Annotated in this window: 49 protein-coding genes and 3 pseudogenes (2 of these 52 cut by a window edge); 28 read left to right on the top strand and 24 right to left on the bottom strand. The window is 40.5% G+C overall.

The window, feature by feature from the left end:
- Together Q0Y52_RS05245 and Q0Y52_RS05240 are read right to left on the bottom strand one after the other, a co-directional pair.
- Positions 1 to 56, bottom strand: the beginning of a protein-coding gene (locus tag Q0Y52_RS05245) for a transposase (protein ID WP_297819328.1). 160 nt of this gene lie to the left of the window's left edge; the window shows 56 of its 216 coding nt (coding positions 1-56); it begins with the start codon at positions 54 to 56; its stop codon lies off the left edge, out of view.
- A 94-nt stretch (positions 57 to 150) separates the two neighbouring features.
- Complete coding sequence (locus Q0Y52_RS05240; protein ID WP_297818908.1) at positions 151 to 360, bottom strand: hypothetical protein; 210 nt, start codon at positions 358 to 360, stop codon at positions 151 to 153.
- A gap of 325 nt (positions 361 to 685) precedes the next feature.
- Here Q0Y52_RS05240 and Q0Y52_RS05235 point away from each other — a divergent pair, with 325 nt between their 5' ends.
- Positions 686 to 1,300, top strand: a complete 615-nt coding sequence (locus tag Q0Y52_RS05235; RefSeq protein WP_297818904.1) for a hypothetical protein — start codon at positions 686 to 688, stop codon at positions 1,298 to 1,300.
- Between the two features lie 19 nt (positions 1,301 to 1,319).
- Here Q0Y52_RS05235 and Q0Y52_RS05230 read toward each other — a convergent pair whose 3' ends face one another.
- A complete protein-coding gene (locus tag Q0Y52_RS05230) occupies positions 1,320 to 2,405 on the bottom strand; it encodes a hypothetical protein (protein ID WP_297818901.1) in 1,086 nt (361 codons plus the stop codon).
- Between the two features lie 320 nt (positions 2,406 to 2,725).
- Between Q0Y52_RS05230 and Q0Y52_RS05225 the strand changes: the two genes are divergently transcribed.
- Positions 2,726 to 4,162, top strand: a complete 1,437-nt coding sequence (locus tag Q0Y52_RS05225) for an MBOAT family O-acyltransferase (RefSeq protein WP_297818898.1) — start codon at positions 2,726 to 2,728, stop codon at positions 4,160 to 4,162.
- Between the two features lie 36 nt (positions 4,163 to 4,198).
- Here Q0Y52_RS05225 and Q0Y52_RS19405 read toward each other — a convergent pair whose 3' ends face one another.
- Entirely contained in the window at positions 4,199 to 4,384 is a 186-nt protein-coding gene (locus Q0Y52_RS19405) for an ASPIC/UnbV domain-containing protein (RefSeq protein ID WP_366939250.1), read from the bottom strand.
- Positions 4,385 to 4,458: 74 nt separating this feature from the next.
- Here Q0Y52_RS19405 and Q0Y52_RS05220 point away from each other — a divergent pair.
- A protein-coding gene (locus tag Q0Y52_RS05220; protein WP_297817445.1) for an IS3 family transposase occupies positions 4,459 to 5,615 on the top strand; the annotation gives its coding sequence in 2 pieces (ribosomal slippage) (positions 4,459 to 4,705 and positions 4,705 to 5,615; 1,158 coding nt in all).
- Positions 5,612 to 6,224, top strand: a pseudogene (locus tag Q0Y52_RS05215) (transposase zinc-binding domain-containing protein); the annotation flags it as partial. The gene Q0Y52_RS05220 and the pseudogene Q0Y52_RS05215, both read left to right, overlap by 4 nt.
- Positions 6,225 to 6,680: 456 nt before the next feature.
- Here the strand turns inward: Q0Y52_RS05215 and Q0Y52_RS05210 are convergent.
- From Q0Y52_RS05210 to Q0Y52_RS05190, 5 genes are all read right to left on the bottom strand, one after another.
- Positions 6,681 to 7,837 (bottom strand): IS3 family transposase gene (locus tag Q0Y52_RS05210; RefSeq protein ID WP_297818896.1). Its coding sequence is split into 2 segments (ribosomal slippage): positions 6,681 to 7,591 and positions 7,591 to 7,837, totalling 1,158 coding nucleotides; the frame shifts between segments, so codons are not numbered across the junction.
- A gap of 706 nt (positions 7,838 to 8,543) precedes the next feature.
- Positions 8,544 to 8,825, bottom strand: coding sequence for a hypothetical protein (locus Q0Y52_RS05205; RefSeq protein ID WP_297818894.1), 282 nt, complete (start codon positions 8,823 to 8,825; stop codon positions 8,544 to 8,546).
- A 244-nt stretch (positions 8,826 to 9,069) separates the two neighbouring features.
- On the bottom strand, positions 9,070 to 10,083 hold the full coding sequence (gene dusA / locus Q0Y52_RS05200) for a tRNA dihydrouridine(20/20a) synthase DusA (protein WP_297818892.1): 1,014 nt from the start codon (positions 10,081 to 10,083) through the stop codon (positions 9,070 to 9,072).
- An 89-nt stretch (positions 10,084 to 10,172) separates the two neighbouring features.
- On the bottom strand, positions 10,173 to 12,374 hold the full coding sequence (recQ, locus tag Q0Y52_RS05195; RefSeq protein ID WP_297818890.1) for a DNA helicase RecQ: 2,202 nt from the start codon (positions 12,372 to 12,374) through the stop codon (positions 10,173 to 10,175).
- A 108-nt stretch (positions 12,375 to 12,482) separates the two neighbouring features.
- Positions 12,483 to 15,377 (bottom strand): pitrilysin family protein, encoded by a 2,895-nt coding sequence (locus Q0Y52_RS05190; protein ID WP_297818888.1) that lies wholly within the window; start codon positions 15,375 to 15,377, stop codon positions 12,483 to 12,485.
- 194 nt (positions 15,378 to 15,571) lie between these two features.
- Here Q0Y52_RS05190 and Q0Y52_RS05185 point away from each other — a divergent pair, with 194 nt between their 5' ends.
- From Q0Y52_RS05185 to Q0Y52_RS05175, 3 genes are read left to right on the top strand one after another with little or no spacing between them, the layout of a single operon-like run.
- Positions 15,572 to 16,489: an acyltransferase gene (locus Q0Y52_RS05185; protein ID WP_297818886.1), complete on the top strand. Its 918-nt coding sequence runs from the start codon at positions 15,572 to 15,574 to the stop codon at positions 16,487 to 16,489.
- Positions 16,482 to 17,378, top strand: coding sequence for an acyltransferase (locus tag Q0Y52_RS05180; protein WP_297818884.1), 897 nt, complete (start codon positions 16,482 to 16,484; stop codon positions 17,376 to 17,378). Before Q0Y52_RS05185 ends, Q0Y52_RS05180 begins: the two co-directional genes overlap by 8 nt.
- Positions 17,379 to 18,629, top strand: a complete 1,251-nt coding sequence (locus Q0Y52_RS05175) for a mechanosensitive ion channel family protein (RefSeq protein WP_297818883.1) — start codon at positions 17,379 to 17,381, stop codon at positions 18,627 to 18,629.
- Positions 18,630 to 18,663: 34 nt separating this feature from the next.
- Here Q0Y52_RS05175 and Q0Y52_RS05170 read toward each other — a convergent pair whose 3' ends face one another.
- A complete protein-coding gene (locus Q0Y52_RS05170) occupies positions 18,664 to 18,861 on the bottom strand; it encodes a hypothetical protein (protein WP_271861837.1) in 198 nt (65 codons plus the stop codon).
- 300 nt (positions 18,862 to 19,161) lie between these two features.
- Between Q0Y52_RS05170 and Q0Y52_RS05165 the strand changes: the two genes are divergently transcribed.
- The 3 genes from Q0Y52_RS05165 to Q0Y52_RS05155 are packed head-to-tail and all read left to right on the top strand — an operon-like array spanning position 19,162 to position 20,808.
- Positions 19,162 to 19,755, top strand: a complete 594-nt coding sequence (locus Q0Y52_RS05165) for a DUF2884 family protein (RefSeq protein ID WP_297818882.1) — start codon at positions 19,162 to 19,164, stop codon at positions 19,753 to 19,755.
- A gap of 13 nt (positions 19,756 to 19,768) precedes the next feature.
- Positions 19,769 to 19,954: a DUF2884 family protein gene (locus Q0Y52_RS05160; RefSeq protein WP_297818880.1), complete on the top strand. Its 186-nt coding sequence runs from the start codon at positions 19,769 to 19,771 to the stop codon at positions 19,952 to 19,954.
- Between the two features lie 35 nt (positions 19,955 to 19,989).
- Complete coding sequence (locus Q0Y52_RS05155) at positions 19,990 to 20,808, top strand: NAD-dependent epimerase/dehydratase family protein (protein WP_297818879.1); 819 nt, start codon at positions 19,990 to 19,992, stop codon at positions 20,806 to 20,808.
- Between the two features lie 48 nt (positions 20,809 to 20,856).
- On the opposite strand, the gene Q0Y52_RS05150 is transcribed toward Q0Y52_RS05155, so the two are convergent.
- The 4 genes from Q0Y52_RS05150 to Q0Y52_RS05135 all read right to left on the bottom strand — a co-directional run bounded on the left by Q0Y52_RS05150 (position 20,857) and on the right by Q0Y52_RS05135 (position 24,927).
- Complete coding sequence (locus Q0Y52_RS05150) at positions 20,857 to 22,278, bottom strand: sodium-dependent transporter (RefSeq protein ID WP_297818877.1); 1,422 nt, start codon at positions 22,276 to 22,278, stop codon at positions 20,857 to 20,859.
- 114 nt (positions 22,279 to 22,392) lie between these two features.
- Positions 22,393 to 23,133, bottom strand: coding sequence for an SDR family NAD(P)-dependent oxidoreductase (locus Q0Y52_RS05145; RefSeq protein WP_297818875.1), 741 nt, complete (start codon positions 23,131 to 23,133; stop codon positions 22,393 to 22,395).
- Complete coding sequence (locus tag Q0Y52_RS05140; RefSeq protein ID WP_271861808.1) at positions 23,126 to 23,539, bottom strand: thiol-disulfide oxidoreductase DCC family protein; 414 nt, start codon at positions 23,537 to 23,539, stop codon at positions 23,126 to 23,128. The genes Q0Y52_RS05145 and Q0Y52_RS05140 overlap by 8 nt, the downstream gene beginning before the upstream one ends.
- Before the next feature lie 248 nt (positions 23,540 to 23,787).
- Positions 23,788 to 24,927 (bottom strand): hypothetical protein, encoded by a 1,140-nt coding sequence (locus Q0Y52_RS05135; protein ID WP_297818873.1) that lies wholly within the window; start codon positions 24,925 to 24,927, stop codon positions 23,788 to 23,790.
- Positions 24,928 to 25,604: 677 nt separating this feature from the next.
- On the opposite strand from Q0Y52_RS05135, the gene fldB reads away from it, so the two are divergent.
- The 3 genes from fldB to Q0Y52_RS05120 all read left to right on the top strand — a co-directional run bounded on the left by fldB (position 25,605) and on the right by Q0Y52_RS05120 (position 27,881).
- Entirely contained in the window at positions 25,605 to 26,147 is a 543-nt protein-coding gene (gene fldB, locus Q0Y52_RS05130; RefSeq protein ID WP_297818871.1) for a flavodoxin FldB, read from the top strand.
- A gap of 14 nt (positions 26,148 to 26,161) precedes the next feature.
- Positions 26,162 to 26,950, top strand: coding sequence for a CLCA_X family protein (locus Q0Y52_RS05125; protein WP_297819325.1), 789 nt, complete (start codon positions 26,162 to 26,164; stop codon positions 26,948 to 26,950).
- Between the two features lie 523 nt (positions 26,951 to 27,473).
- Positions 27,474 to 27,881 carry a biopolymer transporter ExbD gene (locus Q0Y52_RS05120; RefSeq protein WP_297818869.1) on the top strand — a complete coding sequence of 136 codons (408 nt, stop codon included), beginning with the start codon at positions 27,474 to 27,476 and terminating at the stop codon, positions 27,879 to 27,881.
- A 99-nt stretch (positions 27,882 to 27,980) separates the two neighbouring features.
- Here Q0Y52_RS05120 and rraA read toward each other — a convergent pair whose 3' ends face one another.
- The gene (gene rraA / locus Q0Y52_RS05115) at positions 27,981 to 28,466 is read right to left on the bottom strand and encodes a ribonuclease E activity regulator RraA (protein ID WP_297818867.1); all 486 of its coding nucleotides are present in this window, start codon (positions 28,464 to 28,466) and stop codon (positions 27,981 to 27,983) included.
- Positions 28,467 to 29,121: 655 nt separating this feature from the next.
- Between rraA and Q0Y52_RS05110 the strand changes: the two genes are divergently transcribed.
- The 7 genes from Q0Y52_RS05110 to uvrD all read left to right on the top strand — a co-directional run bounded on the left by Q0Y52_RS05110 (position 29,122) and on the right by uvrD (position 36,238).
- Positions 29,122 to 29,292: a lipoprotein gene (locus tag Q0Y52_RS05110; protein WP_297818865.1), complete on the top strand. Its 171-nt coding sequence runs from the start codon at positions 29,122 to 29,124 to the stop codon at positions 29,290 to 29,292.
- 1 nt (position 29,293) lies between these two features.
- Positions 29,294 to 30,544: a diaminopimelate decarboxylase gene (gene lysA / locus Q0Y52_RS05105; protein WP_271861801.1), complete on the top strand. Its 1,251-nt coding sequence runs from the start codon at positions 29,294 to 29,296 to the stop codon at positions 30,542 to 30,544.
- A gap of 161 nt (positions 30,545 to 30,705) precedes the next feature.
- The gene (gene dapF, locus Q0Y52_RS05100; RefSeq protein ID WP_297818863.1) at positions 30,706 to 31,536 is read left to right on the top strand and encodes a diaminopimelate epimerase; all 831 of its coding nucleotides are present in this window, start codon (positions 30,706 to 30,708) and stop codon (positions 31,534 to 31,536) included.
- A 21-nt stretch (positions 31,537 to 31,557) separates the two neighbouring features.
- The gene (locus Q0Y52_RS05095) at positions 31,558 to 32,223 is read left to right on the top strand and encodes a DUF484 family protein (RefSeq protein WP_297818861.1); all 666 of its coding nucleotides are present in this window, start codon (positions 31,558 to 31,560) and stop codon (positions 32,221 to 32,223) included.
- An 8-nt stretch (positions 32,224 to 32,231) separates the two neighbouring features.
- A complete protein-coding gene (locus Q0Y52_RS05090) occupies positions 32,232 to 33,122 on the top strand; it encodes a tyrosine recombinase XerC (RefSeq protein ID WP_297818859.1) in 891 nt (296 codons plus the stop codon).
- Between the two features lie 24 nt (positions 33,123 to 33,146).
- Positions 33,147 to 33,863: an HAD-IA family hydrolase gene (locus Q0Y52_RS05085; RefSeq protein ID WP_297818857.1), complete on the top strand. Its 717-nt coding sequence runs from the start codon at positions 33,147 to 33,149 to the stop codon at positions 33,861 to 33,863.
- A gap of 206 nt (positions 33,864 to 34,069) precedes the next feature.
- Positions 34,070 to 36,238 carry a DNA helicase II gene (gene uvrD, locus Q0Y52_RS05080; protein WP_297818855.1) on the top strand — a complete coding sequence of 723 codons (2,169 nt, stop codon included), beginning with the start codon at positions 34,070 to 34,072 and terminating at the stop codon, positions 36,236 to 36,238.
- A 188-nt stretch (positions 36,239 to 36,426) separates the two neighbouring features.
- On the opposite strand, the gene rarD is transcribed toward uvrD, so the two are convergent.
- Positions 36,427 to 37,320, bottom strand: coding sequence for an EamA family transporter RarD (gene rarD / locus Q0Y52_RS05075; RefSeq protein ID WP_297818853.1), 894 nt, complete (start codon positions 37,318 to 37,320; stop codon positions 36,427 to 36,429).
- Positions 37,321 to 37,418: 98 nt separating this feature from the next.
- On the opposite strand from rarD, the gene chrA reads away from it, so the two are divergent.
- From chrA to dnaB, 3 genes are all read left to right on the top strand, one after another.
- Positions 37,419 to 38,567 (top strand): chromate efflux transporter, encoded by a 1,149-nt coding sequence (chrA, locus tag Q0Y52_RS05070; protein WP_297818850.1) that lies wholly within the window; start codon positions 37,419 to 37,421, stop codon positions 38,565 to 38,567.
- Between the two features lie 791 nt (positions 38,568 to 39,358).
- Positions 39,359 to 41,176, top strand: a complete 1,818-nt coding sequence (recQ, locus tag Q0Y52_RS05065) for a DNA helicase RecQ (RefSeq protein ID WP_297818847.1) — start codon at positions 39,359 to 39,361, stop codon at positions 41,174 to 41,176.
- Between the two features lie 87 nt (positions 41,177 to 41,263).
- Positions 41,264 to 42,661 carry a replicative DNA helicase gene (gene dnaB / locus Q0Y52_RS05060; protein ID WP_297818844.1) on the top strand — a complete coding sequence of 466 codons (1,398 nt, stop codon included), beginning with the start codon at positions 41,264 to 41,266 and terminating at the stop codon, positions 42,659 to 42,661.
- Positions 42,662 to 42,725: 64 nt separating this feature from the next.
- Here dnaB and Q0Y52_RS05055 read toward each other — a convergent pair whose 3' ends face one another.
- From Q0Y52_RS05055 to Q0Y52_RS05045, 3 genes and pseudogenes are all read right to left on the bottom strand, one after another.
- Complete coding sequence (locus Q0Y52_RS05055) at positions 42,726 to 43,910, bottom strand: OmpA family protein (RefSeq protein ID WP_297818841.1); 1,185 nt, start codon at positions 43,908 to 43,910, stop codon at positions 42,726 to 42,728.
- Between the two features lie 109 nt (positions 43,911 to 44,019).
- Positions 44,020 to 44,362: pseudogene (locus Q0Y52_RS05050) on the bottom strand (YjbQ family protein).
- 324 nt (positions 44,363 to 44,686) lie between these two features.
- Positions 44,687 to 45,136 carry a transcriptional repressor gene (locus Q0Y52_RS05045; RefSeq protein ID WP_297818838.1) on the bottom strand — a complete coding sequence of 150 codons (450 nt, stop codon included), beginning with the start codon at positions 45,134 to 45,136 and terminating at the stop codon, positions 44,687 to 44,689.
- Between the two features lie 194 nt (positions 45,137 to 45,330).
- On the opposite strand from Q0Y52_RS05045, the gene nudC reads away from it, so the two are divergent.
- Complete coding sequence (gene nudC, locus Q0Y52_RS05040; protein WP_297818835.1) at positions 45,331 to 46,173, top strand: NAD(+) diphosphatase; 843 nt, start codon at positions 45,331 to 45,333, stop codon at positions 46,171 to 46,173.
- A 248-nt stretch (positions 46,174 to 46,421) separates the two neighbouring features.
- On the top strand, positions 46,422 to 47,486 hold the full coding sequence (gene hemE, locus Q0Y52_RS05035) for a uroporphyrinogen decarboxylase (RefSeq protein WP_297818832.1): 1,065 nt from the start codon (positions 46,422 to 46,424) through the stop codon (positions 47,484 to 47,486).
- A 630-nt stretch (positions 47,487 to 48,116) separates the two neighbouring features.
- On the opposite strand, the gene Q0Y52_RS05030 is transcribed toward hemE, so the two are convergent.
- Complete coding sequence (locus Q0Y52_RS05030) at positions 48,117 to 48,893, bottom strand: S1/P1 nuclease (RefSeq protein WP_297818830.1); 777 nt, start codon at positions 48,891 to 48,893, stop codon at positions 48,117 to 48,119.
- Positions 48,894 to 48,908: 15 nt separating this feature from the next.
- Positions 48,909 to 50,273 carry a UDP-N-acetylmuramate:L-alanyl-gamma-D-glutamyl-meso-diaminopimelate ligase gene (gene mpl / locus Q0Y52_RS05025; protein WP_297818828.1) on the bottom strand — a complete coding sequence of 455 codons (1,365 nt, stop codon included), beginning with the start codon at positions 50,271 to 50,273 and terminating at the stop codon, positions 48,909 to 48,911.
- Positions 50,274 to 50,528: 255 nt separating this feature from the next.
- On the opposite strand from mpl, the gene Q0Y52_RS05020 reads away from it, so the two are divergent.
- Positions 50,529 to 51,509 carry a class 1 fructose-bisphosphatase gene (locus Q0Y52_RS05020; protein WP_297818825.1) on the top strand — a complete coding sequence of 327 codons (981 nt, stop codon included), beginning with the start codon at positions 50,529 to 50,531 and terminating at the stop codon, positions 51,507 to 51,509.
- A gap of 52 nt (positions 51,510 to 51,561) precedes the next feature.
- On the opposite strand, the gene Q0Y52_RS05015 is transcribed toward Q0Y52_RS05020, so the two are convergent.
- Entirely contained in the window at positions 51,562 to 53,556 is a 1,995-nt protein-coding gene (locus tag Q0Y52_RS05015; protein ID WP_297818822.1) for a sodium-translocating pyrophosphatase, read from the bottom strand.
- A gap of 312 nt (positions 53,557 to 53,868) precedes the next feature.
- On the opposite strand from Q0Y52_RS05015, the gene ppa reads away from it, so the two are divergent.
- Positions 53,869 to 54,417, top strand: a complete 549-nt coding sequence (gene ppa, locus Q0Y52_RS05010; RefSeq protein ID WP_297818819.1) for an inorganic diphosphatase — start codon at positions 53,869 to 53,871, stop codon at positions 54,415 to 54,417.
- Between the two features lie 520 nt (positions 54,418 to 54,937).
- Positions 54,938 to 55,411, top strand: a complete 474-nt coding sequence (locus Q0Y52_RS05005; RefSeq protein WP_297818816.1) for a DUF3299 domain-containing protein — start codon at positions 54,938 to 54,940, stop codon at positions 55,409 to 55,411.
- Between the two features lie 304 nt (positions 55,412 to 55,715).
- On the opposite strand, the pseudogene Q0Y52_RS05000 reads toward Q0Y52_RS05005, so the two are convergent.
- Both Q0Y52_RS05000 and uvrA read right to left on the bottom strand, forming a co-directional pair.
- Positions 55,716 to 56,111, bottom strand: a pseudogene (locus Q0Y52_RS05000) (thioesterase family protein).
- A 6-nt stretch (positions 56,112 to 56,117) separates the two neighbouring features.
- Positions 56,118 to 57,671, bottom strand: partial view of an excinuclease ABC subunit UvrA gene (gene uvrA / locus Q0Y52_RS04995; protein ID WP_297818813.1) — the 3' portion only. 1,281 nt of this gene lie beyond the right edge of the window; 1,554 of the gene's 2,835 nt are visible here — the last part of the coding sequence; its start codon lies beyond the right edge, outside the window; it ends in the stop codon at positions 56,118 to 56,120.

Here is a 57,671-nt window from a genome sequence, read left to right as displayed (position 1 = left end):
CTGCGCCGGTCAACGGTGGTGCCGTCACAGTAGGGTGTTTTTAGTTTGTAACGCACCTTAGGGTAAGTCGTTATTGCCAACCTTTTTTCTGATACCCCAGAGCGGGACTCTCTTCACAATAAGCAACGGTACAGCCTTTCGAGTTTACCCCTATTCTGTGAGCTGCTCATGACGGAGACTTAAACCTACCACATTTGCGTTACAGCCTGACGCAAACCCCTGCTCTGCCATAGGTGCAATGGTTTGCAAGGTAAAGACCTTTCGTCCTTGCTGTTTGCCTGTAGCGATACGGTAGGTTATTGAATACCCGTGAATTTGCAACATCGGATCGTTCCAGTCCATCCAAAGCCAGATAGTCATTATCATCCTCCCTAACTAATAGGCCCTCGCGCTCAAGAAAACCCGCCACACACTGGCTAAGGCGGTGAGTAAGACTATTCAGTTCACTTTTTGTCGACGCTTGGCATGAACTGGGAGTGCTGAACACGGATCTCAACGAGACAGGCGTACATCGAAGATATTTCGTTTCCTGGGAGAAAGATGACCAGCTCATAGAAAAATGGGGGAAAAGCAAAGCTAACGTGCTTTTAATTAGCTCAGAAATGTTTGTAATAAAGCTTGCCGAACTCAAAAAGGTATTTCCAGACGCAACCTTCATCTCCTATATAAGTTCCCCCTGGATATCATGGAATCTGCATATAACCAGCACGTGAAACGACAGCTTGAGACTTCACGATTCCAACTGGAATACCTGGGCACTTGCGGACTAAAAGAGCTATACAGCTACCTGGATGACAACAAGGCTAACGACTTTATTTTAAGAGCCTATTGGAAAAACCTGAATATCGTAGAAAATTTCCTTCCAATTTTTAAAATCTCCCTGAACCAAACTGCCAGCCGAAAAAGAATAAATACTTCATGTTATTATGAAGCATTGGAGTTTAAACGGTGGGCAAACAGATTTTTCAACATAAAAACAAGCCACGCGCTTGACAAACTATTGCAGGAGTATAATGGTGAAACAAAGAAATATTCGCTGCTTGCAGCCGAGTTATATGAACATTTCAGGGAGGAATCTTATCAGTACGTATTTGATCTTAGCAAAAAAAATGATATCGAAAACATAGACCAGCTTCTTGGCTTTATCAAGAATGCAAAACAAAAGACCTATGTGAACAAAGAACTCACAGAGCAACAAATTAAAAGAACTCACTTCTTTGTCTGGGACATCAGACCCAAAATATACGAAAAGTTACTGGTTGGTTACGAAAAGTTCAAAGGCGAGCAACAGGCTAACTAAGAATACTGGCAAAAAAAACCTATCTCCCCTCTCGTTCAAGGTTTTTCACTTCATTTTGCAAATAAGGCCATATATTACGGAAAATCGATTCGGATAATAACCTGTGGGCTCGGGAATTAGGGTGTCTATCGCCAGGATAAATTCTGTCTTTCGGTCCAATTAAGTTCGCAACGTCATCGTATACACTGAACGCCAATACATTGTTTACGAAATTTTGATACAGCGATTTCTGCATCTTTCGCTTTCGCTCGCCCTCACCCATGATCAATGAATTCGGCAAACCAAATACAATCAACGGCATATTAGCTTCACTTAAACGTGACGAAAACTTTTTCACTGATTTTGCCCGGGACACTTTCTTTTTTTTCCGATCCTCTTGTAAGCTTGATTGAGACACTCGCCAATGGGGAGCGTAGCCATACCAGCCCAATTGCTTTAAGTACTTCAACATGTCCTGAGCATAGGTTCTGATTGCTGCCAGGGAAAAGAAATCACTCAAATAATACCGCAACTTGAACGTTTTATTTTCCCTGAATTCACCAAAGTTTTTAGGCGCCCTGACTATTTTATTTAGCTTGGTTGTTACCAGCGGTAACATAACCAGATCAGGATTGAACTGAACCACCTGCTTCCAGAAATGAGCTTCTATCTGTATAGCCTTGTACCCACCAACTGCAAAATTGAGCACCTCGAACTTACCTGACGCCTTTTCATCAAGGAGCTCCTGCAGTTGCGCGGGCCAAGTCTGCTGATTAGAAACTCCCGAACCCATGGTTACTGAGGAACCAAGTACAGCAATCCTGAAAACATCATGAGCTTTTTCAATTGCCGCTTCTTCCCCCCTGAATCCATGAGAATTTGTTTTGAATGGTGCCCCCTTATAATAACCACTTTGCCCTGATGCCAGCCGATAACCGAGTCTGGGACTAGTATCGGGCACGACAAAATCAGAGGAAGTGATCGGCTCAGGGCTGTATCGCCAAAAAGCGTAAACGCTATCCGGCCCAAAATACGAGATACGGAATATTGCCTCCATCAGCAGGAAGAAGGCAATAACGGCCATTGCCATTCGCCAGGCCCTGAAATTGAAAATAGATGAATTCATGCAGCTTATCCGCGTTGTTTGCCCACAAAGGCAGTAAAATTAGAATATATATCAAAAACCGTGAGTTCGAAAGATCTGTCGATTTCATTGCCAGCGGATGGAATTACGACTTTAGGCAAATACCCCCTTGGAGTACAGTCGCTCTCAATAGGCTGCCGTATCTGGCCCGTGGTATATTGCACTAGCCCGTGGTATACTATCCCATTTTATCACTCGTTCTCGTCGAAAACTTAAAATAACCTGGTTCTGGAAAACGACTCGTCAATTGGTTATATTTTAGTTTCGATCCTGACTCCATTTAATGAAGTACATGCTCCAATATGTTATTTAACTCCGGTCATTTCTTCTTTTTCTTTTTTGTTTTTTATCTGCTGTATCTGGCATCCCTGAAGAATGTACGTGTTCAGAATCTGCTAACGCTGGCTGCGAGTTATTTCTTCTATGGTTTCTGGGATTATCGGTTTCTCGCACTGATTATGATATCTACAGCGGTGGATTTTATTGCTGCACAGAGAATTGAGTATTCCAGAGATAATGGAGATCGAATCAAGGCCCGGCGCTGGTTATGGTTAAGTGTTACGGTTAATCTCGGCATTCTGGGCTTCTTCAAATACTTCAACTTCTTTGTGGGTAGCTTCGCTGAGTTGCTTGGTACCTTCGGTCTTGATACACCCCGCTATACGCTTGAGATCATTCTGCCTGTTGGCATTTCTTTTTATACCTTCCAGACCATGAGTTATACCATTGATGTATACAGGGGCAGGCAAAAGGCGACAACACATGCCCTGAATTTCGCACTCTACGTGTCATTTTTCCCGCAGCTAATGGCCGGTCCGATAGAGAGGGCCAAAAAGCTATTGCCTCAGTTGGAAAAGGCCAGGACTATACATTTCGAAGATATCCGGGAAGGCGGCTGGCTCCTGTTATGGGGAGTGTTCAAAAAAGTTTATATCGCAGACAACCTTGCGCCGTTTACTTACGGGGTGATCCGGGAAGGCGGTGCAGCATCTGCGCTGGATCTTTACCTCGCTGCAATTGCTTTCACATTGCAGCTCTATTGCGATTTCTCCGGATATTCTGATATGGCCAGAGGAATGGCCAGAATGATGGGTATTAAGCTCAGTTTAAATTTCAATTTGCCATTTTTCTCCTCAAATCCATCGGAGATGTGGCGGCGCTGGCACATAACACTCGCCGAATGGTTTCGTAATTATGTTTACGATGAATTGCGCAAGCTGAACCAGAGTCCTGCCTGGCTCGCTGTATGTGTTTTACTGACCATGATGTTAGTGGGTTTGTGGCATGGTGGGGATTGGGCCTATGTGGTCTGGGGCGGACTTTGGGGTGTCGCAATGGTAACGCATCGTATTGTTACTCCTGTTATTGTTAGAGTATCTGAAACGTTCCCACGTTTAAATGGAGCCCTGCATTGGTCTGGTGTGTTGGTAACTTTTCACATCTCGTTAAGCACGGGTATTTTTTTCGTGTCACCGAACCTGCCCCATGCTGCCGGAATTGCTCAATCGCTTTTTACCGGATTCGACAGTTCTGCGACCAGTGTTAGCGACGCTGCCCGCGTACTCTTTTATGTATGGCCCCTGCTTTTGGTACAGACAGTTCAACACTCTCTGCAACGTCTTGATTTCCTGGCCAAAGCACCGTCGATCCTGCGTATGCTAATTTATATAGTATTATTGCTACTGTTGTGGACAAACGGAGCGGACCAGCTGAATGAATTCATATATTTTCAGTTTTAGGGCCTGGCGAATGACATCTGTCATAGAACTCGCTGGTTAGAAGCCTTCATACTTGATTCGCAACATCTGGTTCACCGCAACCTCAGATAGAACCGTATAATCTTCGCTAAGCGTTGGCCACACAATCCTGATTTGATCCACCACCGTTTCGCTGCCGAGGCCGAAATGCTGTTCAAGAGGATTATGGGACATATGATTACTGTTTAATCCCACTGCCCTCATTTGAGTAATACTGCTGTGGTTGAATTAACCGGACACTTCAATAAAGGATTATAATCCTGTTAATTGAGGTGAATATGACTAAACGAACAAATAAACATTATCCCGCAGAATTTAAACAAGAAGCGGTCGCTCTGGTAATAGAGCAAGACTATCCAATCGTACAAGCTGCTGCATCTTTGGGTGTGACAGACAAACTACTTTACAACTGGGTAGCTAAGCATAAGAAACAGGCACTAGGTGATGCATTATCTGGTGATGAACGGGCAGAGTTAATTCAGCTCAGGAAAGATAGTAAACGTCTACAAATGGAGCGTGAAATCCTAAAAAAGGCCAGTGCCTTCTTCGCGAAAGAAATGAAGTAAGATATTCTTTTATAAGTGAGCTTGATGCGAAGTATCCGGTGTCAGTTGCTTGTAAAGTGATGGAAGTGAGTTCGTCAGCATACTACGCATGGCTAAAAAAACCTGGTGAACTCATTAGCGCTCAAACGCTAAGACTGTATCGACGAGCCAAAGCATTATTCAAGGCAAGTCGAAACAGTTTAGGCAGCAGAGAGCTTGCTAAAGCACTACGCAAAGAAGGCTTTGAAATAACGCGGTATCGCGCCATTAAGTTAATGGAACGGCTTAAATTAGTTGTGACTCAGCGAATAGCTTATAAAGTGACAACCAAGCGCAAACACAGTGATGCTGTGGCTGACAACTTGCTAAATATGAATTTCAATCCTGTTGGACCCAATCAAATTTGGGCGGGTGATGTGTCCTATTTAAAGACTGGTGAGGGCTGGTTATATCTAGCAATTGTCATGGATTTGTACTCACGCCGTATTGTGGGCTGGCATATATCAAAACGCATGACGCGTGATTTGGTCGAGCAAGCACTGACAAAGGCTCATAATTTACGCAAGCCAGGCAAAGGTTTGGTGTTTCACAGTGACAGAGGCTCTCAGTACACGAGTAAAGGCTTTAGAAATCTACTGTCGCGATTAGAGTGTCGAGCTAGTATGGGGGATGTTGGAGCTTGCTGGGATAATGCTGTTGTGGAGCGCTTCTTTGGAAGTTTAAAGCATGATTGGTTGTTTAAAGTACCGCAGACCACTCGAACACATATGCGAGAAGATGTCGCTAGGTACATGAAATATTATAATGTTGAGCGACTACATTCAGCTAATTTGGATCAATCGCCAATTGAATTTGAAAACTCCTTTAGAAAAGTGTCCGGTTGGACTTGACCAGAACAATTGTCAAGGATGCCGGAAGAGAGGGGACGGTAAAGTATGAACGTCATAAACCAGAACAAACCCTTCTTTATCAGATTATTGAAAAATATTACCCACAGTTTCTGAGCCACATGGGGCAACAAGATAAATATTTACCCAAATATGTGCGGTCAGAATTTGAAGCGTACCTCAAGTGCGGTCGTTTGGAATATGGGTTTTTGCGAGTACGTTGTGAAGATTGTCATCATGAGCACTTGGTTGCGTTTAGTTGGCCGCTCCTGCGCATCCATGCGCCTGCGGCATTTGTGCAACTTGCACGTCATCACGCCGAGGATTTTAGTCGTGGTCTGCCAGACCCCCAGCTGTGGTGTGCGGCGAATGGCAGAAAGCGCTGCCTTGATGGTTGATGATGTGTTGCCCCATGAGCCCATTAGGCAATGGGTATTGAGCTTCCCTTTTCAACTTAGATTTTTGTGTGCTAGCTATCCCCACATCATGGGAAAAGTACTGGGTATTGTGTATCGCACACTTGCCACCCATATCACTAAAAAAGCAGGCTATAACAAACAGACGGCGCAAGCGGGTGCGGTAACATTGATCCAACGATTTGGCTCAGCGCTGACAAAACCGCCGGGAGCGATTTTGAACAGCCGGAGGCTGGCTCCGCAGGGGTGAAGGGCAGGACGCCCGAAGTCATTTAAATATCCATTTTCATGAAGCACATCCATTGGTGATCCAAAAGATACTCAGTCACCTGAATACAAAAAATGACGAAGTCGTTTAATTATTACCCCCACAAAGTCGAGCACCGCCTCAGATAAGTCTGTTTGAATAAAAGCCGTTCATCATCATAAGCAATATTCTGAGCTGGTTTGCACAACAGCGGGAAGCGCTTGTTTTAAATTCTGAATTATGTGAAAACAGTTGATTAATAGACGAAAAATAGCCGACTTTCACTCCCTTAAGAATATAAAATAGATGTCAATATGGAAAATATAAGGCACAGAGTATTTTGATTTTAGGAAAAATGACGTTTTATTTTACCTATACTCCGTTACGGCAGGCGGTATGTTCTGGTCAAGTCCAACCGGACACTTTTCTAAAGGAGTTTTCAAATTCAATTGGCGATTGATCCAAATTAGCTGAATGTAGTCGCTCAACATTATAATATTTCATGTACCTAGCGACATCTTCTCGCATATGTGTTCGAGTGGTCTGCGGTACTTTAAACAACCAATCATGCTTTAAACTTCCAAAGAAGCGCTCCACAACAGCATTATCCCAGCAAGCTCCAACATCCCCCATACTAGCTCGACACTCTAATCGCGACAGTAGATTTCTAAAGCCTTTACTCGTGTACTGAGAGCCTCTGTCACTGTGAAACACCAAACCTTTGCCTGGCTTGCGTAAATTATGAGCCTTTGTCAGTGCTTGCTCGACCAAATCACGCGTCATGCGTTTTGATATATGCCAGCCCACAATACGGCGTGAGTACAAATCCATGACAATTGCTAGATATAACCAGCCCTCACCAGTCTTTAAATAGGACACATCACCCGCCCAAATTTGATTGGGTCCAACAGGATTGAAATTCATATTTAGCAAGTTGTCAGCCACAGCATCACTGTGTTTGCGCTTGGTTGTCACTTTATAAGCTATTCGCTGAGTCACAACTAATTTAAGCCGTTCCATTAACTTAATGGCGCGATACCGCGTTATTTCAAAGCCTTCTTTGCGTAGTGCTTTAGCAAGCTCTCTGCTGCCTAAACTGTTTCGACTTGCCTTGAATAATGCTTTGGCTCGTCGATACAATCTCAGCGTTTGAGCGCTAATGAGTTCACCAGGTTTTTTTAGCCATGCGTAGTATGCTGACGAACTCACTTCCATCACTTTACAAGCAACTGACACCGGATACTTCGCATCAAGCTCACTTATAAAAGAATATCTTACTTCATTTCTTTCGCGAAGAAGGCACTGGCCTTTTTTAGGATTTCACGCTCCATTTGTAGACGTTTATTATCCTTCCTGAGTTGAATTAACTCTGCTCGTTCATCGCCAGACAACACGTCACCTAGTGCCTGTTTCTTATGCTTAGCTACCCAGTTGTAAAGTAGTTTGTCTGTCACACCTAAAGATGCAGCAGCTTGTACGATTGGATAGTCTTGCTCTATTACCAGAGCGACCGCTTCTTGTTTAAATTCTGCGGGATAATGTTTATTTGTTCGTCTAGTCATATTCACCTCAATTAACAGGATTATAATCCTTTATTGAAGTGTCCGGTTAATTCAACCACAACAAATAGACATACATCACTCCAATAGATGTATTTTTATACAGTATAGGTGTGTTTTTTATTGTCGGCATGCTGGGACTTTATCGCGAAAACCAGTTTAACTGTAGTGACTCCGAATGACGGGTATTGGCATAAACTTCCCCCTCAGGTTTGATACTCGGCTGACCGCTTTTAGGCTCACAGCGGCCTGTCAGAGAACTTCTTCTCAACGAATGCAGCACATTCGAGCCAGTCAGTTTTAGCTCATTAACTCAATAACAACTCTCTTTTTCACCTACTTTTCCTTGTACCCTTCGTGCCCTCTGTGAGGATAATACTGTTGATTTAAACCTATCGACTCGTTTCAGCATGTTATAGGCGTATATGAAACGGTCATACAAGATGACAAGGTACAAAATTGGAGGAATGATATTTAAAGGGAGAGTGTTCTAATCGTGTATAGAAATAGCTAACAGAATAAAAATAAAAACGGTCAATGCTGCCATTAGAGACCGTTTCGACAAATTATGATGCTGTTGTATTTATTCAATACTGGGCTCTTACGCACAGATTCAACAAAGCTAAAAATTACTGCCCCTGCCACATAGGCAATTACTGGGGTCAACAACATGATAAATAAAGAAATATGATGAAACATAGTCACCCCCTTATTTAGCTTCGGTTCTGCTAGCCTTAACGTTTTCAGTTTTAAGGTCAGTGATAGAAACATTAGCTATATAACTCTTTTCTTCACTAAAGCTTACGTGGTTAGCTACCGTCAATATTGCCAAACTCAGGTTATTTTTGATTTCTTGTTGTGCCACTTCCATCGCTTGATTCACCATGCCGCTTACATATTTTTCTAATGAAACGTTCTCGGCTTGAGCTGTTGAAGCGAAGACTAAAGAAGAAGTAAGTGCGATGGCAGTGATGTTAGATTTAGTGAACATGATATTTTCCTTTGGTTCAGTAAGTGATAACTGTTTTTAAAGACCTTTTTAAAAGACCTGCTTTTAAATGGTGTGAACAGTTATTGTTTAAGTCGCAGTATCCTTTGCGATAGTTGTGCCAATCATGAAATTAATTTTATCTATCTGATTTGTATATATTTTATTTAAATGCTCAGGGGAAAAGATGTGTGCATATATTGTTCAACCCAAAAAATTGGTTAAATTTACTACTATTTTAGTGAATTTAGCCAATCATCTCAGATTGAAATTGTTTTGCCTTCGACTGGGCCTCTAACAACACATCCAAAGCATCTGTTAACAGCTCAACACCCGCATTGGCTTTAGTGCCATTTTGACTCAAGTATCTGCGCCAAATACGCCCGCCAGGCTGGCCTTGAAACAGGCCCAACATATGCCTAGCAATATGCCATGGCCTGGCACCTTGAGCCATTTGCTGCTCTACGTAGGGTAACATCGCCATCACTATTTCAGCCCGGGTTTTACTGGCACACTTGCCTTGATAAAAACGTTTGTCGACTTCAGCTAAAATGTAAGGGTTGCTATACACCTCGCGGCCTATCATCACGCCATCCAAATGTTCAAGATGAAGCTGCACCTCATCTAAGGTTTTTACACCACCGTTTAAACTGATATGTAAATCGGGAAACTGTTGTTTTAATTGATACACACGGTCGTACATTAAGGGGGGGACATCACGGTTTTGTTTTGGGCTTAATCCTTTTAGCCAAGCTTTGCGGGCATGCACAATAAAGGTCTTGCAACCTGAGGCAGCTACCACCTCAATAAAGCGAGTTAAGTCTTGGTATTCATCCATTTCATCAATGCCGATCCGTGACTTGACCGTGACGGGAATATCCACCTCTGCCTGCATACTATTAATACAAGCAGCCACAGTGTCTGGTTCAGCCATTAAACACGCGCCAAACCGTCCATTTTGCACTCGGTCGGAGGGGCAGCCTACATTGATGTTCACTTCATCATAACCGTACTTTTGTGCTTGCGCAGCACAGCGCGCCATATCAGTCGGATTAGAGCCGCCCAGTTGTAATGCGACTGGGTGCTCTTCTTGGTTATACCCAAGATAATCGCCTTTGCCAAAAATGATCGCCCCAGTGGTCACCATTTCGGTATATAAAAGCGCGTGTTGTGAAATTTGCCTAAGGAAATACCGACAATGTTTATCTGTCCAATCCAGCATGGGCGCAACAGAAATAGTGCGATTAATAGGTTTACTCATAGATTGCCTCGCCAATGTGGAATTTAGGGCGCGCATTCTAGCTGATTTCGCTTGCCAGCACTAGTGGACTTATTAAGCTGGCACTTAAGTCATCCAGTTAACTGACTAACAAAATAGATCCTAAGTAAATGTAATTGATCGTACGTGACTTGTTCGTTGAGACTGTCGTAAACAGGTTTGAGTCGCTCATATGAATGCTCCGTAAAAGCAGCTAAAGCTGCATCGATATGGATTTGACTCAGACCAGATTGATCCAATAACAATGTGGGTTGTGCAAACGTGTGCCCATCTTGCGCATAGCGGTATAAGTGATTAATGATAGTGCCGTCTTTTACCTTAAACTGCTGGGCTAAAGATGTAATAGATTGTCCAGCCTGATAGGCGTTGACGATTTCGGTACTGCGGATACTGGCGTTAGCATTGGTGCTTTTACTAATGGTGCTTTTACTCACCGTTGTCTTGCTAGCCGTTTGGGTATTTGCCACTTCTTGCAGGTCGTGTTGCTGGCAATAGTCGCTGATCATGGCGAGGAAATGTTCACCATATTTGTCTAACTTGGCTTGCCCTACACCATGAATACGTAACAAGTTCTCTTCAGTGTGGGGGAAGTAATACGCCATTTCGTTGAGTGTACGATCTGAGAAAATGGCGTAAGGCGGCAGGTTTGCTGCGTCGGCTAAACGTTTGCGGTCAGCCTTTAATATCGCTACCAGTTGCTGATCACCGGGATTAGCCAGTGCTTTTGATGACTGACTACTGGCCGCGGTAGGTTGCTGCAACAAAGCAAAAAATGGCGCTTTACCTTTTAACACATCACCTGCTTTTTGGGTGAGTTTTAAGCCGCCAAATTGTTCTTCTTGGTTAAGCAATCCTTTTTGGATCAACTGCCGCGCCAACGTCATCCACTGTTTTTTATTGTACTCATTGCCAATGTTATAAGTTGAGAGTAAATTATGCTGGTTTTGCAGCACTTTTTCGGCGCTTGAACCCCGCAGTACATCGATAATATGACTAGCACCAAAACGTTGACCAGTACGATGCACACAGGACAAAAATTTCTGGGTAGGAACGGTTAAATCAGACTTTTCTTTGCTATTACTGGTGCAATTATCACAGTTAGCGCAGTTTTTTTTAGCCGACTGTTCGCCAAAATATTCTAATAATGGGGTACGTCTACAGTCTTCGGCCTCTGCCAGTGCTAACATTTGATTAAGGTGCACATTAGCCAAACGTTTTTCTTGCTCGTTACTCATTTGATCGATAAAGAAACGAATTTTACCTGTGTCACCGTAACCAAATAATAGTAAACAATTCGCATCTAAACCGTCACGACCAGCACGACCAATTTGTTGATAATAACCTTCAATATTTTTGGGCAGGTCATAATGCAATACAAAACGGACATCGGGCTTGTTAATGCCCATACCAAAGGCGATAGTCGCGACGATAATGTTGACATCATCACGGATAAAACGTTCTTGATATTCACTGCGTTTCATACTGCTCAGCCCTGCATGATATGGCAGCACTGAAAATCCATCCTGTTTTAATTTGGCGGTGACTTCATCGACGCCTTTACGCGATTGGCAATAAATAATACCCGATTGCTGGGGGTGTTGTTCAACAAAGGCTTTACACTGCTGGTAGGGGTTATCTTTAGGAACAACACCAATAAACAAATTAGGGCGATCAAAACTGGAAATAAATTCGCTACTGTCAGCTATATTGAGCTGACGCTTAATGTCCTCTCGCACTCTGGGCGTGGCAGTAGCCGTTAAGGCAATACATACCGCTTCGGGGAAACATTCAATAAGCCGATTAAGTTGACGATATTCTGGGCGAAAATCATGGCCCCACTCTGAAATACAGTGCGCCTCGTCTATGGCAATACACGCCACGTCACAATGGGTGAGTAGGTCTAAAATGTTATTTTGTAGTGCAGTTTCTGGTGCCAAAAACAACAGTTGAACCTGTTGTTGTTTAATGGCGTCTAAGTTGTCTTGATAATCATTGTCACAAAGTGAGCTATTTAATACACAAGCTGGGATGGCGAGTTCATTTAACTGTCTGACTTGATCTTGCATCAGCGATATAAGGGGCGAAATAACAATGGTTAAACCATCAAACACTGTACCTGGGATCTGGTAGCACAAGGATTTACCGCCACCGGTGGGCATAATAGCTAAGGTATTTTGCTTATGTAACACGTTACTGATAATCGCTTCTTGGGACTCGCGAAACTGATCAAAGCCAAAAATGCTTTTTAAAATAGTGTTTGCTTGATTAATCATGCTGCTCTTTAATATCTATGGCGTAGGGTTCGCATCTAGGACTGAACGTTAACAAAAATAGCCACCATAAATGAAATGGTGGCTATTATGTAAATTCATAAGGAAGGGTTAAAGTGGTTTACCCTCTTCATCAAGTTCAACAATATTCTCAAACATAGGTTGCAGACTATCCATCACTTTTGCCTTGTCACCGACCACGACTGTGATCATTTCCTCAAGTTTAAGATGTTTAGCCGCTAGTAAATTTAGCTCCGCTTTACCAATGTTCATTAAAATAGTGTTTTGCTCGTCTACAAACGTTTTATCCAGACCGTAAGTCATAATTTCTGATAAGAATTTTAGTTTTTGATTGGGTGTTTCATAAGCTCTAGCATCACGCTGACCGATAGCACTTTTCATAAATATCAGCTCTTCATCTGTGAGGCCGTTTTCTTTAAATGCGTTTATTTCATTTCTAAATTGTAAGATAGAATCCGCTGTTGTATCCGCACGCACTCCAGCTTGAGCCCTAAACGCACCTCTGAAGTCATTGCCGTTAAAGAAAGAACGGGCTCCGTAGGTATACCCCTTATCTTCCCGTAAATTTAGGTTAATACGACTATTAAAGGCCCCGCCTAAGTTGTAGTTCATTAAGTCTGTGCGATAATACTCACCCGTAGCGTCATACTTCAAAGCCCGTTTACCGATACGTATTTCCGACTGCGCAGCATCTGGTTTATCGATAAAATACAAAGTACCGACTGCCAAGTCAGGAAATGCTTTAATAGCTGGCATTTCGGTTGATTGACCTTTCCAGTTATTAAGCGACTTTAATCGTTTGGTAATGCTTGTTTCATCAAGGTCGCTCACAACAATTATTTCGGCATTCCCTGGCCCATAATTCGCTTTGTAAAACCCCTTAACATCATCCAGCGTTAGCGTTTTGACAGTGGTAATGGTACCGCTGTTGGAGTGGGCAAAACTATTGTCAAAACCATAAACCAGTTTACTGAAGATTTCTGTAGCCATTGAGCTAGCATTTTTCTTGGCATTTTTTAAACCTTCAATTTGTTGTTTCTTCAAACGCTCGAAATCAGCAGCATCAAACTTAGGTAATGTTAAACGTTCCATGGCAATGGCAAGGGTAGGATCAAGGTTTTTAGACAAGGTTCTTATTCTAAGGGTGGTAAACTTGTCACCTGCACCAAAACTCACAGTTGAACCTAATTTTTGCAGCTGGTTAGATAACTCTTCAGCAGTCGATTTTAAGGTGTTTTCTTCTAACATAGAGGCCGTTAAAGAAGCTAAACCAAGCTTGTCTATGCCCTCTCGTGTCTGTCCTGCAGATATAAGCAATTGGATGGTAGTAGTGGGGACTTCTTCATTTATTGCTCCCAATACTTTGATACCATTTTTAATATCAACTCGGTATATATCAGGGACTGTAATACTCGGGTTATTACCAGATGGTGGTACAACAGTTCGATCAAAATCAGAAACACCGGGGCGCAATACTAAGCTACTATCACCTATATTTTCTGGGATATTGCGTTCATACCGTTGCCAAGTATCTGCTTTAACAATACTGTCTGCCTGCCCTTTAGGCACAATACTCATGACTACAGAATGTTTGTCTTTGATAAAGGTTTTATAAACTCGCATCACATCGTCTTTCGTGACATTCTCATATCGAGCAATATCATCACTGATTCCATCTGGATTTGAGCGATAAGTTTCATAGGCGGCAAGTTGGCTCACTTTTCCAGAGACACTTTCCAGTCCGTAAACCATACCCGATACAATACCAGCCTTAACACGTTCTATATCGTCGTCGGTCGCCCCACCTCTGCTTTCAAATTCATCTAGTGAAGCACGAATAATAGTTTCTAATTGGGCCAAGTTATGACCAGGGGTAGGCAATGCCAACAGGGTAAATTGGCAACTTAACTCTCCACATCCATGGTTTGCACTGGCCTGAACCGCTTTACCGTTTTTCACCATATTTTTATATAACAGTGACGTTTGGCCGCTACCAAGGATAGACATAAGCACATCAAGCGGTGCTTCATCAGGGTGATTTGCATGTACAGTGGGAAACGACATATACACCAAAGGCAAAGACACATTATCTTCCATAGAAATGTAGCGGTCTTGCTCAAGCGTCACCTTAGCATATTCAGGTTGTGTCACTTCAGGACCTCGAGGAATGCCTCCAAAGTATTTTTTAACCCAAGCCAATGTTTGCGCTTGGTCCATGTCACCACCAATCGTTAACGTGGCATTATTCGGGCCATACCAGCGCAAGAAAAATTCTTTGAGATCGTTCAAGTCAGCACGATTGAGATCGTCTATATAACCAATGGTCGACCAGGAATAAGGATGGCCTTCAGGGAAGAGTGCTTCACCCACTCTTTCCCTAAGCAGCCCATAAGGACGATTATCATAATTTTGACCCCGTTCATTTTTAACGGTTTCACGCTGATTTTCGAATTTCTCTTTGGTAACAGCGTCCAGAAAAAACCCCATACGATCCGCTTCTAACCACAACATCCGTTCTAATTGATTCGAAGGAACTGTTTCATAGTAATTAGTACGATCGGTGTTAGTAGAACCATTTAGTGTGCCACCAGATTCGGTTATCAGCCCAAAATGTTGTTCATCAGCAACGTTTTCTGAGCCTTGAAACATCATGTGTTCAAAGAAATGGGCAAAGCCTGACTTACCGGGCTCTTCACGACCAGAGCCCACATGATAAGTAATGTCTACGTGCACCAAGGGATCTGAATTATCAGGGTGCAAAATAACAGTTAGTCCATTATCGAGCTGGAACTTAGTAAAAGGAATAACAATTTCATCCCCCTTTTTAGCTACAGAAGCAATTTTCTTTATACCTACTGGCAGAACGTTAGGCTCGGCTTGACCTTTATCGGCTTGAATAATGTCTTGATTGGGATCTTTCACATGGCAGGCAGTAAGGCATAACAAAGCCGCCATTCCTGCAACCAGTAAAATTTGTTTTTTCATAAGATGATTAACCATTGATAGAGACAAAAAATATAATTTGGTGGCTAGCGATAATACACATTTCATATCCAAAAATCACGGTCAGACAAGTAAAATTCTATGTCTACCCAGACTTAAAAAATTACAATTACATATCAAACACAATTTTAGTTTAAACTCACTACAGTTTTATTTTTGTGGTGATATTTTACAGTATGTTTTTGACACTTTTTTCCTCCTTGTTTGGGGCGATATCTTCATTAGGCTATTTTATTAACACCCTATTTTGGTTGATACCCATTTTAATTTGTTCATTTCTGAAGTTAATACCCATCAAAATATGGCAAACGTTTATGTCTTATTTACTGGATGGTTGCGCCACGTTTTGGATATCTGTCAACAGTGTCAACCAGAATCTATTTAGTCGCACAACATTTGAAGCGACGGGTCTAGAAGGGTTAAGCCTGAAAGATTGGTACTTAGTGATATCAAATCATCAATCTTGGGTTGATATCTTAGTATTGCAACGCATTTTTAATCATAAAATTCCTTTTCTAAAATTTTTCTTAAAGAAAGAATTAATTTGGGTGCCCTTTATTGGTCTGGCTTGGTGGGCGTTGGACTTTCCCTTTATGCATAGATACAGCAAAGCGTTATTAGCCAAATATCCTCATTTAAAAGGCAAAGATTTAGAAAACACCCGTAAGGCTTGCGAAAAATTCACCTTTAAGCCAGTGAGTATTATGAATTTTGTAGAAGGTACGCGGCTCACCGAACAAAAGCGGACACGCCAAGGGGCACAGTTTCAACACTTGCTCAAGCCCAAAGCTGGCGGTATGGCTTTTGTGTTAGGAGCCATGGGAGAGCAGCTACATAAATTACTCGATGTAACTATCCATTATCCACAAGGAACACCGACTTACTGGGAATTTGTCTGCGGAAACGTTAAACATGTTCAAGTCCACATTAAAGTGTTGTCTATCCATGAATTACGCAATAGCGATGCCTTTGGGCCTGGCTACTTTGACGACCATACACAAAGGGTTAAATTTCAACGTTGGTTAACAGAATTGTGGGAGCAAAAAGACCAAAATTTGCAGTTGCTTTTAGCAGAGAAACCTCGAGATGTTTAGTGTGCTGCCAAGTTTTATTGTGTTCCCTGTGCATTTGACTTTACAAATGATCAGCCTAGCGTTTTGGGCACTATGCATTACTTTTCTTGGTTTGATAAAGTTTATTCTGCCTTTTCCATTTATCATTAAACCGCTAAATATCACTCTAAATCTGATGATGTGTGCATTTGGATTTTGTAGTGTGGCCTTAATCAAATATATGAATAAAGTAGAATTAGATTATGAAGTGGAAGGTGAACTTAGCAAGAAAGAATGGTATCTGATAGTGGCAAATCACCTTAGCTGGTTAGATATTATTTTATTAACTGATTTTGCTGCTGGAAAAATTCCTGCGCCTAAATTTTTTCTTAAAAAAGAATTGATTTGGCTCCCTTTTGTAGGTCTTGGCGCATGGGCACTAGATATGCCTTTTATGCAAAGATACAGTAAAGCTTTCTTGCAAAAATATCCCCACCTAGAAGGTAAAGACATCGCTACCACTAAAAAATCGTGTGAGAAATTTCGTCAGTTGCCTACTACAGTCATCAACTTTGTCGAAGGTAATCGATGTACTCCAGAAAAACAAAAAATCAAACAAAGTCCATTTAAAAACCTGTTACCACCTAAAGCAGGCGGTATAGCGTTTACCCTTGCCACTATGGGCGAGTTATTTACAAGCGTGCTGGATGTGACAGTCATTTACCCTGATAACCAAGGAAGCCCCATGATGGCAATGTTAGGCGGTCGTTTACACAAAGTCGTTTTACGGGTTAATGTGCATCCAGTGACTGATGACATAATGGGTGACTATTTTAATGATGAAAACTTTAAACATGGATTTCAGAATTGGTTAAATTCGGTTTGGCAACAAAAAGATAAACTTATCACCCATTTAAAAGGGACAATCTAAATGCAAGAAAACCATTACCTTACAGATAATCTTTTATCACTTTTTGAACACTTGGGTATTCAGGCCACTCCCGATGGCTTGATATTTCAAGGGGTAGCCTTACTAGGTATCTTACTGCTCGCTTGGCTGGTTAATTGGCTCACTAAAAGCATACTCAACAGTCGCTTACGAAAGCTGGTTAGTAGGAGTAAAAACAAATTTGACGACGAATTACATCAGCATGGTTTTTTCAAACGCATCGGGCATATTGTCCCCGCCATTGTTATCTATTTACTCAGCCAATTACTTATTGAAAACCCCTTACTGTTAGCGTTTATGCAAAAAACTGCGGTTATTTATATGCTGATCTCTGCAGTGATGGCGCTCAGTGCACTGCTGAACACGATAGAAGATAGTTATAATGCCTCAAATTTAGCTAAAAAAGCGCCTATTGCGGGTTTTATCCAAGTGGCTAAATTGTTTGTGGTGATCATCGCAGGATTATTGATCATCTCTAATCTGATGGACAAGTCACCATTATTATTGCTCTCTGGGTTAGGCGCAATAACCGCCATACTTTTATTGCTATTTCGAGATACTATTTTAGGATTTGTTGCTGGTATCCAGATAGCAGCAAATCGTATGGTCAATACCGGTGACTGGATTGAAATGCCCAAATATGGCGCAGATGGTGATGTATTACAGGTTGGCTTAACAACTGTCAAAGTGCAAAATTGGGATAAAACAATCTCTACTATTCCTACTTACGCACTGATTTCTGAGCCAGTAAAAAATTGGCGCGGTATGACCGACAGTGGTGGACGTCGAATTAAGCGAGCTCTTAATATTGATATCCAAAGCATCCGTTTTTGTGACCAGGACATGCTGGATGAATTTACTAAAATTCGTTATATAAAGAGTTATATTCAAGTCAAACTTGAAAAGCTGCAACGTTTCCACAGTGAACAACACATCGACACTACAGATCTAGTCAATAGCCGCAGGCTCACCAACATTGGTACATTACGCGCCTACATGCAGGCATACTTAGAAAATCATCCCGACATTAACAAAAACATGACGTTAATGGTGCGCCAGAGACCACCTACAGAGCTTGGCATGCCGTTAGAAATTTATTGTTTTTGTGCAGATAAAAACTGGGTTAATTATGAAGGGATCCAAAGCGATATTTTTGATCACTTACTGGCAATTTTGCCAGCGTTCAAACTAAGAGCCTATCAACGTGTTAGCGATAGACCCCAAGCTAACTAATGCTAGGGTCTTCCCAACATCAGGATAACCAATACTAAACCGTAGCTAAGGCATATACAAACACAGCAAATAAGGCCAAAGCTGACGCCCCAAAAAAGCCGTATTCAACTTTGGACTGCATCACGTTTACACCTTCTGGAGCCGGTAAAATGCTCATAATAATGCTGCTAATACCTAAAACGAAGGTGATTAATATAAACCCAAATAGAATGGGTTCGTGCCAATTACTCATGAGTCAATTCCTATTTCTATATCTATCAAACTGTGTACATTATGCACCAGAAACCCAGAATGCCAAAAGACATAAAAGGAAAAAGGTATATTGCGTATTTATCTATCGTATATCGCCCATTGACTTAACAGACTGGCGTAGATGCGCATTTATTAGTCTTGTTCACTCATTACCCTGATGATATTGATCTAAATTATTCTCAAAAAAATATTACTCATTGTTTTTAATGGCTTTTTATTTCTGGCCTAAGCTTTGCTCTGTTTGACGAGAAGACCATGATTAACTAATTAGGAGAATTAAATGCGTACTATGATATTTGCAGGAGCTCTAGCTTGTTGTTCACCTTCGGCATTCGCCTTAGATTCAAACAATACGTGCAATGTTGAGCTTAATGGCAACATGCAATTAGAAAACCACGTATTGGCAGCCACTTTAGACAACAATACCCGCCTGAGTATTGACCAAGATAAAACATTGTACATTGATGGCATTGCTTTGACTCTGAATCCAGAACAACAACACTGGGTAGATAATTATTATAACGGTATCAATCAAGCTGTGCCCCAAGCTGCAGCGATAGCGACAGATGCAGTCGCGCTGGCAAGTACCGCATTAAACGAGGTATTCACAGAATTATTAGGCTCAGATAATACTGCGTTAGCGGATTTATCAGACAAATTACGCAAGCTTGATCAGCAAATCCAATATCACTTTTACGCAGATAATGGCGACATTCGTTTACATTCTGAGTCGTTTAAAAACGGTGGTTTTTTTGGCGAGCAATGGGAAGCACAATTTGAGGAAGCCATTGAAGGTTTAGTTACAGACTCCATTGGTCACTTGATGTTAGCCATAGGCACCCAGCTAATTTTTAGCTGGTGGAGACACAGATGAGTTTGAACAAAAAATGCAACGTTTTGGCGAACAAATAGAACAAAAAGTGGGGTATCAAGCCGCCATATTAGAGAAAAAAGCAGATGCCTTGTGCTTAACCCTTTCTCAAGTAGATTTTGCTGAAACCCAATTACAGCAAATTAAACAACTCGCTAGTGTAGATGTTATTCAATTGCACGACCAACCTCGTCGCATGTGATACCTTTTGCCTAAAAAACAATATGGACACCATAAATGCAAATATCAATAGTTGGTTGTGGGTGGTTGGGGCTGCCTCTGGCAATTAATCTTCAAGAAAGTGGCCATAATATTATTGCCACATGTCGCAGCCAACAAAAAGCCGATAAATTAACTCAACTAGGCCTTAATGCAGAATGTTTTGAGTTAGGTGACGAGCTGGAGCATGGCCGCATAGCTAAACTGTTTACATCCAAGGTATTAGTGCTAAACGTTCCTGTAGGTCGTAAAAGCCCAAATACAGGCCACTTTGCACAACACATGCAAGCGCTACTGAAGTTTGCTGCAAACAGCCAAATACAAAACCTGATCTTTATTAGCACTACGTCTGTCTATGGAGATAATAGCGGGACAGTCAATGAACAAAGCCCCACCCACCCACAAACTCGGTCAGGGCAAATCAATTTAGCTGTTGAAGCCTTAGTGCAGGGATCTTTTGCTAGCCGCAGTACCATTATTCGAGCTGCAGGTTTAGTGGGTAAAGACCGCCACCCTGCAAATTACCTTGCTGGTAAAATAGGATTGCTTAATCCCGATAATGTGGTGAATCTAATTCACCAAGATGATGTTATTTGCGCCATTAAAACGGTGATTGAAAGGGATATCTGGGGCCAAACCTTGCACTTGAGTGCGTTAGCACATCCCACTCGCGCTCAATATTACACTTGGGCAGCAGAAAATCTTGGACTCAGCGCGCCAATATTTACCCATGGTGCAGGCGTTGCATTAGGGAAAAAAATTGACGCCAGTAAAAGTTTGCAAATACTGGGGTTGTCACTTAAGTATCCCAGTCCATTTGACATGTTAAGGCAGTAACTTCCTAGTTACTGCCAATATTTTTTGGCTGCTTTTGAATAAAATAGCCTAACCTATCAATGCAGCACCAAAGAATTTCAACGCAATGGTGTTAATCAATACCAACAACAAAATGACTGGTATAAAGGTGCCTACCGAGAAATCAACATATCGCTCAAACCAGCTATGTGCATAATGGGGTGCACCTTCATCTAATTCTTTATTGAAATTTGCCTTCTTCCAACGGTAGATAACAAATAGACAAATTAACAGACCATTCAGGGGTAAAATAGTGTCGTAAAACACATCAATTATCACATCAAAGAATGACTTGGACTGCCCGGCATAGCTGACAAAACCAGTAAAAAAGTCTATCATTCCAAATGATGTTGCTGCCATTAACGCCATAACCACCAAAAGTAATCCCATCCAGCCCAAAGCTTTACGGCGACTGAATTTTTTCTCTTCCATCAATGCAGCGACTGGTACTTCGAATATAGAAACAATCGAAGTGATAGCAGCAAAAAACACTAATAAAAAGAAAAAGCTAGCCACAGCACTGGCGCCCACGTAACCAATAGTGGCTTGTAAGGCCAAAAATATTTTAGGCAAGAATGTAAAAATCATACCCACTGACGAGTCACTTAAATCATTGGTGTTGATATCAGGATTAAATGAAAACACGGCGGGTAGAATCAATAAACCCGCAATAAAAGCCACAGCCGTATCTAACAAAGCGACCATTTTTGCAGAGCCGGGCACATCTGTCTTTTTATCTAAATAAGAGCCATAGGTGATCATGATCCCCATACCCAAAGACAATGAAAAGAATGCCTGAGATAACGCACCATTGACCACAGAAGCGTTAATTTTGCTAAAATCAGGTATCACATAATATTTCACGCCTTCAAAGGCATTGTCCAAGGTCAACACAAAAATCACTAGGGCTATCAGCATAATAAACAAGGTAGGCATCATAAATTTCGCAGCTTTTTCAATTCCTTGTTTGACCCCACCTTGCAAAATCAAATAGATAATAGCCAGTACGCCGACCATGTAATAAAACAAGTCGTAACCATTAATGAAAGAGCCAAAGGTATCGGGTGCAGCAAGCATATCTAGATTACCCGTCACAGAATGAAACAAATAACCGAATATCCAAACAGTGATAACCAAGTAAAAAACAGCAATCATGAAGGGTGTAATAATCGAAAGCCAACCTGCTACTTTCCAGCCTTTATGCCCATCTGACATAGAAGAATAGGCACCGAGGGGATCTTTACGACTGTGCCTACCCACAGACATTTCAGCCAACATTACAGGTAAACAAATAAACGCCACAAAGATGGCATAGATTAACAAAAACGCGCCACCACCGTTTTTAGTCGCCGCAACGGGAAAACCCACCATATTACCGATACCTACGGCTGAACCAGCTGCAGCTAGAATAAAACCTAAACGTGAACCAAATTGTTCGCGGGGTGCGCTCATAACCTATCCTATTTTATTTTTATAATTTGGATAGATATTACCAGCAGATTTTCAGAAAGTCTTTTATGTTGGCAATACGGCCACAACAAAACGCTGAAAATCATTTGCAACGCGTTACCAAGGGATGCTCTTACCTTGCCAATCAATGTAGTGTGGGCCGTTTTCTGCAGTTAGATTAGGAATGATGTTTAGTAACTGTGTGACAGTAAAGTCAGTAGTAAATAATTTATTTTTAGGTACCTTAGACTGAAACGGTTTTGAAAGCTCTGTTTCAACTGTGCCAGGGTGATAACTGATCAAACAAACGTTTTTCGCCCGTCTTTGGCATTCAATTTGTGCGCATTTTATCATCATATTGAGTGCCGACTTACTGGCTCTATACCCATACCAGCCACCTAGGTTATTGTCACTAATACTGCCTACTCTAGCACTAAAAAAAACTAATTTAGACGGCTCAGTTCCTTTTAATAATGGCTCTACATGTTTTAACCATATAGCCGGTAATATAGCGTTAGTGGTGAAGTAAAAACTTAGCTGATCTTTTTGAATATCTTCTAAACGTTTTTCAGGCATGATTGTTTGATTGTCAACGCCGATTGCATGTAATGCTCCGATGCAACATACAACTAGACTAAATTGACCACCAGCTTGCTTAAGTTGTTGACAATATTGAGCCACCAAATTTTCGTTTTCAGAATCAAGGGTATGATATTGCACGCCTTCTATAGGCGCCGCAGGTAATGAGCGAGACACGGCGAACACATACTGGTAATCGCCTGATTCATATAGTTTTTTAACTAGCGCTTTACCGATGCCTCCTGAGGCACCTATCACCAATGCATTACCTTTAAACATCTACTTTTTCACCTTTATTCTCACAGGGTACACAGCGTTTTTTTCCGGTTAAAAGATAAGAGATACGGTGGCGATATTTAGCAAAAATATTGTAGGCTATATCAGCAAACCATTTTATGACCGGCCACCTTAGAGGCGCATATACCCAACCTTTGCCCACCAGTTTCCAAGCTAAATAGGTTACATCTAATCCACTGATCAAAGTACCATCAGCTAAGTAACCGTGGATCCGTGCATCTAATACCTGCCAATCTAGGTGTGGATAATCGACAGAGAAAGCAGGTGCGTGAATATCAACAAACATAATATTTTTTTGTTTATCTAATTGCTTTAATTTGTTCATCTCTATCGAACACAAAGGGCAATAGCCATCATAAAAGATGGTGAGGGGAGAATTTTGGATCATTTAGCCAGCACATTTGTTTGTTCATAATTTTTTTACGTTAATAAAGACATAGTGGATTACATTCACCATGTCTTATTTTACTCGCTGTGCTCGCTTTTGACATTAAAAATGGCGGTCAATACTATGTTAACTCAAGCAATTTATCTTGCTGATTGAACAAGGACAGAGTGATATAACCAAACTAAGTGAAAATGAAAGTGAAATAATCCTGAAATAAGATTACATATTATTGCTTAACATAGTTCAAACTAGTCGAACCATTTTGTTTGTATGGGCACGCTAAACAGCAGTGGAGCAAACTGTTGGTAATGTGCACGATTTTGCACACACTGAATATTATTTAGGTACACTGCCTTCCAAGGGTCGTTAACCAGCCATAAGGTGTTATCCACTACCGCTACCCCTTCTATAGAAGCGTTGTCCATGACTTCATAGTTTTCACATCCTTCACTGCTAATATGAATTTCAGCAAAAAAATCGATAGGCAAAATAGTAGTTTCTTTTTGACCGGATAAATCTACCACCCATAATGTTTCATCGTTTCTGGCGGCCATCAGTAAAAATTCTCGACCATCAGCTGTTTGGTAATAGTTCATGCCGTTAATAGGGTGATTACCACTTTCAAATGTCGGTAAATTCAAAGCAACGTCAGTCACTATTGCAAATTCATCTGATTGCCAAAACGCGCTGTGCATTTGCAAAGAAAAAACTCTGGCTTGTTTTTTAATGTCTTTCTCAATGCCTACATATAAAGTTCTGGCTTGACCAAAGGTGAGGGCTTCAACCCCGTCATTAGGGAAATTGCCAATTTGCATATCAGCAGTGAATTGGATTGGACGAATATGGGTTATCAAGACTGTATTGTTGGCTTGCAATTCAAGTCTAACAAGCAAGGTGGGATAATGTGTTGAGCCTGAATTTAAATATTTTTGCTGACAATCATCAGACATAGGATCGGCGTATGACGCATCTTCTGTGACCACATAAAATACCTTATCATCATCAGGATCGACAACCAACGCTTCGAGATCAGGATTATCACTGATGTAGGCGGCAAAACAGCTTGCTTGTAATTCTTCAGATAAAATCATTGGAAAATCAGGGCCGCTTAACAAAGCATCATCTGGAGAGATAGTCCGCAAGCGCAGCCGTTGTGAAGGATGGGCACTGCGATCGCTCAAGGTCAACAAACCATCACGCCATTTCACTAAGCCAGATGGCTGCGGATCGAGCATCACTTGACCGTTTTGTTCCATGATCCAATGGCCATTGACTTGCAATTTTTGCTCTGTTTGTACTAATTTCTCTACTTGTGCCAATTCAGGGGGTTTGCCACAGCTAATTAATAAACTGCAAATCCCTACAATAAAACCCACATTCGTTCTCATTTACAACCTAATCTCACGTTCATGAATCATGTAATTAATGAAGTTTAACCCACACAAAATCACGAAGGAATAAAAAATTCGGCGCATTTGATGATTATTTTTCATCACTCAACAAGACGCCAGCAAACCAGCCGTTAGCCAAATATTTAACACCTACATAAAAAGCCGCGATACGATATTTTATTTGTATAATGCAGCTGTTTAGATGACCAGATATGGGTTTAGGAGAACATTGTGAAAGTAACCTGGTTGATAGTCTTAATAAGCTAGACGGTTTCTGTCGCAGCCAAGCCAAGGACACAAGTAGCACTGTATATTGATGCTTACAACAAACATAATATCGAAGAAATGCTTGAAAAAGCCAGTGAAGAGGTAAGATGGCTACACAAGGTTAATGACATGCTGTTAATCGAAATCAATAAAAAGAACGCTATGCAAATTGTTATGGATGCTCATTTTAATCAGCTCACTCATGCTTGTTCACAGATTTGACCATTTTTAACACTTGGTGATTCGGTCATCACAATAGAAGAAGCATTCTCGAATGATGCAGAACACTCTTAATGTGCATTTTCTATCAAATGAACAAGACCTAATTCATTCAATCATTTATTATGCAACTGCAGCGTATGAATTCAATGACATCGCTTCTATACATCTATCCCAAATAGGACTTCATGATTAATAGCGAATTAAAAATCGGCCTTTTTTACGGTTCAACCACTTGTTATACCGAAATGGCCGCTGAGAAAATTCAAGCTAAGTTGCACGACTTAGTAGGTCATACCTGTGTTGAATTATTTAATATTAAAGATCACGCGCTATCTAAAACACAAGAGTTCAACATCCTTTTATTTGGCATTTCGACGTGGGATTTTGGGGAATTACAAGAAGACTGGGAATCTACTTGGCAAGACATCCAAGGACTACACTTGGAAGACAAGACAGTGGCTATTTTTGGTTTAGGAGATCAGCTAGGTTATGCAGAGTGGTTTCAAGATGCAGTAGGCATGTTGCATGACGAACTGCTCGTATTAGGTTGTGACTTCGTTGGCTACTGGCCTAACCAAGGATACGACTTCATCGCATCAAAAGCGCTCACAGAAGACAAAAGCTTTTTTGTTGGTTTAAGCCTCGATGATGAAAACCAATATGATCTAACGGATGAACGTATCGACGGTTGGTGTCATCAATTACTAGCTGAAATAAAAACGTTGTAGTACTTAATTTGCAAATACCAAACTCTCGGATCCATAAACCCTTCTATCGTAACGGCCCTTCTCACCGAGACGGTGCCGATGTTAGCTTTCAAGATATCGTTAAAATCTTTGGCTTCCGCACTGCCACAATCGGAAAATGGGTCACTGCTGCAGAACAACAAATTGCGGCCAACCTATTTTTTGATGCCTTGTGCGATCTGATGGATATTTTACAAGTACCAGAAGCAGTGATATCTCTCAATGGTAGCCTCTCATTAGCATTTGGCAGCGGCGGAAGAAAACATAGCAGTGCTCACTATGAGTCAAATACCAAAAAGCTAGCGTTAGCAAAAAATGCAGGGGGAGGTGCCCTAGCCCATGAGTGGTTTCATGCTTTTGACCATTATATTTGTGACAAATTATTTGTTCAGGCTTCCCATAAACAATTTGCTTCCCAGTGTTGGTTACAAGACAAGAAACAAATATCCCATCAACTAAATAAGAAACTTAGCCTGTGTTTCGAAGCAATATTTTTAGGTGCAGATAAAAGCCAGCCGAATGAGTATGTTAAGCGCAGCGCTCAAGCAGATAAATTACTGAAGATATTTTATTACGCACGCCCGCAAGAGATGGTTGCTCGGGCCTTCGAAGCTTGTATTCAAGATCATTCCACCAAAAATGCATTTCTGGTACAAGGCACTAAACAAAGCCCTGAAGCAAAGATGGGGATTTATCCCGTTGCAGAACTCCGAACAACCATTTCTAAAAACATATTAGATTATTTTTATCACTTAGGGCGAGGGCTGAAAGTCGAAAAGGCATAGAGCGGTTGTAACCGCTATATTTGTAATGCATTGAATATGATGGCTATTTGCGCTGAAATTTAGTGTCAACAAGTCAGCAATAATATTCAATTAATTCCTGTTTCTGATTGCTGCGATGCCTTTGACTATTTTCAGACGTTGGGTATATCTCAGTTAGTCATGTAAAAAGGGACTGACAATATTTCACTGCAACCCCACATAATTCATAAACCTATATATTTATAAATTTAAAATTCCACTTTCAATAACATTTAGCGACTTCATATTTGGCCTACTTCGTTGCTTGTAAAGTTTGACTTAGACTTGAACTCTGTAAAGTGAAGATCGGCACTTAATGTTTACTAGGCGCAACAAATTGTAAAACCTACTGGATTATTTTTATCATTTGGGGCAGGCTATGTGTAAGAAAAATGTCTTATAACTTGAGTGTTTTGTTGATTATAAGTTAATTAATAGATGCTCTAAAGCTTAACTGCCTTTATACTAGGCAGTCTTGTTTTAACCCAATTGGCGATTTATACCGATGAAAAGAAAAAAGCACGGCAGTTCTGATGACGAAGCTGCAATTGATATGACTCCCATGTTGGACATAGTGTTCATCATGCTTATCTTCTTTATAGTGACCACTTCTTTTGTAAAAGAGAAAGGCCTAGAAGTTAATCGTCCCAAAGATTCTAAAACGCCACCACCGCCGACTAATGTTAAATCACTATCCATTCGGGTGAATGAAGACGGCTCTATAGTTGTAAACGGTCGTCTGGTAGATATTCGCCGCGTTGAAGCCAATATTCAAAGCTTTTTGGCCGAGAATAACCAAGATTCTGCAGCTGTTCAGGCGCATCCAAAGGCAAAACACGGTGATGTAACTGAAGTGATAAACGAAGTGAAAAAAGCGGGTATATCAAATGTATCAGTGTTGGTTGGAAAATAAAAACCAAGCACAACAACAAGATTAATTAAAAACGCCGCTGTTCAATGAATAGCAGCGTCTTTTTACAGAGCTTTTTAGTTGATTAATTAATTTTAAAATTCACTCAAGATCTAATGGCTCTGGAGATAATATGATTCCAGTGGTGTCAGCATACAAATGGTCTTCTGGTAAGAATGTTACGCCACCAAAATTAACTGCCACATCCGTTTCACCCGTATCTTGATCGTCTGCACTAACAGGGATTGAAGCGATGGCATGAATGCCGATGTTTATTTCTTCTAGTTCATCTACTTCACGTACGCTGCCATAACAAACGATCCCTTCCCAACCATTATCACAGGCTAACTGGGCAACACTAGAATCAATCAACGCTCGGCGCATAGAGCCACCACCATCAATTAAAAGGATCTTTCCTAATCCTGACTGCTCTAGCGTTTTTAGAATTACCCCCTTGTCTTCAAAACATTTTATAGTGGTAATTTCTCCACCATAAGAGGCCCGGCCACCAAAACTCACAAACATGGGTTCAACCACGTCAACACTGTCGGCAAAAACATCACAAAGAGTAGAAGTATTGTAATCCATGTTTGTTCCAAATATAGCTGAATCAAGTTTTAGTATACTGCTAGTGAACAGCAAATCCAGCGTAAAAATTTTTAGAAGTAGTTTTACTTGGTCTCAAGGGCCTAGCAAAAGGGCCTCTGAATTTATATAGTCTTTAAATACGCTCCTAAATACCAAGCACAGTGAAGTTCTAACACAACACAACAAAGCGTTGTTTCAATGGGGTATTTAATGATGATAGATTTTTTCATCGATGTATATTTAGCACTTATCAGAAAGTAAATGCCAACCATTAAATGAAGTCATGTTAATAAATCCTCTATTTTGACAGTTGACTATACCTATATTCTGTCTGTGCTGTGCCTTTGCAGGTTCATGAAATCCTAAGACTAGATGTTATTGAATGCTGGCTAAACAGTGACACAACATAAATACCCATGGATGGTGAGGGCATTATGGCGTCAAGTGAGATATCTACTGAACTTTATGTATTTACTATCCCAGCTAAAGAATCAATTTAGCTGGGATAAAATAAGGTTGTGAGGGCTGCTAACCTAGTTTTTTATCTTTGTTATTTCTTATTGCATAAAATAAGCAATTCTAAGACTAGCATCTCTTGTTTTTATTCTCGGTAATGACATCATTAACGTATATATGTAATAACGAGGTTGTTGTGATGGTAAAAAGAATAAAAATAAAACCAATTGGCTTAGCTTTACTGGCAGTAGTCATACTCACTGCCTGTGGTCAAAAACGAGCTTTATATTTACCAGAAGAGCCTGTCACTAACAACACCCCACCTCACTCAGAACCATCAACTGAGTCTGGCGAACAAGGAAAAAATTGATATGGACTACTTTGCCTATAAAAATGAACAACTATTTGCTGAAGACGTAGCCCTTGAAACCGTCGCTCACATTTACGGTACACCTTGTTATGTTTACTCAAAAGCCACAATTGAACGGCATTGGCATGCCTTTGATAGGGCAGCCGGAAGTCAGCCACATTTAATCTGTTATGCCGTCAAAGCGAATTCAAATTTGGCAGTATTAAATGTAATGGCCAAGCTAGGTTCGGGCTTTGATATTGTTTCTGGTGGTGAGCTAACACGTGTTCTCAAAGCTGGTGGAGATCCCAGCAAAGTAGTGTTTTCTGGGGTAGGTAAGACTCATGATGAGATTGCTTTAGCCTTACATCATAATATTAAGTGTTTTAATGTAGAGTCGCGCAGTGAATTGACTCGTATCAACGAAGTCGCTGCACAAGCAGGAAAAAAAGCGCCTATCTCTATTCGAGTCAACCCTGATGTAGATGCTAAGACCCATCCATACATTTCTACGGGCCTTAAAGACAACAAGTTTGGGGTCGAACGCCAGCAGGCCGTTGAAATTTATAAATATGCGAATAGCTTACCGTTTTTAAATGTAGTCGGCATTGATTGCCACATTGGTTCCCAACTTACTGAATTATCACCCTTTGTGGATGCCTTAGATATATTGTTAGCTTTGATCGACGAACTAGCAGAACAACAAATACATATACAACACCTTGATGTAGGCGGTGGATTAGGTGTGACTTACAATGATGAAGAGCCGCCTCACCCCGACCAATATACACAAGCAATTTCCCAACGTTTACAAGGCCGAGAAAAACTACTACTTATCTTCGAGCCGGGCCGGGCAATCATGGCTAATGCAGGCGTTTTGTTGACCAAAGTCGAATTTCTAAAACAAGGGGCGGAGAAAAATTTTGCTATAGTTGATGCAGCAATGAATGATCTTATTCGTCCAGCACTTTATTCAGCATGGCAAAATATCATTCCTGTAGACGCAGGTCTTCAAAGAACCAAAGCCATTTATGACGTAGTAGGCCCCATTTGTGAAACCGGCGACTTTCTTGGTAAAGATCGTGAATTGACTATCGCACCCGAGGATTACCTTGCAGTTCGAAGTGCTGGTGCATACGGTTTTGTTATGGCATCAAATTATAATAGTCGATGTAAGGCCGCAGAAGTGTTAATTGACGGTGACAAGATGCATTTAGTCAGAGAACGAGAAAAAATAGCCCAATTATTTGAGGGTGAGCACATACCAGCATAGATATTGTTTTTTGAAAAATTAATTTAATAAAAATTGAGATTATTTAGCCTGTATTAAGTTAAAGGCATAGTCAGTCTTTCACTGAAATGATATAACTATTTCATAATATCATTCACGTATCTGTTCTGGCGTGTTGAAAAAATTTTAGCTAAGTAGTCGCAATGCAAATCCAGTTTTCAAAGATGCATGGTCTGGGGAATGATTTTGTTGTTATTGATAACGTAACGCAAAACGTGTTTTTTTCTAAAGAAAAAATTCAACAACTTTCAGACAGAAATTTTGGTATAGGATTCGATCAACTTTTATTGGTTGAGCCCCCTTATGATCCAGACCAAGATTTTCATTACAGAATATTCAACGCAGATGGATCTGAAGTCTCTCAGTGTGGCAATGGCGCGCGCTGTTTTGCTCGATTCGTAAAAATGAAAGGCCTAACCAACCGCAATAAAATTGTGGTCAGTACTAAAGCGGGTCGTATGGTTCTGTACCTTGAGAAAGATGGGCAAGTTACTGTAAATATGGGTGTACCTGAGTTTGAACCAAGTTTGGTGCCAGTAAAAGCCAATAAACGTGAAAAAGTTTACATATTAAGAGCACAGGAGCACACTTTTTTTTGTGGTGTTGTTTCTATGGGTAATCCACATTGTGTGTTGTTGGTAGATGATGTAGAAACTGCCGATGTTGAAACAATGGGTCCCTTGCTTGAAAAACACGAACGTTTTAGCGAAGGTGCAAACGTTGGCTTTATGCAAATTATTAATCACAACCATATCAAGCTTCGTGTTTTTGAAAGAGGTGTAGGTGAAACATTAGCTTGTGGCAGCGGAGCTTGTGCAGCAGTAGCTGTAGGTCAATTACAAAATAGATTAAGTAAAGATGTTAGAGTTGATTTGCGCGGTGGCAGTTTAAAAATACGTTGGCAAGGTAATGATAATGTATTAAAAATGACAGGCGCCGCTGAGCATATTTTTGATGGATATATAAACCTTTGATTAAAGAGTCGCAAAAATAAAATGGATACAACGATTGCATACGAATCTAAAAATCTAATTGACGCCGAGCAAGTTGCTGCTTATTTACTTGAAAATCCTGATTTTTTCTCTAAATTCCCACAACTTATTGAGAACATCACTATTCCTCATGCTCACAAAGGCAGTGTCTCTTTGGTGGAGCTTCAAGGTGAAAAGCTACGTAAAAAAGTCAGGAGTCTAAGTCAAAAACTTAATCAATTAACCTTTATTGCCAAACAAAACGAAGTCATTTATCGGGTCTATACAGAATTGAACTTGCGCATTCTAAAGTGTACCAACCTTGATGATCTCAAATTTATTTTGGAAGAGGTCATTCAAGAAAATCTCCAGTTATCATCTGTAATCTTAAAGCCTTTCAAAGGGGCCCATGCTTTACCTGAGATTCAGCGTCGCCTATTTATCGAAAAACGCTTTAAAAGACATAAATTTTTCTTTGGCCGTTTAAGTGATCATGAACGCAGGCTATTATTTGCTGATCAGGAGGCTAACTCGGTTGCTTTATTGCTTATAGGTGATTTAGGTGAACTTGGGATTTTGGCTATTGGTAGTAAAGACCCGGGACACTTCAATCCAGATATGGATACCTTATTGATCACGCAACTACAGCAATTTTTGGGTGTTTTGTTACCTAAAATGCTGACTGCTTAGCCAATAAAATGTTGAGACCAGGCTTACATACTTGGTTAGAAAAATACCTTTCACATTTAAGGTATGAAAAAAATTTAGCTAATAATTCGATAGAAAATTATCACCGGCAGTTAAATGCAGCTTTCAAGAAACTTGATTTTGAGTGTTGGTCAACATTTAATACCTCAGATGTTCGCAATATTCTAAACGATGCTCGTAAAAGTAGGCTAAGTTCCCGTTCCATTGCTTTACGCTTATCTTCTATCAGAGGGTTTTGTGCCTATCTTGTTCAGCAAGGTCAACTAACACAAAACCCAGCATCATCAATTCAAGCACCTAAACAAGCTAAACCATTACCAAAACAACTGAATGTTGATGAAATGCATCAATTACTGGATATCAAAGAAAATGACACTCTGGCAATACGAGATAAGGCCATGATGGAACTTATGTATAGTTGTGGTTTACGTTTATCGGAATTAGCTAATCTTAATATCAGAAGCATTCAACCTGACAGACAACTAAGAGTCATAGGAAAAGGCAATAAAGAACGTTTATTGCCAATTGGCAAGATTGCCATAGAAGCATTAGCTGTCTGGCTAAAAATCAGGCCACAGCTTGCATCTATTGAAGAACCCGCATTATTTGTAAGTATGCTTAAAAATAGGATCGGCACCAGGCAAATAGCAAAACGTATGAAATTGTGGGCCACTCGGCAAAACCTAGAACAATCTGTTAATCCACATAAACTAAGACACAGTTTTGCCACGCATGTTTTAGAATCAAGCTCAGACTTAAGGGGCGTACAAGAGTTATTAGGCCATGCTAATTTATCTACAACCCAAGTTTATACACACCTGAATTTCCAGCATCTAGCCCACGTATATGATAATGCTCACCCTAGGGCAAAAAAATCTTAATAATCAAAAAGAATATATTCTCAAATGATCTACTATAAAAAACTTAAACCCATTCAAGCGATAACATTCGACTTGGATGACACTTTATATGAAAACACAAGTGTGATTGTCAACGCAGAGCATTCTTTATATGAATTTATGCACAACCAATTTCCTGCGACCAAACATGTGAGCAAAGACTTCTGGCGCGTTCAACAGAAGACTCATATTCTAGCTAATCCATTGCTAAAAAATGATATGGGTGAATTACGTCGACTATCTCTAGAGTCGGGTTTTATGGTGATAGGTTTATCTGGTAAAGAGCTAATTACAGCAACAACGATGTGTTTTGAGCATTTTTATTTTCAAAGAAGTAACTTTACGTTACCTAATAATATTCATTCTTTATTAAAAACTTTATCGGATAGTCTGCCGTTAATAGCTATCACCAATGGTAACGTTGACCTTCAACAAATTGGGCTGAAAAGGTATTTCGAGGCGTGTTTTCAAGCTAGTACGGAATTGCCAATGAAGCCACATAAAGCCATGTTTGATGCAGCTCAAGCACATCTAAATATTCCCCATGAAAATATTTTGCATGTCGGAGATAACTTGCCAAAAGACATATATGGAGCACTTAGAGCAGGTTACCAAACCGCTTGGTATGCCGAAGATAGAAGTATGAACATACGCAATGAAAAAGCCTCAATTTTACCCCACGTTCAACTGAGTAAATTATCTCAGTTATTAGAGCTTATTTAAAATATTAGTAATTTAAATAAGGAAAAGGCTTATTATTAACGAATAGTTCTACGTTATCTTTTAACTGTTGCCAGAATTCAATACTCATACTTCATCTGTTACGTAACTTGAGTCACTAGGGCCCTGTATAGGAATGACTTTAGTGTATTTAAATACAGTGTTACTGATATACTAAAAATATGTTTTTATAATATATTTTTAGTGTAATGGATGTATCTCGACTTCTTGACCAATTAAACGACAAACAACGTGATGCGGTGGCCGCTCCTGCATCTGACATGCTTATCTTGGCCGGTGCAGGCAGCGGAAAAACGCGAGTTTTGGTGCATCGCATTTCATGGTTAATGGAAGTTGAGGGTATTGCCCCGTATGGTATTTTGGCGGTAACTTTTACCAATAAGGCTGCTAAAGAAATGCGCGGCCGTATAGAACAATTGCAAGGGAGCGCCCTGAATAATATGTGGATTGGTACCTTTCATGGTATCGCTCACCGTTTACTACGTGCTCATCATGCTGACGTAAACCTGCCAGAAAATTTCACTATCTTAGACTCAGATGATCAATATCGTTTGATTAAGCGCGTACTTAAAAGTCTTAATCTTGACGAAAAACACTGGGCTCCAAAACATGTGCAGTGGTATATCAATGGTAATAAAGACGAAGGATTACGCCCACAACATATCGAAACTCATGGTGATGCGACCCAACAGAAAATGCGTGAAATCTATCAAACCTACCAACAAACATGCGATCGAGCTGGGTTAGTCGATTTTGCTGAATTGTTACTTAGAGCCCATGAGTTATGGTTAAACAACCCATCAGTGTTAGCACACTATCAAAAACGCTTTAGAGCGATTCTGGTCGACGAATTTCAAGATACCAACAACATTCAATATGCTTGGTTGCGCATACTTGCCGCCCCCAGTAATAATATGATTATTGTTGGCGACGATGATCAATCAATTTATGGTTGGCGTGGTGCAAATGTAGAAAATATCCAACATTTTTTACGTGATTTTAAGGGCGCAAAAACTATACGACTGGAGCAAAATTACCGCTCTACAGGCAATATATTAAAAGCGGCCAACACTGTAATTGACAACAATCAAGGTCGATTAGGTAAAGAACTGTGGACAGAAGATAGCCCAGGCGAGCTTATTTCTTTATATGCAGGATTTAATGAGTTGGACGAAGCCCGTTTTAATATTTCACGCATAAAAGAATGGCGAGACAACGGCAATGCTCTATCTGATTGTGCCATTTTATACCGTAACAACGCTCAATCACGTGTTCTAGAAGAAGCATTATTGCAAGAGTCTATAGCCTACCGCATATTTGGCGGCTTGCGATTCTTTGAACGTCAGGAAATTCGCGATGCATTAGGTTATCTACGTTTAATTAATCAAACGATTGATGACGCCGCGTTTGAACGAATTGTTAATACGCCCACTCGCGGTCTTGGTGATAAAACCCTGTCACAAATTCGCGAAATCGCTCGCGATTCAGAATTATCCATGTGGGATGCCAGTACCCGAATACTCGCGGAGAATCGTCTGACCGGCCGTGCTTCAAATGCTCTCAACGCCTTTACAAAATTAATCACGCAACTCACACAAGACACTGCAGACCTTTCCTTAGAACAACAAGCTGACTACGTGATTAAACATTCTGGCTTATTTGCCATGTACAAAGCAGAAAAAGGCGAAAAAGCTCAAGCCAGAATTGAAAACTTGGAAGAGCTGGTCACCGCCTGTAAACAATTTGTGGTGCCAGAAGAAGCAGATAACATGAAACCCATGTCAGCTTTTTTAGCACATGCGTCTCTAGAAGCAGGAGATAATCAAGCGGATAAGCATCAAGATGCGGTTCAAATGATGACCATCCACACAGCAAAAGGCCTAGAGTTTCCACTAGTCTTTATGGTGGGTGTTGAAGAAGGCATGTTTCCAAGCCAGATGAGTAATGAAGAACCTGGTAAAATAGAAGAGGAACGCCGCCTTTGTTATGTAGGCATGACGCGAGCCATGCAAAAGTTATATATCACTTACGCTGAAAACAGAAGGGTATATGGCCAAGACAAATATCACACCCCCTCACGTTTTATCAAAGAGATCCCTACCGATTGTATAGAAGAAGTCCGTTTACGAACTACCATATCTAGGCCAGTCCAAAATAGGTTTACCCCAGTTACGGGCCATACCGCTTTTGAATCAACAGGTTTCCAACTCGGGGAAAGGGTCTCCCACCCTAAATTTGCCGAAGGTACGGTGTTGAATTATGAGGGCAGCGGCGAACATGCAAGAGTACAAATTAACTTTGATGAGTTTGGAAGTAAATGGTTGGTTATGTCATTTGCAAGGTTAACAAAAGTCTAATTCTCCAGAGCTTGTAACCGATTAATTTGCTGTATGGCTCTGGGTGATGAGTTTTCATGTGCTTTTCGAAAACAACGCCCTAAGAAGTCCTGCAAATAATGGATGGAATCAGGTAGTTGATCATTAATAGCCGCTTTTAAAGCAGTTAACCCTGTCAATGGAACAAGTTATTCTTATACCATTGCGTATTAAGTAAGCTGCCTTGATTTTCGGTAGACTCTCAGCGAGTCATAGACATAAATTAATAAACCTGACCAAACGCATACGAAAGTAACGACCCTTGTTGTATCTAGTAGTTCTTGATAATGAATGACCGCTAACAGGAACATCAGGCTTGGACCTATATATTGAAACAAACCTAAAGTCGTATAACGAATACGTCTAGCTGCAGCAGTAAAGCATAACAATGGAGCGGTAGTCACCACTCCGGCTAGCAACAATGTGGCATTAAGGTCAAAACTATTTGCCAACATGTTGCCACTTGTTGTATCCATAATAAACCAATACAACAAAGCAAAGGGCAACATAATACAACTTTCAATCAATAAGCCAGGCATAGAGTCCACTGACACTTTTTTACGTAGTAACCCGTATATACTGAAACTAGTTGCTAACACCAAGGCTACCCAAGGTAACTGACCATATGAAAAAATCAAGAAAGCCACACCTGCTAGCGCTACAAAAACAGCTAATAACTGCAATCTAGTTAAACTTTCTTGCAGGAAAAAGCGTGCGAGTAAGACATTAAATAAAGGGTTAATAAAGTATCCTAAACTAGCGTCAAGCATGTGATCGTTATTCACGGCCCAGATAAAGACTAGCCAGTTGGCCGCTAATAATAATCCACTTATTGATAAGGTTGCGATGACTTTCGGATCCCGCATTGCATTAAAGACTTGGCCAAACTTTTTTCGAACAGCCAACAACAAACACAACACCAGCACAGACCAAACTATTCGATGCATAACAATTTCTAGAGCAGGTACACTGGTCAATAACTTAAAATACATGGGTGCAATGCCCCACATCGAATAAGCGGCTAGTGCAAAGAGAACACCTGCTTTTACTGATTTATCGTTCAAGTATTTGACCTAGCTTTAACAGAGCTTAATATAGCGTGGAGTGTGATGTAAGCATTTCGCAAATGCAATCTAAAACCTAAATGAGGTAAGGTAAACCAATGAAAAAAAGCTGGGAGATATTTTGGCGATTTCTATTCTTAGGTTGTATTAGTTTTGGTGGCCCTGCAGCACACATTGGGTATTTCCAACGCACTTTTGTACAAAAATTAGAATGGCTATCTAATGATGCCTACGCCAAATTAATATCGTTAAGTCAGATTTTGCCAGGCCCTAGTTCAAGCCAAATCGGATTTGCAATAGGATTACAAAAAGCAGGATTGGCTGGAGGAATAGCAGCATTTTTGGGCTTTACCTTACCCTCATTTATATTGATGTATTGGCTGGCGGTGTCAGTAAACTTAGATACCCCCGCAAATTGGTTAATTTCAGTGAGCCGTGGCCTAAAATTATTAGCCGTTATTATTGTGTTAGATGCAGTAATTACTATGTTTAGAAGTTTTTGCAAAGATCGCTTATCTGTCTTAATAATGCTCCTCAGTATTTTACTTCTAGTCATCTATAAATCTTTTTATACACAAATGTTAGTGTTGCTGATTTCCATGTTAATAGGCTTAGCCAATAATCAAATTCCAGCTAAGTCAGTTAACATAAGTCAGATCCTAAAAAAATTATCGTGGCTACCTTTGCTTTTATTTACCAGCATATTTTTAATCAGCTTAGGGTTAAATCAATATGATTCTTTTGCAGGTTTATTCGCAATATTTTATAAAAACGGTAGTCTAGTATTTGGTGGTGGGCATGTAGTCTTACCATTATTGCAAACTAGTGTTGGCGATACACTGACAGAGCAGCAATTTTTATTTGGCTATGTAGCTGCTCAGGGTGTGCCCGGACCCATGTTTACAATGGCAACATTTATGGGTGCACAATGGATGGAAAACCTACCGTTAAGTGGTGCTATTGTGGCGACGTTTGCCATTTTTTTACCAGGTTATTTATTAATTTTAGCCCTCAATAATAGCTGGCAATCTCTCGTTCAACATCCCAACTTTATTGGCGCATCGCAAGGTATCAATGCTGCGGTAGTGGGTTTTCTTGTTTTGGCACTCTACGATCCAGTAATTATTAGTGCAGTTCACAACTATATTGATTTGGGTCTAGTGGTCATCGGATTTCTGGGACTAAAATTATTTAAACCACCTATTCTGCTGCTGATAAGCATTTTTATTTTGCTAGGTTTTATTTGAAATAGATTATTCTAAAACAATGCTGCTGAATACTGTTTGTGACCTACTGCTAGTTTTGAAAAAATTATGTCTGCTTTAACAATCGAGTCTATAAGTTCCTTCACGGTATTTTTGATAGGTTGGGCTAAAGGCATAAATACCCTCATTTATTGTCACAACAGGGTGCAAAGCTTGTTTGGCAGATTGGAGCCTCCAATCTTGAATTAACTCAGGTGCCACCTGCTTAGCCTCTTCAAATCAGTGAAAGGTAACATTAAGACAAATTCTTCACCTTTATATCACAGAGTAAAATCGAGCGTTCTCATTCTACTAGATGCAATAGTTGCAACTACAATCTTCAAACATTTATTACCTTCCAGGTGACCAAATTCATCGTTATGTTTGTGACACGTGAGATCAAAATACTAAGCCGTGTTCTTTTATCGATATAGTCCACTGCACCCATGGCTCAACAATGTTCTTCTTCATCAAGACTTGGCCTATCGGCCAAAAACAGGACAGAAATGATGGCAGTAAGTTAATTTTTTAACGAAAAACAAGAATAGTTTAGAAATACAGACAACGTCATAGTCAAAAATGCTGTATTCAACTACTGACTAATAAAAATATTTAAACACTTATATCGCGAGCAAAATTACGTATCAAATCTGTTCTTACATTATCAGACAACTGACAATCCAGTAATATATTTACCTGAGTGTACAATTTGACCCAGTTTTTGATTGTTAGCAAGTGAACCTCGAGATAAAAACACGTAAACTTATGTTTTACTAATATCTTTTGAGCAACCGTTGTCAGATCATCCAGCACATTCCTCACCCGCAATTACCCATGCGCAACAAGTATTAAAACACACATTTGGCTATGATCATTTTCGTGATGGGCAAGCACAAGTTATAAACCAAGTAATGCAGCAAAAAGATGTGTTGGTCCTCATGCCTACTGGTGGCGGTAAGTCTTTGTGTTATCAAATTCCAGCTATACTTTTATCGGGTTTGACAATTGTTGTTTCACCCCTGATATCGTTAATGAAAGATCAGGTTGATGCGCTTTTAACCTATGGCGTCAATGCCGCTTACATAAACTCAAACCTGTCGCCACAAGATATGTTTAATGTTTTTAAGGGCATGCAAGATGGAAAATACAAGCTAATCTATGTGGCGCCTGAAAGGCTTATGCAACTGGAGTTTATCCAGCGTCTTCAAGGCCTTACAATAAGTCTTATTGCGGTTGACGAGGCTCACTGCGTATCTCATTGGGGCCATGACTTTAGAAAGGACTATAGACTGCTTGGGCAATTAAAAGCTACGTTCCCCCATATCCCAATCATGGGATTAACGGCTACCGCCGATCTTGCCACCCGAGCAGATATCACCCAACAACTAAAGTTACAGCAACCCTTTATCTTCAAAGGAAGTTTTGACCGCCCTAATATACGATACAACCAAGTTACTAAATACAAGGCCACAGACCAAGCGATTGCTTTTGTTAAACAACAAGATGGTAGCGGTATTATTTATTGTAATAGCCGCAGGAAAGTAGACGATCTGAGTATTGCTTTGGCCAGACAAGGGGTCAATTGTGCAGGTTATCACGCGGGTCTTGAGGGTGAAATTCGGGACAAAATACAGCGTGATTTTATTCAAGATAAGATTGACATCATAGTGGCAACAGTCGCGTTTGGCATGGGAATAGACAAATCTAATGTGCGCTTTGTTGTACATTTTGACTTACCTCGTAGTATCGAATCATATTATCAAGAAATAGGCCGAGCAGGTAGAGACGGCATGCCCGCCGAAGCGTTATTATTATTTGACGAAAAAGATGTAGCTCGTATTCGTCAGTGGATATCAACGGGTGAAAATCTAGAGAGAAATAGCGTAGAACTTCAAAAATTTGCCGCCATGGAAGCTTTTGGTGAAGCGCAAACTTGTCGCCGACAAATTTTACTTAATTACTTTGCTGAATATTCTGCGGGGCACTGCGGTAATTGCGATATTTGCCTCGACCCACCCAAAGCATTCGATGGCACTGTAGATGCGCAAAAAGTGTTATCTTGTGTTTTTCGACTAAGACAATCTGTTGCCGGTCAATATTTAATTGATGTACTTAGAGGTAAACAACTAAAACGCATTTTAGAACATGGCCATGATAAGTTGACCACTTATGCTATTGGCAAAGATAAGTCAGATGCATATTGGCACAACATTATAAATCAATTAATCCACCGCGGATTTCTTAGGGTGGATATCACACAAAATGCAGTGTTAAAATTAACTGAAGAAGCAAGGCCGATATTACAGCAAGCCCAAAAATTGCAGCTTGCGGTGCCAAGATTGAGTCTTGATTTGGGTAAAAAAGCACAGCTCATTACACAAGATTATGATCGAGCGCTGTTTGCAAAACTGAAATATTTACGCAAAACTATTGCTGATCAGGATGATGTGCCACCATTTGTTGTATTCAGCGATGCAACATTAGCCGATATGGCAGATAAATTTCCAGAGACCTCATTCGACTTTTTAGATATTCATGGTGTGGGCCGAACTAAGCTCGAACGTTATGGTGAACGTTTTATTGCTGCCATTTCAAAGCACCTTAATAAGTAAATATTATAAAAGCAGATGCCACTCAAGGTTTACTTTTTAGGGCGATTTAGCGCATACTGATAAACCGTTTTTGAGCTGATAAAATCGATGCCTGTTAAAGCTGTTCCACAAAAAAATACAGATGATAAAGTCGAAAAACTGAAGATCCCGCCTCATTCTATCGAAGCGGAACAATCGGTGTTAGGTAGTATGTTAATAGCCCCTGATTCATGGGATAAGGTGGCTGAAATTGTAGTAGAGACAGACTTTTACAATCGCTCACATCAAATCATTTTCCGCGCCATTGTCCGCCTTTTAACGAAAAGCCAACCTATTGATTTAATTACTGTTTCTGAAGATCTAGAAGGTATGGATGAGTTAGAGACCGCAGGTGGCTTTGCTTATTTAGGTGAGTTAGCCAAAAATACGCCAAGCTCAGCCAACGTATCTGCATATGCACAAATAATAAAAGAACGAGCTGTGATCCGTGAGCTCATAGGCGTCGCTCATGTCATTGCTGATACAGGGTATAATCCTGAAGGTCGCGATAGCGGTGAAATTCTCGATATGGCCGAGAGTAAGGTATTCGAAATTGCCGAAAAACGCACAGGTAAAGACGAAGGCCCAAAGAATGTTGAGGCAGTGTTAACAAAAACCATCGACCGTCTTGAAATATTAGTTAAAAGTAATAAAGAAGTCACAGGTGTGTCTACTGGTTACACTGACCTAGATAAAAAAACCAGTGGCCTGCAACCTTCAGATTTAATTATCGTTGCGGCCCGGCCCTCTATGGGTAAAACGACCTTCGCTATGAACTTATGCGAAAATGCTATGTTACTCGAAGAAAAGCCAGTATTAGTATTCAGCCTAGAAATGCCTTCTGAACAGATTATGATGAGGATGTTAGCGTCCCTTAGCCGAGTCGATCAAACCAAAATTCGTACTGCACAGCTGGACGATGAGGATTGGGCAAGAATGTCAAATACCATGGCCATGCTAAAGGACAAAGACAATCTGTTTATTGATGATTCTTCTGGTTTGACCCCGATGGATGTGCGCACCCGTGCAAGAAAATTGGCGCGTGAGAAAGGGGGGATTAGCCTGATCATGATTGATTACTTGCAATTAATGCAGGTACCAGGATTAAGCGATAATCGAACTTTAGAAATTGCCGAAATATCACGCTCCCTTAAATCTTTAGCAAAAGAGTTAGAAGTCCCTGTTGTTGCTTTATCCCAGCTAAACCGAAGCCTTGAGCAACGCAGTAATAAACGCCCAATCAACTCAGATCTTCGTGAGTCAGGTTCAATTGAGCAAGACGCCGATTTAATCATGTTTATTTATCGAGATGAAGTTTATAACGAACAGAGTACTGACCAAGGTGTCGCTGAAATTATTATAGGTAAACAGCGTAACGGTCCCATAGGTACATCGCGGTTAACATTTCAAGGCCAGTTTTCTCGCTTTGATAATTATTCCGGACCAGCAATAGAAGATAAATACTAATAACCACTGATTTCTGAATAAAAAAAAGAGATGCAATTACATCTCTTTTTTTGTAATCGATAACTTATCTTTCCACTACAGTTCTTTTATTTGCCGATATTTTTGCAATAATACTACGATTAACCTTGTTAGCCGCTGCTGTGTTAGATGTATCCAACAACTGATTCTCGCCAAATCCTTTAGCAGTTAATCGCACACCATCAATACCATATTGATTGATTAGCAGTGTTCTAACCGCATCTGCTCGTTTTTGAGATAGCATCATATTGTAATCAGCATCACCTGGCGCTGAAGCATGACCCTCAATCACAGTATCTGTTGTTGGGTAGCGGTCCATAAAATCAGCAAACTCCTGAAACTGGGGGTCCTTCGGGTTATTAATAACCGAACTATTATTTCCAAATAATACTTTTATACTGGTTAATACTTGCTCTTCTGTAAATACACTGCAGCCATTTTCATCAACTTTATCCGTGATGGGTGTGTCTTCACATTGATCCGCATCATTCAACACACCGTCTTTGTCTGTATCTAATATTAAGCTGCAACCTACAGAGCTGACTTTTTTACCAGCTGGTGTGTCTGGACACATGTCAATCGTATTTAATATACCATCACCGTCAGAGTCCAATGCACAGCCCACGCTATCCACTCGAGTGCCGATTGGTGTGCCTGCACACTGATCCATCTTGTCAAAAACACCATCATTATCAATGTCTACAGAGATCGGCTTTGCAGTCATATTCGACCCGCCAAATGTGTACGCAAGGCCCAATTTAAGTCCTATGTGCGTATTACTATTACTAGCTAAGGTTTGGTAGGCGGCTGCTTCAGTAATGATTTTGACGTTATCGTTTACATGCCAATGTCTTCCTATTCCGATATTAGCCATAGTATCACTATTAACAATTTCGGTGTTTTTTAGACCACCAAAAGCATATAAGGAATCATCTTGCAAAAAGTACATCATGTCGACACCGAAGCGGCTCCCATTGACATTATTTGGAGTGGCGTCAATGTCTAACTTTGAGGCTTCAATTCTAAAAGCCCACTGTGGCGAAAATCTGATTCCAAATTCCGCACCAAGACCCGCACCATCGTCTAAAAAGTTGGGAAGGCCAGTTTCGGCTTGATCAGTTTTATAATATTCAATAAAGCCAGCAACCCACTTTTCATTATCTTTAGTCTGTGCTTGAACATTTGCACTCAAAGCTGAAGCTACAGCACTTAAAAGCAATAGTTTTTTCATTTTAAATAGTTCCTTAATTTTAAACTTTTTCATATATAAATCACGATTGATCAAGACAGATCATATATGTAGACATCATTAAAGCAACTATTTTATGATGTTCATAAACCTATTTTCCACAAATAGTCGCAATTAAGTGATGACTTTCTGCTCTCACTCGGTGTTCACCCAATACTATGCCTTGCCACAGGCCTAGGCCTAAACCTAAAGTGCCATCAACAATGGTTATGCTGAGGTTGTTGCCAAGCAAACTGGCTTTAATATGGGTAGGCTTATCATCTGCACCCTCAAAGTTTTGTGAGTCATAAGCCATATTCTCTGGCACTATTATATTGAACAAATAATTTTAGTAGGCCAGTTTTAAATTGCTTCATGCTTACAAGTTGATTGACCACTTCGTCAGTGATCAGATGATATCCCCTGATTTTAACGAGATAAGACAATAGCGTCATGTATCAGCATGCATCTTTTTGCTTTTTATTGGGTATAGCACATTTCTAATTAGAGGTTGCTTGATGCATGAGAAAATGGGATTAACAATTTATTCCCATCAACTGGATGGTTTATCGTATGATCCTGCCTGAAAACCACCATAGGCGTTGTCATAACAATTAAGCCAGAGACCTGCACTCTCGCTTGGTGATCACTTTATCTTTTTGGGTTTACTCGGTAATAACCCAATTATTGCCATGGTATTCAATATATTGAGTTATGCAGCGATAAAGGGTTTATAAACTCTGCGTTTATTGGATAAGTTCTTTTTTAAAAGATTAGCTCTATTGGCAAGCAGCACAGATTCCATGAGCTTCAATTGTCTGATTGACTATGCTAAATCCAACTGTCTGGGCTTGTTTATCTAAGGTATCTTTTAATCCTTCGGATTGGATTTCTTTTACATCACCACAGGTATCACAAATCAAAAACTGTACTGGATGGTTACAATCAAAATGATGACAAGCCACAAAGGCATTTGTGGATTCTATTTTGTGAATGAGACCGAACTCTAAGAGAAAATCTAAGGTTCTGTAGACTGTGGCAGGCTTTGCATTGGACTCTGTTATTTTTAGAGCATCCAACAGTTCATAAGCACCTACAGCACCCTGCTGCTCTAGCAATATGGCATAAACCTTCTCTCTGAGTAAAGTAAATCTAGCCCCTTTATCTTCACAAAATTGCCTAGCTTTATACACTTGTTTTGCAATAGAATGTTCACAAATATCAGTCACGTTTCTTCCTTCTCAATAGGCCCTTAATAATAACACTAATCTTTGTGGTGTTGCGTACTTTAAATATTTATTATCAGATTCACTTGACCACATATGTCGATATTGATGATGTGATACTCTTTTAAAAAAGTATTTTTCTGTGCTGTGTTTTACTGTGTTAACTTAAATGAAGATTTCTTATTTCTGACAACGACATGATCGAACAAAATATATCGGTAACAGATGAAACAAAGGCTATATGGTTAATTTTCAGCGGTGAAAGAATTTTTCAATTTACTGAAAATCCTGGGTTAATAGTTGACACTTGGGCAGCGCTCGATTTTGCCCATGCCTACCAAGAGCAAATCGTTCGAATAGGCAGCCATGACGACTTGCCTTGCTTATTAATTGATATGGTCAATGAACATATTGAAAACGAACAACTTTCACTTATTAGTATGCGCGCCTTACTCATGCAAAACCAAACTAGCTTTTTTGGCATTGCCTCTAGAGCATGGCAAATTGCTTTGTTTATGCGCACACATAGGTTTTGCGGTCAATGTGGCAGCACTATGCAACAAATTAATTGGGAAATGGCAATGCAGTGTTCACGATGTCAGCACCGTTGTTACCCACGAATTTCACCTTGTATAATTGTGTCTATCCGGCATAACGACAAAATATTGTTAGCACAAGGTAAACCGCAACGGTCTATGCAAATGTATTCAACTTTAGCAGGTTTTGTAGAAAGTGGTGAAAAACTGGAACAAGCAGTTCACAGGGAAGTATTTGAAGAGGTGGGCATAAAAGTGAAAAACTTGCGTTACTTTTCGAGCCAACCTTGGCCTTTTCCTCACTCATTAATGGTTGGATTCTTGGCAGATTTTGACTCAGGGGATATAAAAGTAGACGGCAAGGAAATACTTGAAGCATATTGGTTTGACTCAGACAAATTACCTAATATTCCACCCAAGTTATCTATTGCGGGGCAACTAATTCAGCATACTATCGAAGAAATAAAACAGCAGAAGAATATTACTATTCCAAACCCTTCTTAATTAAACTCTGAGTGTAAAAGCTCCCACATAAGTGGGGCTTGAATATTTTAGCTTTTTAATCTCGTCATCGAGATCCTTAATTTTTAGTTGCGCTCGCATCATCTTTTAAGCAAAGACAATTCTCAGTATGTAAGTTTTTGCGAGATATAATTCAACTTTCCCTTTTCTCAGTGGATAAAATCGCTACAATACGCATTTTTAAACCTATAGCCTAAGCAGGGTCAGTTAATTCTAATTTGAGGAAATCAATGCAACCATTGCAAAACGACCGATATTTAAGGGCATTGTTACGTCAGCCAGTCGATACGACACCAGTATGGATGATGCGCCAAGCAGGTCGATATTTACCTGAATATAAAGCCACAAGAGCAGAAGCTGGCGACTTTATGTCACTCTGTAAAAATGCTGAATTAGCCTGCGAGGTAACACTCCAGCCATTACGTAGATTCGATCTAGATGCTGCCATCTTATTTTCTGACATTTTGACTATTCCTGATGCGATGGGACTGGGTTTATATTTTGAAACCGGTGAGGGTCCAAAGTTTGAACGGCCATTAACTTGCATGGCTGAAATTCAAAAATTACCTATACTGGACCCTGAAATAGAACTGGGTTACGTGATGAATGCCGTGCGCACCATACGCAAAAATTTAAATGGAACGGTGCCTTTAATTGGTTTTTCTGGTAGTCCTTGGACACTCGCAACTTATATGATCGAAGGTGGGTCAAGCAAGGCCTTCACCAAAATTAAAAAAATGGCCTTTAGTGATCCACAAGCTTTGCACCTATTACTTGATAAGTTAGCCGATTCCGTTATTTTGTATCTTAATGCGCAAATTGCCGCTGGAGCTCAATCAGTAATGGTATTCGACACTTGGGGTGGCGTATTATCAGGTCGTGATTACCAAGAGTTTTCTTTGCAATATATGCATAAAATTGTCGATAGTCTCACGCGCGAAAATGATGGGCGCAAGGTTCCCGTAACCTTGTTCACTAAAAATGCAGGTCTGTGGTTGGAATCTATCGCTGCAACTGGATGTGACGCAGTAGGCCTGGATTGGACAGTGGATATGGCTGATGCAAAAGCACGCATCGGCGACAAGGTTGCACTACAAGGTAATATGGACCCGTCTATGTTATATGCACCAGCCGGGCGCATTGAACAGGAAGTGCAACTTATTTTAGAAGGTTTTGGTAAAGGAAACGGCCATGTATTTAACCTTGGTCATGGCATTCATCTAGATGTGCCACCTGACAATGCCAAAGTATTTATTGATGCGGTTCACCGGTTAAGTAAGCCATTTCATCAATAATAACCACTAAACGCTTATCCCTTTTTAATAAAATTGACGATCTCACCCGAGGCACACAATTGCTGTGCCTCAGCATTTTTGCAAGCCCGACCTATTTTAATTAACCCTATGCCAGCTCCATTTGATAGCCTATTTAATGTGTGATCATTCGGTTTACAATGTCTAACCAGCATGTTTCGCCTTTGGGTAAACCCATTCAATGGAGAGTACTCGCCATGCAAAATGCGGTTAGGCTTGACAGACAACTTTAACAACTTACCGGGCTCGTTCCTCCACCTATAACACAACCAATATCCCAAGAAAATGCCTTTCAGTAACATCGTTATCCATCAGTGTGATGTCATAATTTATACGACTTGCGCATAAATTTCGGCTTTGGGCTCTAGGGTAAGAAAATTGACATAAGCAGGCGTCCTAACTTGAACTTAGGAGAGTTTTGAGCCTCTAGCTGAACATCAAAACAAGTTATTTGTTGTTGCTGACTAAATAACTTAACAGAAAATTTATAGGCTTTTCCGGTTATCAACCGAAAGTAAACTTGCCTTGCATTCGCGCACCGAACGTTAGGTCCAGTGCATATTTTCGGTAATAATAGTGGCGTTATTACAGACAAACTCTTTAAGCGTGCAGTTACTTAAATAAAGCATTTAGATAAGCGGCAATCCTCACCCCCCCCATTTGTAAACGCTGTTTCACTATAGGTAGATTTTGATATTGGTAATCCCATGAAAGTTTATCATTTTCAGGGTATAAATTAACTCGTAACTTTGCACTTTCAGCTATCCATACCTTTGGATCAACTTCCACCCATTCTTTCGCCTGTTGTTCAGATATTTTGCGACTTAAAATTTTAGTCCATTCTGTGTATGACAAATTTTGCCTATCAATCAAGCCTGAATCCCAGACTCGGTGTAAGTTAGAATCTTCCCAAAAGAACTTGAGTTTTACGTCGTTACCTCCTTTATCTATTCCATTTCCGGCGTGAAAAGGTTGATGTAAATCACCAATAATATGCACAATAAATCGCAGTGCGAGTTGTTTCTCTGCAAAGCTTGATTGCTTACTTTTTAATTGTTTGGAGAACATATCTAAAGCTGTCGCAGCATTGCCTTCAAGTGGCGGCACCACGTCTAAATAGGTTTTGCCGTCAAACACATTCACATAATGCCAAGGGTTAGCTGTTTTTTTCCAAAACTCACTAGGGTCTGAACGCATCTCGTCAGCATAAGTCGAGGCCTCGGCTAAATCTTCATTTATCAGCAACTGACTGATGGCACGATGTGTTTCAGGTGTTAAATATTGCTCTGCAATAGCCCCTGTAACACGATGCCCAATTTGCCCCCAGCTTAAGGTTTGAAAACTCATTGCAGCCGCAACCACACCAATAATTAGTTTATTTAATTTCATTTGAAGGCTCTTTATTTAAGTCTTATTTAAATCGATTTTAGCTAATTGCTCGATCAATAATTTGTGAATGCCACCAAAACTACCGTTACTCATCACTAGAATATGGTCACCTGGCTTGGCATAAGAAATGATGGATTTCACCAACATATCCATATCTTTATATAACATGGCTGTTACGCTGCTTTGCATCAGCAGATAATCCATCGACCAAGTTAAATTTGATGGTTCAAAAATAAATATCTGATCGGCACTAGACCATGATGCGGCAAGTGTATCTTTGTGTACCCCCATTTTCATAGTGTTAGAACGAGGCTCTAGTACTGCTAAAATGCGTCCATCGCCAACCTTTGCTCTGAGTCCATTAATAGTGAAGGAAATAGCAGTAGGATGATGAGCAAAATCATCATATAAAGTAATCCCATTAACGACGGCCTTTACTTCCATGCGGCGTTTTACATTAACAAATTGTGCTAGTGCTTCAACCGCTAGGTCGCTTTTAACACCACTATGTTTTGCCGCTGCTATCGCCATCAACGCATTATTAACGTTATGTTCCCCCATTAAGTCCCAATGCACTTTACCTTGATTTTCCCCTTTAAACATGACGTCAAATTCACTGCACCCGGGGTTACTGTTTTGTACCTGCCAATCGCCACCAACAAACTGCACTGGAGTCCAACATCCCATGTCTAAGACTTTTTTCAGGTTGTCATCTGACTTAGGCAATAACACTAATCCGTTATTAGGGACCGTTCGGAGCAGATGATTAAACTGTTTTTGAATATCACTTAAATCGGAAAAAATATCAGCGTGATCAAATTCAAGGTTGTTCATCACCAAGGTGCGAGGTCGATAATGTAAAAATTTAGAACGTTTATCAAAAAAAGCACTGTCGTATTCATCTGCCTCAATAACAAAGAATGGACTTTCACCTAAACGTGCAGAAACTTCAAAATTTTGAGGGATCCCACCAATCAAAAAACCTGGTCTTAGACCTGCATACTCGAGTATCCAAGCTAACATGCTGGAGGTACTAGTTTTGCCATGGGTACCAGATACAGCTAATACCCAACGATCTTTGAGTACGTTTTCAAGCAGCCATTGAGGACCACTAGTGTATGGTAGGTTTCTGTCCAAAACATATTCTACCGCTTCATTACCACGAGACAACGCATTGCCTATAACAACGATATCTGGCGAATTTTCAAATTGTTTGGCATCGTAACCTTCAAACAACTCAATACCTAGAGACTCTAATTGTGTGCTCATAGGCGGGTATACGTTACTGTCAGAGCCCGTGACTTTGTGCCCTAACTCTTGAGCGATAGCTGCAATGCCACCCATAAAAGTGCCACAAATACCTAAAATGTGTAGATGCATAAATTGCCGTTCAAAATGTCTAATGATGATAGATTACCAGAACAAGGATCCCTCACCAAATCAAGAATGTAAAAAACACCTTGTTTTGACAACTATGGCATTAGCACCATTATGATTCAGCTATAATGAATAAATTTCGGTTACTGAGTTTCTGGTTTTTTGAAGGTATAATTAATTATTGTTACTTTTAAAAACTTAAGACAGTGCTGCACCCTTCAACCTCAAAGCCCTAAAACTAAAAGGTATAAAAGCATAATGAAAAGACTTAACTCGCAACTTCAAGAAGATGGCGCACCTATGGAGCTAATCCTGCTATTAAGAACATTGTTAGCAGGCTGCAAGGAAATTTCTTTTAGGGTCAGTCAAGGAGCCCTAGCTGGTGTATTAGGTTCAACATTAAGTGAAAACGTACAAGGTGAAACGCAGAAAAAGTTAGATGTCATTTCGAACCAAATCTTAAAAGACATTCTGAGCGAGTCAGGTTATGTTAAAGCTATATCTTCAGAAGAAGAAGATGAGGTAGTTCCTTGTAATCCAAATGGTAATTATCTGGTTAGCTTTGATCCTCTTGATGGATCATCGAATACTGATGTTAATAGTCTTATCGGCACCATTTTTTCTATTACACACGCACCACAATGGATGGACCCCGATGATCCTTCGGCGTTTCTGCAACCCGGTACACAAATAGTAGCAGCAGGTTACGTATTATACGGCCCATCAGCTATGCTTGCTTTGACGACAGGTCGTGGTACACATCTTTACACCTTAGATAAAACCCATGGCGGGTTCTTGTTAACCACACCCAACGTCAAAGTGCCTGATCAGACGTCTGAATACTCCATCAATGCATCCAATCAACGCCATTGGGAAGCGCCCATTCAAGCATATATTAGTGATTTATTAGCAGGTACAGAAGGCCCCAGAGAAAAGGATTACAACATGCGCTGGGTCGCAGCTATGGTGGGTGATATTCACAGAGTGTTGTCTCGCGGCGGTATTTTTATGTATCCATACGATAAACGAGATCCAAGCAAAGCAGGTAAATTACGCTTGTTGTATGAGGCCAATCCCATGGCCTTCCTTGTTGAACAGGCAGGTGGCTTAGCCAACACAGGTACAGGACGTATTATGGAAGTCATGCCTACTGAAATTCATCAACGTGTGCCTGTGTTAATAGGCTCAAAAGAAGAAGTAGAGGTGTGTTTAAGCTACAACAAAGAAACTAATGTTTAGCCTTCAATAACCTAAAAAAGCCTTGAATAAGGCTTTTTTAGGTTTTATAAACTTATAACAGCGGCGCTATCACCAAACTCACAATAGCCATCACATTGATTAAGATATTCATAGAGGGTCCAGATGTATCTTTAAATGGGTCGCCTACAGTGTCTCCCACTACTACAGCTGCATGAGTATCAGACCCTTTACCACCTAAGTTGCCTTTTTCAACATACTTTTTAGCATTATCCCAGGCACCACCCGCATTAGCCATCATCAGAGCCAGTAACACACAGCCTAACAATGCTCCGCCTAACATGCCTCCTAACGCATAAGCACCCAAGCCAAAACCTATTAAAGGAGGCACACCAACAGCAATGACACCGGGTAAAATCATTTTTTTCAGCGCGGCTTGAGTAGCAATATCGATACAACGAGCATTATCAGGCTCAGCCGTACCTTCCATTAGGCCTTCAATCTCTCGGAACTGTCGGCGAATTTCTTGGATCATTTCAAATGCAGCATCACCTACAGCAGTCATAGTGATTGAGGCAATTAAAAAGGGTAGTAAGCCACCAATAAACAAACCTATTAAGACCATAGGATCGCCTAGATTCAATGTAAAGTCTGGGTACTTAGCAGTAAGGGTTTCGATAAATGCAGCAATGATAGCCAGGGCGGCGAGGGCGGCCGCACCTATAGCAAAACCTTTACCAATAGCTGCGGTGGTGTTGCCTAGCTCATCCAGAGAGTCAGTAATGGCACGAGTTTCTTCTCCCAAACCTGCCATTTCCGCTATGCCACCAGCATTGTCAGCAACAGGACCATAGGCGTCAATTGCCATGGTTATACCCACAGTAGCCAACATACCTACAGCGGCAATGCCTACCCCATACAAACCTGATAGCTGAGTCGAGGCATAAATAATCGCACAAATAGTTAGCACAGGAACAACAACCGATTGCATACCTACTGCCAGCCCAGTAATCATTACAGTAGCAGGTCCAGTTTCTCCAGCTTTAGCTATTTTACGTACGGGTGTGGATGCAGTGTAATATTCGGTCACAAGGCCAATAATAATTCCGCCCATTGCCCCGGCAACAACCGCCCACCACACATGACCACTCACACCTAGTTTGGCAACCACAAAATAAGCCGCAGTAATAAAAATAATCGCCGCTGACATAGTACCAGCACGCAAAGCCACCTCTGGTTTGCTGGCTGACAACAATTTAACCATTACTATGCCTGCAACTGAACACAACAAACCAGTTGATGCCAAAGCCAAGGGCAAGAACATTAAAGACTCTCGACTTCCCAATACACCCAATGTCATTGTCGAAGCGATAGCAATAGTGGCAATCATTGAGCCGCAATAAGACTCAAAAATGTCTGAACCCATTCCTGCCACATCACCTACATTATCACCCACATTATCAGCTATAACACCAGGATTACGTGGATCATCCTCAGGAATACCCGCTTCAATTTTTCCAACTAGATCAGCACCAACATCGGCACTCTTAGTGAAAATTCCACCTCCTACACGTGAAAACAAAGCAACTATTGAAGCCCCCATGCCAAATCCATGGATTACGTGAGCTGTGGCCGGATCACCACCGAAGAACCAATATAGAGACCCTAAGCCCAAAAGCCCCATTGATGCGACACATAACCCCATCACAGAGCCTCCCATAAAGGCGATAGTCAAAGCCGCGGCTGGGCCTTCGTCATGTGCTGCTTGAGTAGTACGCACATTTGCCTTTGTGGCAGTAAACATACCCATATAACCGGCTGTGGCCGAACATAATGCCCCTGCAACAAAAGCCATAGTTGTGTATTGGCCCAAAGAAAAATACAAGGCAATACCCACTACTAAGGCAAAAAGAAACAACATTTTATATTCGCGGTGCATAAACACCATCGCACCTGAATGTATGGCATCACCTATTTTGATGATAGCCGGATTAGAGACAGGTGCTTTTTTGATAAGTAGATAGATTACAAAAGCGCTAATTAGGCCTGCAAACCCCAAGATAGGTGGCAGGTAGAATAGTTCAGTCATGATGGTTCCCTGAGTTAATGTAACTATGACACAAAACAAACCATCTTGAACAAACACAAAAATGGATCCGCTTTGCAAAAAATTTACGCCACCTTTCATTACTAACAACGTTCATAAAAAAATGGCTACTTTGTTGTTTTATTTACAATTTATTTACAATTCCAGAGCAACTATAGCGATATTTTGTTATTTAGTTCAAGTTTTAATCAATAAATATACTTAGTCTTCGTTTTAATCACTTTGTTGAGTTTCATCTTGTGTCCCTAAGCATTATAATATTGCGCATTAAAATTCAACAACTTTAGGATAACTATGAGCCTCAACGCCGTCCCCGCTGGTAAAAATTTACCAGATGAAATTAATGTCATAATCGAAATTCCTGCTCACTCAGATCCTGTTAAATATGAAGTGGATAAAGAATCAGGTGCCATTTTTGTTGATCGTTTTATGGCAACTTGTATGCACTACCCGACTAACTATGGTTATGTTCCACACACATTGTCTGAAGATGGCGATCCAGCTGACGTATTAGTCATGACACCTTTCCCACTTTTAGCTGGTTCAGTTATCAAGTGCCGCCCAATCGGCGTATTAAAAATGACTGATGAGTCAGGTGTAGATGCAAAAATTCTTGCAGTACCTGCTGATAAGTTATCAACAATTTATCGTGGCATTACTGATATTGATCACATTCCTGAACTGACAAAACATCAAATTCAGCATTTCTTTGAACATTACAAAGATTTAGAACCGAACAAATGGGTGAAAATTGAAGGTTGGGAAGATGCAGCAGCGGCTAAAGCCGAGTTAGTCAACAGTGTTAAGTTATATGAAGAATCAGAAGTTAAACCTGCTTTCTGACTTTGTTTAAAAATGATTAAATTAAAGAAAGCCGGTATTGACCGGCTTTTTTGTCCCTAGGTAATCACTTAACCAGCTTTATCTATCTTAAAAAATCAAGGGTGCCTTCATCGATTATATTTGCCTGCGATTGATCCTTAACGACTTATTAAATTGACTCATTGCGCTCAAGATTAGAAATGTAATCAGTAATATATGCAGTAACAGATCATTGGCTGAAGAGTATATTGGGTTGCTCTTTATATTTATGAGTGATGCAATAATAGTAAAATGACAATAAGTCTAGATATAACTGATTAACGACAGCTTATATAGCCATCACACTGTTGTTATGGTTAAACCAGCATTGCTGGTGCAGTATGGTTGTTATTACTTGACCACTTTACATAGCATAGTATTCATAGCGGTGAAGATTTTATAGTGTATTCCTTATTTTTAATGCTGAATGTTCCATGTCTAGATAACAAAAAAGTGAAAACCCTTTATATTGGGCTAATCAAATTCAGGTAAGTAAAAACTTATGATAAAAATTATCAATGCAATATGCTTCATATCGGTCTTCTTCAGCCAAATAATTTCAGCCCAAGAGCCACTTGAGCTGTTTTGGGAAGACATGGTGCCGCCAGATTATCAAGCCCCCAACACACCTTTGAGTCACGAGGGCAGTATGTTGCAAATGGGACTTGATGCACCTATAGTCAAGAGACTAAATGGCAAGCTAGTAAAAATACCAGGATTTGTAGTGCCTATTGAGGGCGACAACCAAACCACCACTGAATTTTTGTTAGTACCGTATTTTGGTGCCTGTATACATGTACCACCACCGCCTGCCAATCAAATAGTTTACGTGAAGTTTTCTGAAGCCGTACCCATAGAAAATTTATATGACGCGGTTTGGGTCACCGGGACCTTATCCACTGATGGTTGGGAAGGTGATTTGGCGACTGTAGGATATTCCTTAGTAGGTATCAGTGTGAGTCCTTATGATGGTTAAAACCGATTATAATTAATTGCTTAACAGTGAAAGCCCTTTTTTCATATATCTAGGTACTGCCACTTTCTCAGCACTAAAATTATAGAATGAATACATTGTTTTTACCACACTATCCAAGACAGCAATCAGCATTGAAACCACTAATAAGGCTGATGCTATTTTAGCTGATATCACTGAAACAACTAGCCATATCGCCAGAATAATCAGTCACCATGTTGACGAAATCCAAAATCACACTAAATAAGCGACTGCAAGCTGCACGTAACCTAATCGATTAGCTAAATTTAGCTCATAAAAAACACTGCTACTGTGAGTAAATATTAGCCAAAAGTTCAGCTTTTATATCTTCATTTATTGCTACAGCTCGTTTTGTCTGAAAATCATAATGCACCATAGTGGTTGTGCCCGTTGCACATTTTTTTTGCTGCTGCCACAACTCCTGATAAACATCAAAAGAGCTAGTGCCTATTCGGCTGATGTAAGTGCTAACTTGCACCTTTTGTCCATAATAAATCTGTTCTAAAAAGTCTACTTTATAACTGGCTAAAATAAGGGGCTAATTTTGTAAATCCAATTCAGGATTAAATAGTTTGAAAATAGGCTCACGACCACTTTCAAACCATCCCACTAGAACAGTATTACTCACATGAGCGAGGGCATCTGTTTCGTAAAAACGAACATTAAACTCCTCACTAAACATAAAATATCATCTAGGGTGTTGCAATAATGGTTTAAGAAAACGTGCCGTATGCGACTCTTCTACATGACAAATATCTTCAGGTGTCCCTTGGGCTACAATCTGACCACCACCAGAGCCACCTTCTGGGCCAAGATCTATTACCCAGTCTGCCGTTTTTATCACGTCCAAATTATGTTCAATCACAACAACTGTATTTCCATGATCACGCAATCTATGCAGAACGTGCAATAACTGTTTGATATCGTGAAAATGTAAACCTGTAGTTGGCTCATCCAAAATATACAGGGTTTGGCCTGTATCTCGTTTGGATAATTCTTTAGCTAACTTGACGCGCTGTGCTTCACCACCCGACAGAGTAGTGGCAGCTTGACCTAAACGTACATAAGATAAACCCACATCCATAAGAGTTTGTAATTTTCGAGCAATAGCAGGGATAACATCAAAGAAAGGGCGAGCCTCTTCCACTGTCATATCTAACACTTGATGGATATTCAACCCTTTATACTGGATTTCCAATGTTTCTCGGTTGTAACGCTTGCCTTTACATAAATCACAAGGCACATATACATCAGGCAAAAAGTGCATTTCAACTTTAATAACCCCATCGCCTTGGCATGCTTCACAGCGTCCACCTTTAACATTAAAACTAAACCGTCCGGGTTTATAACCACGAGATCTGGCTTCTTGTGTGCCAGCAAACAATTCACGCACTGGTGTAAAAATACCTGCATAAGTCGCAGGATTAGAGCGTGGTGTTCGGCCAATAGGGCTTTGGTCAATATCCACTACCTTGTCCATAAACTCCATGCCGGTAATAGTTTTATAAGGTGCAGGCTCCCCTGTGGTCGCACCATTTAATACTCTATGAGCAATGCGATAAAAGGTATCGTTAATCAAAGTAGATTTACCTGAACCAGATACGCCCGTCACGCATGTCATTAACCCTAATGGGGCTCTTAAAGTCACATTTTGTAAGTTGTTACCAGTGGCCCCTGTTAGCACCACCCATTTGTCTTGATCAATTTTGGTTCGCTTAGCTGGTATTTCAATTCTTTCTTTTCCAGACAGGTACTTTCCTGTTAGCGAACGCTCACTATTTTTTATATCTTCGATGGTGCCCTGAGCCACAATTTCGCCCCCGTGCACGCCAGCACCGGGGCCAATATCCAACACAAAATCGGCAGCTCGGATCGCATCTTCGTCATGCTCAACCACTATAACTGTATTACCTAAGTCACGTAAATGGACAAGGGTTTCCAATAATCTTTCGTTGTCACGTTGATGTAAACCAATTGAGGGTTCGTCAAGAACATACATCACTCCCACTAGCCCAGCACCTATTTGACTGGCTAACCTGATCCGCTGGGCTTCACCTCCAGATAACGTATCAGCGCTGCGTGATAGGGATAGATAATTTAGCCCTACATTGACTAAAAAGGTTAGTCTATCGTTGATTTCTTTAAAGATTTTTTCTGCAATCTTTAAACGTTTGCCGGTGAGGGTAAGATTAGCGAAAAACGCCAAAGCATCGGCTATCGACATGTCGGTAATGACATTAAG

It is taken from the genome of uncultured Paraglaciecola sp., assembly GCF_943787955.1.
GTDB lineage: Bacteria > Pseudomonadota > Gammaproteobacteria > Enterobacterales > Alteromonadaceae > Paraglaciecola.
The sequence above is the reverse complement of the archived record's forward strand: the minus strand, read 5'-3'. Positions and strand labels throughout refer to the sequence as shown.

Excerpts from the sequence above, each read along its gene's own strand:
- Q0Y52_RS05005 (WP_297818816.1), top strand. The coding sequence starts at position 54,938 with ATGATAAAAATTATCAATGCAATATGCTTCATATCGGTCTTCTTCAGC.
- Q0Y52_RS05030 (WP_297818830.1), bottom strand. The coding sequence starts at position 48,893 with ATGAAATTAAATAAACTAATTATTGGTGTGGTTGCGGCTGCAATGAGT.
- Q0Y52_RS05190 (WP_297818888.1), bottom strand. The coding sequence starts at position 15,377 with ATGAAAAAACAAATTTTACTGGTTGCAGGAATGGCGGCTTTGTTATGC.
- Q0Y52_RS05185 (WP_297818886.1), top strand. The coding sequence starts at position 15,572 with ATGTTTTTGACACTTTTTTCCTCCTTGTTTGGGGCGATATCTTCATTA.
- Q0Y52_RS05165 (WP_297818882.1), top strand. The coding sequence starts at position 19,162 with ATGCGTACTATGATATTTGCAGGAGCTCTAGCTTGTTGTTCACCTTCG.
- Q0Y52_RS05140 (WP_271861808.1), bottom strand. The coding sequence starts at position 23,539 with ATGATCCAAAATTCTCCCCTCACCATCTTTTATGATGGCTATTGCCCT.
- Q0Y52_RS05110 (WP_297818865.1), top strand. The coding sequence starts at position 29,122 with ATGGTAAAAAGAATAAAAATAAAACCAATTGGCTTAGCTTTACTGGCA.
- Q0Y52_RS05085 (WP_297818857.1), top strand. The coding sequence starts at position 33,147 with ATGATCTACTATAAAAAACTTAAACCCATTCAAGCGATAACATTCGAC.
- Q0Y52_RS05120 (WP_297818869.1), top strand. The coding sequence starts at position 27,474 with ATGAAAAGAAAAAAGCACGGCAGTTCTGATGACGAAGCTGCAATTGAT.
- Q0Y52_RS05150 (WP_297818877.1), bottom strand. The coding sequence starts at position 22,278 with ATGAGCGCACCCCGCGAACAATTTGGTTCACGTTTAGGTTTTATTCTA.
- uvrD (WP_297818855.1), top strand. The coding sequence starts at position 34,070 with ATGGATGTATCTCGACTTCTTGACCAATTAAACGACAAACAACGTGAT.
- Q0Y52_RS05175 (WP_297818883.1), top strand. The coding sequence starts at position 17,379 with ATGCAAGAAAACCATTACCTTACAGATAATCTTTTATCACTTTTTGAA.
- Q0Y52_RS05090 (WP_297818859.1), top strand. The coding sequence starts at position 32,232 with ATGTTGAGACCAGGCTTACATACTTGGTTAGAAAAATACCTTTCACAT.
- dapF (WP_297818863.1), top strand. The coding sequence starts at position 30,706 with ATGCAAATCCAGTTTTCAAAGATGCATGGTCTGGGGAATGATTTTGTT.
- Q0Y52_RS05015 (WP_297818822.1), bottom strand. The coding sequence starts at position 53,556 with ATGACTGAACTATTCTACCTGCCACCTATCTTGGGGTTTGCAGGCCTA.
- Q0Y52_RS05180 (WP_297818884.1), top strand. The coding sequence starts at position 16,482 with ATGTTTAGTGTGCTGCCAAGTTTTATTGTGTTCCCTGTGCATTTGACT.
- Q0Y52_RS05235 (WP_297818904.1), top strand. The coding sequence starts at position 686 with ATGGAATCTGCATATAACCAGCACGTGAAACGACAGCTTGAGACTTCA.
- rraA (WP_297818867.1), bottom strand. The coding sequence starts at position 28,466 with ATGGATTACAATACTTCTACTCTTTGTGATGTTTTTGCCGACAGTGTT.
- Q0Y52_RS05145 (WP_297818875.1), bottom strand. The coding sequence starts at position 23,133 with ATGTTTAAAGGTAATGCATTGGTGATAGGTGCCTCAGGAGGCATCGGT.
- Q0Y52_RS05205 (WP_297818894.1), bottom strand. The coding sequence starts at position 8,825 with ATGTTCACTAAATCTAACATCACTGCCATCGCACTTACTTCTTCTTTA.
- Q0Y52_RS05230 (WP_297818901.1), bottom strand. The coding sequence starts at position 2,405 with ATGAATTCATCTATTTTCAATTTCAGGGCCTGGCGAATGGCAATGGCC.
- Q0Y52_RS05095 (WP_297818861.1), top strand. The coding sequence starts at position 31,558 with ATGGATACAACGATTGCATACGAATCTAAAAATCTAATTGACGCCGAG.
- Q0Y52_RS05240 (WP_297818908.1), bottom strand. The coding sequence starts at position 360 with ATGACTATCTGGCTTTGGATGGACTGGAACGATCCGATGTTGCAAATT.
- Q0Y52_RS05170 (WP_271861837.1), bottom strand. The coding sequence starts at position 18,861 with ATGAGTAATTGGCACGAACCCATTCTATTTGGGTTTATATTAATCACC.
- fldB (WP_297818871.1), top strand. The coding sequence starts at position 25,605 with ATGATTAATAGCGAATTAAAAATCGGCCTTTTTTACGGTTCAACCACT.
- Q0Y52_RS05155 (WP_297818879.1), top strand. The coding sequence starts at position 19,990 with ATGCAAATATCAATAGTTGGTTGTGGGTGGTTGGGGCTGCCTCTGGCA.
- dusA (WP_297818892.1), bottom strand. The coding sequence starts at position 10,083 with ATGAGTAAACCTATTAATCGCACTATTTCTGTTGCGCCCATGCTGGAT.
- mpl (WP_297818828.1), bottom strand. The coding sequence starts at position 50,273 with ATGCATCTACACATTTTAGGTATTTGTGGCACTTTTATGGGTGGCATT.
- lysA (WP_271861801.1), top strand. The coding sequence starts at position 29,294 with ATGGACTACTTTGCCTATAAAAATGAACAACTATTTGCTGAAGACGTA.
- Q0Y52_RS05135 (WP_297818873.1), bottom strand. The coding sequence starts at position 24,927 with ATGAGAACGAATGTGGGTTTTATTGTAGGGATTTGCAGTTTATTAATT.
- nudC (WP_297818835.1), top strand. The coding sequence starts at position 45,331 with ATGATCGAACAAAATATATCGGTAACAGATGAAACAAAGGCTATATGG.
- recQ (WP_297818890.1), bottom strand. The coding sequence starts at position 12,374 with ATGATTAATCAAGCAAACACTATTTTAAAAAGCATTTTTGGCTTTGAT.
- Q0Y52_RS05020 (WP_297818825.1), top strand. The coding sequence starts at position 50,529 with ATGAAAAGACTTAACTCGCAACTTCAAGAAGATGGCGCACCTATGGAG.
- Q0Y52_RS19405 (WP_366939250.1), bottom strand. The coding sequence starts at position 4,384 with ATGAGGGCAGTGGGATTAAACAGTAATCATATGTCCCATAATCCTCTT.
- dnaB (WP_297818844.1), top strand. The coding sequence starts at position 41,264 with ATGCCTGTTAAAGCTGTTCCACAAAAAAATACAGATGATAAAGTCGAA.
- Q0Y52_RS05055 (WP_297818841.1), bottom strand. The coding sequence starts at position 43,910 with ATGAAAAAACTATTGCTTTTAAGTGCTGTAGCTTCAGCTTTGAGTGCA.
- Q0Y52_RS05225 (WP_297818898.1), top strand. The coding sequence starts at position 2,726 with ATGTTATTTAACTCCGGTCATTTCTTCTTTTTCTTTTTTGTTTTTTAT.
- hemE (WP_297818832.1), top strand. The coding sequence starts at position 46,422 with ATGCAACCATTGCAAAACGACCGATATTTAAGGGCATTGTTACGTCAG.
- Q0Y52_RS05160 (WP_297818880.1), top strand. The coding sequence starts at position 19,769 with ATGCAACGTTTTGGCGAACAAATAGAACAAAAAGTGGGGTATCAAGCC.
- chrA (WP_297818850.1), top strand. The coding sequence starts at position 37,419 with ATGAAAAAAAGCTGGGAGATATTTTGGCGATTTCTATTCTTAGGTTGT.
- ppa (WP_297818819.1), top strand. The coding sequence starts at position 53,869 with ATGAGCCTCAACGCCGTCCCCGCTGGTAAAAATTTACCAGATGAAATT.